This is a genomic window from Komagataeibacter diospyri, assembly GCF_043995075.1.
Taxonomy (GTDB): domain Bacteria; phylum Pseudomonadota; class Alphaproteobacteria; order Acetobacterales; family Acetobacteraceae; genus Komagataeibacter; species Komagataeibacter diospyri.
Genome location: NZ_CP171836.1, coordinates 2730095 through 2786768, shown reverse-complemented (window position 1 = coordinate 2786768; position 56674 = coordinate 2730095). Strand labels below are relative to the sequence as shown.

The following is a 56674-nucleotide window of genomic DNA, read 5'->3' as shown; positions in this document are numbered from 1 at the left end:
CCGTGAACTCACCCCCGCCGCCCGCGCCGCCATCCGCCGCGTGCAGGCGCGCGCGATTCCGGTGCTGGGCCAGTCCGTGCTGCTGCGCGGGGTCAACGATACACCCGAAGCGCTCGAGGCCCTGCTGCGCGCACAGGTGGCCGCCCGCATCCGCCCCTATTACCTGCACCAGCTTGATCCCGCCCCCGGGACCGCGCGCTTTCATGTGCCAATCCGTGAGGGGCAGCGCCTTCTGGCCGCCCTGCGCGGGCGGGTGACGGGCATTGCATGGCCAACCTATGTAATTGATATCCCCGGCGGTCACGGAAAGGTGCCCATTGCCCCCGATTACCTGCATACAGGTCCGGACGGCGCCCTGCGGGTGCGTGCGCCCGATGGCACAATACACCGGCTTGCGCGCGAACCCGGCTGAAAAGACAGCCCGCAACCTTGCCCTGACGCGCGTGGGGCGCTAGAAGCCGAACCGCCATACTTCCCACAACCATACAGGGACCACCATGAAGCAGCAGGCAAACCTGATCCGCGCCGGACAGGTTATTGAGCACGACGGCCGTCGCTGGACGGTCCTGAAGCAGCAGATCATCACGCCGGGCAAGGGCGGTGCATTCATCCAGGTGGAGATGCGCGACCTCAAGACCGGCAACAAGACCAACGAACGCTGGCGCACCGCCGACACCGTTGAGCGCCTGATGACCGAGGAGAAGGAATACACCTACTCCTACATGGACGGCGACAACATCGTGCTGATGGACCCCGAAACGTTCGAACAGCTGATCCTGCCGCTGGACCTGCTGGGTGACCAGGCGCCGTTCCTGCAGGACAACATGACGCTGGTGCTGAACCTGGTCGAAGGCGACCCGGTTGGCGTCGTCCTGCCCGCGCAGGTCACACTGGAAGTGGTCGAGGCCGACCCCGTGGTGAAGGGCCAGACCGCAAGCTCGTCCTACAAGCCCGCGCGCCTGTCCAACGGTGTCAAGACCATGGTGCCCCCCTTCATCGAAGCGGGTGAGCGTATCGTGGTCCGCACCGAGGACAGCACCTACGTCGAACGCGCCAAGTCCTGACCATCCACCAGCCCGTGCCGGGGTGTCCCCATCCCGCACGGGCCGGTTTTTCAAACCCCCGACCCTCCGTTCCACCGCACGAACCAGACAGGACCGATCACCGTGGCAATGCGACTCTCTCCCCATATGACGGTGATGCAGAACGCTGCCCAGAAGGCTGCACGCCGTCTTCTGCGTGACTTCAACGAAGTCGAGCAGCTTCAGGTCAGCATCAAGGGCCCTGGCGATTTCGTGTCGCAGGCCGACCTGCGGGCCGAAACCGCCATCCGCGAGGAACTGGCGCGCGCCCGCCCCGGCTATGCCTTCCTGATGGAAGAAAGCGGTGCCTCGGGGAACGAGGGGTGGACGTGGCGCTGGATCGTCGATCCGCTGGATGGCACGACCAACTTCCTGCACGGCATCCCGCACTGGGCCATTTCGATCGGCCTGCAGCGCCGCCTGCCCGATGGCACGATCGAGATCGTGGCGGGCCTGGTGTACAACCCGGCCGCCAACGAAATGTTCTGGGCCGAAAAGGGTGTGGGGGCGTTCCTCAACGACCGCAGGCTGCGCGTATCCGCCCGCCGGTCGATGAACGAGGCCCTGTTTGCAACCGGCATCCCGTTTGCCAGGGTTTCGGCCCGCAACCGCCTGTCGTTCGCGCGCACGCTGGGCGCGCTCATGCCGCAGGTAGCTGGTATCCGCCGATTCGGCGCAGCTGCGCTCGACCTCGCATGGGTCGCGGCGGGGCGTTATGATGGCTACTGGGAAATGGGCATCAAGCCGTGGGACTGCGCGGCCGGCATCCTGCTGGTGCGTGAAGCGGGTGGTTACGCCACCGATCCTGAAGGCATTGACCTCAATGACCTTGGCGCCTCCATCGACGCGGTCGCGGGCAACCCGCAGCTGCATGGGCCCCTGCGCGAACTGGTGGCCAGCAGCATCGCCTGATGTCCGGGGGCGCGGGTGTGACCCGTTTGCCGATTGCGCCCCCGCCCGTCGCCCGGTAGCCTGCCGGACACGATGCAATACATATCCTCCCCTTTCCACCGCCGCTCCCTGCGTGGGCTGATCGTACTGGGCGCCGTGGCAGTCGGGCTGTCCGCCCCCATTGCTGGTGCCCATGCGCAGGTTACGACCAGCAGGAATGCACTTGATGCGCTGGGCGCGCCACGACGCCCCGCCATGCTGCCCGATGGCGGCAGCATGTCCGCCTCCCCCACCGGCACCACGACCAGCACGACAACGGGCAACGGCAACGTGGCGGGTGCCAGCGGCACTGGCGGCAGTGCCACCGGGGATATTCCCGGCAGCCACGCACCCGCCACGGCCATTGCATCGCCTGCGGCCATCGCCTCCCTGCCACCGGTCGCGACCCAACCGCCCGCCAATCCCGTCCTGCGGCCACCGGAACTGCATGTGCCGCAGCATCCCTTTCCCATGCCGCCCGAGGTCAAGGCCGACCCGCAGGCGCGCGGGCGGGCGGAACGGATTGCCGGCGGCACGCGCCTGCACTTCACCACGCAGTCAGCGGATATGAATTCACGCATGATTTCGGCGCTGCAAACATTTGCCACAGTCATGCAGAAGCTGCCCGACCAGCACATCAGCATCGCGGCCTACGGCGAAGGCCGCGCCGATGATCCGTCCACACCCCGCCGTGTTGCGCTGTCGCGCGGGCTTGCGGCCCGTTCGGTGCTGCTGCACGCCGGTATCGCACCCACGCGTATCTATGTCCGCGCGGTGGGCCTGCCCGATGAAAATGCGCACGGGGCGGGCGCGGATTGTATTGACGTCACCCGTTCGGGTGTGGTGGCCTCAAACGCTACAGGCTCACCTTCGCGTTAAGGAAACCACTGCGTGACACGACCGACCACCTATCTTGTCCGGGTTCTGCTATTCCTTCTGGCGGTCGGGGTTGTCACAGCCCTGCTTTCCTCCACACTGTATCAGGCATTCTGCAACAATCCCTATCTTGATGGCCTGATCATCGGCATCCTGCTGCTGGGCATCGGGTGGAACATTTCCATGATCCTGCGGCTGATCCCCGAAGTCCGCTGGGTCAACATCCTGCGCCACCCGCGCGAAGGCCTGACTACCCCGCCGCCGCCGCGCCTGCTGGCCCCCATGGCGTCCATGCTGGCCACGCATGACAAGGGGCGCAGGCTGACCCTGTCCGCCCCGGTCATGCAGTCGCTGCTGGACAGCCTGTCTGCGCGCCTGGATGAAGGACGCGAACTGTCACGCTACCTGACCGGGCTGCTGATCTTCCTTGGCCTGCTGGGCACGTTCTACGGCCTGCTGCTGACAGTTGGCTCCATTGCCGACGTGATCGGCAACATGTCGGTAGGGAGCGGGGACACTACCGTCATGTTCGACCAGCTCAAATCCGGGCTGGCGGGTCCGCTGCATGGCATGGGCACCGCGTTTTCGGGGTCCATGTTCGGGCTGGCGGGCGCGCTGGTTCTGGGTTTTCTGGATCTTACGGCAGGACAGGCACAGACGCGCTTCTTCAACGAACTGGAAGAATGGCTGGCCACCATCACCCGCCTTTCGGCGGGCGGGCTGCAGGTTGGCGGCAATGACGCCAGCATTCCGGCCTATGTGCAGGCGCTTTTGGAACACACCGCCGAAAACATGGAAAAACTCCAGATCCTGCTGGCCCGCAGCGAGGAAACCCGTGCACAGGAACAGCGCCTGCTCACCGCGCTGAACGACCGTCTGGCGCAGCTGGCGGACAGCCGGGGCGAGGAGCACCTGCAGGGCATCGAATCCCTGCTGGCCCGGCTGGTGCAGGAATCCGCCGCGGGACGGGAGCAGATCGCAACCGACATCCGCAACGACCTGCGCCTGCTTGCACGCACCATCGCCGCAAGCGCCCCCGGAACGAACCACTCCGCTTCCTGACCGTATCCCAAGGCTGAGGTTCATCCCATGGCGCGCCGTTCCCGTCGCTCGATCCGTTCCGAACTGAATGCATGGCCCGGCTATGTTGACGCACTGTCAACGCTGCTGATGGTCATCATATTCGTGCTGCTTGTTTTTGTGCTGGGGCAGGCTTTCCTGTCCGTCACACTGAACAAGCGCCAGCAGGCCCTTGACCAGCTTGAACGCGAGGTGGCGAAGCTGGGGCAGATGCTCTCCCTTGAAAAAAGTCATACAACATCCCTGCAGGGCGAGGTCGCCAGCCTGCACAAGGCGCATGATGCCGATGTAGCCACCGCGACATCGCTGACCGCGCAGCTGAACCAGCAGACCAGCGAGCGCGACAGTGCGCAGGCCCACGCCACGGCGCTGGATGACCAGGTGGCGCAGCTGCGCGCGCAGTTGGCCGCCATCAGTACCGCACTGGAAGTGACCGAGAACGAGGTGCATGACCGCGACCAGAAAATCAGCAATCTGGGCATGCAGCTGAATGTGGCGCTGGCGAAAAAGGTCGAGCAGCTACAGCAGTACCGTTCCGAATTCTTCGGTCGCCTGCGCAGCGTGATGCAGGACCACAAGGGCGTGCAGATCGTCGGCGACCGTTTCGTGTTCCAGAGCGAGGTCCTGTTCCCCGTCGGCAGCGCCGAGCTTTCACCGGAAGGAGCGGCGGAAATCAAGGTACTGGCCAAGACCCTGCGTCAGGTGGCAGCCCAGATCCCATCCGATGTACCCTGGATCCTGCGCGTGGATGGCCATGCCGACCGCCAGCCGATTCACACCGCCTTCCCCAGCAATTGGGAACTGTCATCCGCCCGTGCCATTACAGTGGTCAAACTGCTGATTGCCGAAGGGATCGACCCGCACCATCTGGCCGCAACCGGCTTTTCCGATTACCAGCCGCTGGACCACGGCACATCACCCGAGGCCCTTGCCCGCAACCGGCGCATCGAATTCCGCCTGACGGATCGCTGATCCACCACGGACGGCACATGGCGACAGGCCACCTCTGGCGGCCTGTCGCTGCATTCCTGGATCAGGAACGCGGTCCTTGCCTGCTGCAGTGCCACGATCTGACAGAAAATAATAAAAGTTTCCGGATGCCGCCTTTTTTCAAGAAGGTGGCATTCCCCTGAAGCTTTTTGAAAAAAGCTTCATCAAAAAACTTCTTAAGATCAGGTGGGTTGCCCGAAGGCCTTCAGGCGCAGACGCTCTGTTTCATGGCCTGCGTCTGGAATGGTGGGATCAAGCTGCAGCACATGCTGCCATGCTTTCCATGCCGCCTGCCAGTCGCCACGCTGCTCCTCGGTATCTTCAAGGATCTTCCAGGCAGTCACGTCGCGCCCGTCATGGTGCAGTGCGACGCCAAGATCGGCTACCGCGCCATCGGGATTGGCTGCGGCCAGACGGGCCTGCGCACGGTTGCGCCACAGCACCTCCACCTCCGGCTGCAGCAGCAGGGCATCATCCATGTCCTGCACCGCATCCAGCGGGCGCTGGGCGTCAAGATCATCCTGCGCGCGCTTGAGCAGCAGGCTGGTGGTGGGGGCAAGGTCCTTCTGGCGTATCTGCTCGATCCGGGTCAGCAGGTCATGTGCGCCACGGGCGGTTGAAGCATGCGCCAGTTCGGTTTCCAGATCATCCAGCGACGGCTCGGCATCCGCCTTCCCCCTGCCGGGGGGATGGCTGCCTATGGCGGCAGGACCGGCGTGCTGGTCCACCCCGTGCGACGGCAGGGCGGCATGGGCCTGCAGGCTGTGTCCCATCAGGATCACGGCCAGAACCATGGGTACGCACGAAAAGCCACGAAAACAGGTTCCTAAAAACCTGCCTGCGCAGCTTTGCGGCTGTTCAAAGATGAACCTGACGGTCAAGGCCGTCCGGCAATCAGCCCTGACGGGCCTTCATGCGGGGGTTCTTCTTGTTGATGACGTAGACCTTGCCACGGCGACGGACCACACGGCAGTCCTTGTCCCGAACCTTGGCCGATTTCAGGCTGTTTCTGATTTTCATGATCCGACCCTCGACTAACGGCGGAATACCGCCAAAGAGGCGCCCGAATACCCCTGCCTGCGCCAAGAGTCAACTGGCGGGCCGGATTCTGGCGTCATTTACAGGCGTAAAATCGTATCTGTGATCGAATCCGGCACGAAAAACGGGGCAATGGTCTGGAAATCGGCGGTGCGGGGCGACCGGGGCCGCCATGCCAGCCCGATGGTACGCCAGGCCTGAGCGCCGGTCACCGGACGCACCACCACATCCTGTCCCGTCATCAGCGCGGATTCGACCGCAAGCCGGGGCAGCAGCGCAAGACCCATGCCCGCCGCAACCATTTCCACCATGGTGTACAGCGAACTGACGGTACATTCCGCCTCGTCCTCCGGCTGGGTCCAGCCCCGGACCTGCCGGCACATGGCCAGCGCCTGGTCACGCAGGCAGTGCCCGTCCTCCAGCAGGATCATCCGCTCATGCATGATGCTGCGCACCGGCACGTCCGGCAGGTGCGCCAGCGCATGGTCGCGCGGCATGACCACCATGAAGGGATCGCGCCACAGGGGCAGCGTCTCGCTATCAGCGCAGTCACACGGCATGGCCAGCAGCACGAGATCCAGTCGCCCTGCCGCCAGCTTTTCCATCACGTTATGGGTCATGTCCTCGTTCAGCGACAGGCGCAGCTGCGGATAGGCTTCGGGCAGGCGGCGCACCAGTGTCGGCATGACAAACGGGCCGATGGTGGGAATGACGCCAAGGCGCAGCAGGCCGCTCATCGGCTCGCGGGAGGCCACGGCCACGTCCAGCACGTCCTGCAGCGCCTCCAGTGCCGTGCGGGCGCGCACGACCACCTTGTCCCCCAACGGGGTGAACACGACCTTCTTGCCCACGTCACGGTCAAGCAGCCTGACATCCATCTGGCGTTCAAGCGCCAGTATCCCGGCGGACAGCGTGGACTGTGTCACCGCGCACGCCTTTGCCGCCCGGCCGAAATGGCGCAGTTCGGCAAGGGTGACGAGGTACCGCAACTGCTGTGCGGAGGGCATCGGAAGCATCGATAATTCCGATCATGCATATGTAAATTATTCAATGGCATGATAGCATCACTCCCGGCATAGATACAGCCCGCGGGGCGGCGCGCCCGTCCCGGCCATATATAACCCCAACAGGAGATCACCCTGATGCTGACAGTCGGTGACAAGTTTCCCGCCTTTAACCTGAGCGCCGTTCCCGGTGGTCCCGAAGGCCTCAAGGGCGATTTCGTCCAGATCACGGATGAATCCAACGAAGGCAAGTGGAAGGTCGTCTTCTTCTGGCCGCTGGACTTCACCTTTGTCTGCCCGACCGAAATCGTAGCGTTCGGCAAGCTGGCCGGTGAATTCAAGGACCGTGACGCGGTGGTTTACGGCGTATCGATCGACAGCGCGTTCGTACACCTGAACTGGCGCCTGAACCATGCCGAGCTGAAGAACCTCGAAATCCCCATGCTGTCCGACATCAAGCGCGAGCTGATCGAAAGCTGTGGTGTGATGGCCCAGCAGGCAGGGGCCGCGCTGCGCGCCACCTTCATCGTGGACCCGCAGGGCATCATCCGCCACGTCAGCGTCAATGACCTGTCGGTTGGCCGCAACCCGCAGGAAGTCCTGCGTATCCTTGATGGCCTGCAGAGCGACGAGCTGTGCCCGTGCAACTGGAAAAAGGGCGACGCCTTCCTCAAGGCCTGATCCCGCACGACCGGCTGTCCCGCACCATGCGGGGCGGCCACGCCGCCTGTCCCGATCCGTGTCCCGCCCGCAGGGATCGGGACAGGTGGCGCACCACCATCACGCACTGGCAACACACGGAACCCGTCCATGTCCATCGACTCCCTCAAGGCTGCCCTGCCCGACTACGCCAAGGACCTGAAGCTGAACCTTGGCTCCCTTGCCAATGACTTCGTGCTGACGCCGCAGCAGCTGGGCGGCACGTTCATCGCGTCCGCCATCGCATCACGCAACCCGGCGGTCACACACGCCCTGGTGGCGGAATACGGTCCGAAACTGTCACCCGAAGCCCTGCAGGCCGCACGCGCGGCTGCCGCCATCATGGGTATGAACAACGTCTATTACCGTTTCGTGCACCTGGTTGGCGGCGATTACGAAAAGATGCCAGCCCGCCTGCGCATGAACGTCATTGCCAACCCCGGCGTGGACAAGGCGGATTTCGAATTGTGGGCCATGGCGGTCTCCGCCATCAATGGCTGTGGCCTGTGCATGGAAAGCCATGAACGCCAGTTGCGTGCAGCAGGCATCACGACCGAACAGATCCAGGCCGCCGTGCGCGTCGCCGCAACCGTACATGGCGTGGCCGTGACGCTGGATGGCGTGGAAATCCCTGCCTGATCCGTCCTGGTTACAGACAAAACGCCATGAACATGAATGTCATGGCGTTTTTTTTTGCCTGCCCTGTTGCCATGACGGGGCCAGCCTGTTATTTGCCCTTTCACCGAACGGTTGCAGCCCCGCGGGGCGGTAACGGATGCGGGTGTAGCTCAGTTGGTTAGAGCGCCGGCCTGTCACGCCGGAGGTCGCGGGTTCGAGCCCCGTCACTCGCGCCATTTTACGGTGCATTCCTTTTACAATAAAAATATGATGCCTGATCGGTTTCCACTGAAACCTGTCCTGCCGTTTCAGCATGACCGCATGCATTGCGTCATGCCGCCAACATGCCCAGTCTGTGGCCAGTTTCCCGCATGACGGAGCCAACGGGCATGACCGATCTATTTTCCCCCTATACCCTCAAGGGCGAGACCCTGCGCAACCGTATCGCCGTGTCCCCCATGTGCCAGTACATGGCGCGCGATGGCATGGTGAATGACTGGCACAATGTGCATTACCCCACCCTTGCCCGTGGTGGCAGCGGGCTGGTTGTGGTGGAAGCCACCGCCGTATCACCTGAAGGACGCATCACGCCAGGCTGCCTTGGCCTTTGGAATGATGCGCAGGCCGAAGCCTTCCGCCCGCTGGTGCGCGCCATGCGCGACGCGGGGGCCGTACCGGGCATCCAGATCGCCCATGCAGGCCGCAAGGCCAGCGCCAACCGCCCGTGGGAAGGCGACGACCACATCGCCGCCGATGACCCGCGTGGATGGGACACCATCGCCCCGTCCGCCATTGCCTTTGGCGATGGCCTGCCCAAGGTCCCCCGCGCCATGACGATGGCCGACATAACCCGCGTGCGGCAGGACTTCGTAGCCGCAGCGGTGCGTGCGCGTGACGTGGGATTTGGCTGGCTCATGCTGCATTTCGCCCACGGCTATCTGGCGCAGAGTTTCCTTTCCCCCCATTCCAACCAGCGTAATGACAGTTATGGCGGCAGCCTTGAAAACCGTGCGCGCTTTCTGGTGGAAACCCTGCGCGACGTGCGCACCGTCTGGCCCGAGGACCGGCCGCTCAGCGCACGTCTGGGCATGATCGAATTCGACGGCCACGACGAACAGACATTGCAGGACGCCATTGCGGTCGCGAAGGTCTTTCGCGAATCGGGTCTGGACTTCCTTGATGTCAGCATTGGCTTTTCCACGCCCACGGCGAAGATTCCATGGGGTCCGGCCTTCATGGCCCCGGTCGCGCAGCGCGTGCGGCACGAAACCGGCCTGCCGGTCGCCACAAGCTGGTATCTGGGCACCGCCCCCGCCATTGACGGGCTGGTACGCGAGGAAAAGATCGATCTTGCGATGATCGGTCGCCCCTTCCTTGAAAACCCGCACTGGCCGTATGCGGCGGCACGGGCGCTGGGACGTGAGGACGCGGCATGGGTTCTGCCCGCACCCTATGCCCACTGGCTGGCGCGCTACCGTTCCGCATGATTGATGAATGATAAAAAGTTTTCGCGTGCCGCCTTCTTGAAAAAAGGCGGCGTGCTTTAACGCTTCTGCAAAAAGCTTCACCAAAAACTTTCTGCGTCCTACATCCCGGCATCATTCAGATACTGTGCCACCATGGGCCGGTAGGTTTCGCCAAACAGCCGCAGGTGAACCAGCGCGGTCCACAGGCGGTAAATGGCGAAACGGGCCTCATACCCGCGCTCCAGCGCTCCATGGCGGGCATAAAATCCGGCAGGCGGCTGGCTAAACACGCCCGGCGTGGCAAGGTCGACCTCGGCATGGCCATAATAGCAGCATGGATCAATCAGCCCCGTCACATGCTGGCCCGACACCAGCACGTTCCCGCCCCACAGGTCACCATGCAGCAGGCACGGCGCGGGGGTTGCGGGCAGCAGGTCAGGCAGGCGGCGCATCAGGTTTTCAAGCTGGTGGGCAAGGTCGATGGGCACATGCGCCAGATGCACGCCGATACGCTGACGCGCCCAGAAATCAGGCCATGTCGCCGTCCAGTCATTGCGCACTGTTACGGAGCCAAAAGCATAGTCCGCGGACCAGCCATAACGGGCATTGTCCCTATCGGGCCGTCCCGAGCGTACACGCGAAAGCACACGTGCCAGATCGTCCCAGCATCGGGACAGGCGGCCATCGGCGGGCAGGTATTGCAGCACCAGCGCGTCTTCATCCACCGCCAGCACATCCGGCACCGGCGCGCCCGTCTGACCGAGGGCCCGCAGCATGGCGGCCTCCGCCACAGGGTCAGGCCCATGCTTGACCACGACCCTGCGTCCATCATTCAGGTAGACCAGCAATACCTGCGCCACGTCACCCCCGGGCAGCGGATGCCAGTTCCACAACCCTGCCCCCAGCAGGGCCGCACCGTGCCGGGCAAGGCGTGTCATGGAGTGTCGCGCCGCAGTTTTTCCACCAGCGCCGTAGCACCCGCCGTAACGTCGCGCCATGTAATGTCAAACCCGCTGGCGTCCCCGTAATACGGATCGGCCACGGCATGGCCTTTACGTTCGGACACATGGTCCAGCAGCAGCGAGACCTGCGCCCGGCTGCCCGCCGGTTTCATGTCCATCAGATGCGCAAGGTTGGCGTGATCCAGTGCAATGATGTGGGTAAAGCGGTCAAAATCTGCCACTGTCACCACCCGCGCACGATAACGGGTGATGTCGATGCCATGCCTGCGGGCAACAGCGCAGGCCCGCCGGTCAGGGGGCGCGCCTGCATGCCAGTTGCCCGTCCCCGCCGAATCGACCATGACCGGCAGTCCCGCCCGGTCGGCAGCCGCGCGGAATGCGGCCTCCGCCAGGGGGGAGCGGCAGATATTGCCCATGCAGACAAACAGGACCGCATGCATATCGGTCATCTATCCCTTTTCGGGAGTATGTTCGGGGAAACGCTGCCGCAGCAGGCCGATGGTCTCGGCAATCAGGTCGGCAGGGGTTTCTTCCAGATGCACGACAACCGGGTGTTCATCAGCCATTGGTGGCTCCAGCGTGGCAAGCTGGCTGGGCAGCAGGCTGGGCGGCATGTAGTGCCCGCGCCTGCGCTGCAGGCGTTCGGCCAGAACATCCTCGGGAATTTCCAGATAGACGAACACGACATCCGCCGCCCCGTCCGCCCGCAGCAGGTCGCGGTACGACCGCTTCAGCGCGGAACAGGTCAGGATTCCCCCCTGCCCCGACGCCACGCGACCCAACAGCCATTCATGGCATGCCTGCAGCCATGGCAGACGGTCCGCATCAGTCAGGGGAATACCCGCCGCCATCTTTTCCACATTGGCGCGCGGATGCAGCATGTCGCCTTCCTGATAGGGCCAGCCCAGCAGGTTGTGCAGCCCTTCCGCCAGCGTGGTCTTGCCGCAGCCCGACACACCCATGATGACCAGTACCTGCGGCCGGATGCCCTGGTCCTGCAGTTCCCGCCCGGTCATGCCGCAACCAGTTTCTGCAGTCCCGTGGCGGTCGCCACGATCACTTCGGATGTCCGGCCGATGAACAGCCCGGTCTCGATCACACCCACGATCGGCGCAAGTTGCGCCTGCAACTGCGCGGAATTGGCGATTTCACCGAAATGACAGTCAAGGATCATGTTGCCCCCATCGGTTACGAACACGTTGCCACTACGGTCCATACGCTGGGTGATCCGCGCGCCCAGCGCTTCGATCTGCCGCGCCGTGGCGGTCCAGCCAAAGGTCGCGACCTCCACCGGCACGGGCACACGTGCGCCCAGCCGGTCAACCAGTTTGCTGTCATCCACCACGACCACAAATTTGCGTGAGGCAGCAGCCACGATCTTTTCACGGAACAGCGCCCCGCCCAGCCCCTTTATCAGGTTGAGCGAACCGCGTTCCACCTCATCCGCGCCATCAATATCGATGTCGATCTGCGGATGGGTTGCGAACGTCACCAGCCTGATCCCGTGCGAGCGCGCCTGCTCGGCCGAGCGTTCGGATGTGGGAATGGCGGCGAAACGCAGCCCCTCCGCCCAGCGACGGCCAAGTTCCTCGATCATGAAGGCCGATGTGCTGCCCGAGCCAAGGCCAACCACCATGCCTTCCCTGACCATGTCGGCCGCCTCGATCGCTGCCTTGCGCTTCAGTTCTGCCCGTGGGTCCGCATTCTGGGTGGACATGCGCTGCTTCCTCTCCTGCGGGGCATCCCGCCATCGGGTGCCCCGTCGTTTTTATTGAACCGTGATCCGTATCGCACAAACACGATACCGTGCCACTTATTGTCCCGCCGCCGCCTTGTCCATAAGCCAGATGAGTTCGCCCTCGGTCGTGATGTGGCTGGCGGGTTCCGCCGGATCACCGGCGCGCACTTTCGCAAAGGCCTCGCGTTTGCCAGCACCCGCCAGCATGAACACCACATGGCGGCTGGAATGGATGGCGGGATAGGTCAAGGTCAGGCGCGTATGCGGCGCGTCATCGGGCACGCAGGTCGAAACCCACAGCTTTCGCTCGTCAAGCACCGGCTGGCGCGGAAACAGCGATGCGGTATGCCCGTTATCACCCAGCCCCAGCATCACCACGTCAAACAGCGGGCGACCGGGTTCCAGCACCGTGCCGCCATACACCTTCTCCAGCTCCGCCTGGTATGTCGCCGCCGCCTGCGCCGGGTCGCCCGATGTCGGCATGGGGTGCACATTGGCAGGCGGCACGTTTACATGCGCCAGCATTTCGGCTTCCACCATGTTGTAGTTGCTGGCCGGGTCACTGTCGGGCACGAAGCGTTCATCACCAAAGAAGAACTGCGTGTTCGCCCACGGGAAACGGTCACGATAGGCGTCGGACGCCAGAATCTGGTACAGCCGCTTTGGCGTGGACCCACCCGATAGCGCGATCACGAACGGGCCATCCTTTTTCGCCAGCGCCTGTTCCGTCAGCCATTTCGCCATGTATCGGGCAATGGCCTCGGCATCGGGCAGGACCACCATCGCGCCCGTTTTCACGTCCTGTCCAGCTGTCATGTCATGCATCTCCCAGCACGAATTTCTCGATACCACTGGCGAATCCTTCCTCCTCGCACGATGTCGAGACATGGGTCGCCTGTTTCTGCACCTCGGGGCTGGCCTGCCCCATGGCGATCGACATGCCGCTCTTGCGGAACATCAGCACGTCGTTGGGCTGGTCGCCCAGTGTCACCATCTGGCTGGCTGGAATGCCCAGCAGGCGTTCCAGCGTCATCACCACGCCGCCCTTGTTGGCGTCCCTGTTGGTCACATCCACGTAGTACGGCTGCGACAGGGCGGCTGATGCCGTATCGCCCAGCGCCTGCTGCAGGTCGTGTTCAAGACGTTTCATAAGATCCAGATCATCACTGACGCCGGTGATCTTGACCACCTGATCCAGCTTTTCTTCGACATTGCCGACCACAGGCGGGAACTTTACCGTCCACTGCTCACGCGCGACATGGGGGGCGTCGAGTTTCGAGACAATCCAGTCATTGCCATTATAGACCCACGGGTCGGCCTTGTGGTCGCGGATGATGCCGATCACCCTGCGCGCGGTATCGGCTGGCAGGGTGCGGGCCTCGATCACGGTGAAATCGGGCTTGACCATCATGCCGCCGTTAAAGCCCGCGATCGGTTCGGAAATCTTCAGCGGGTCGATGACCATCTTCATGCCCCTGGGCGGGCGGCCGCTGGTTATGGTGAACAGGATACCGCGTTCACGCAGGCGCTCGACCGCCCGGATTGCGCGGGGTGTCAGGATCTTGTCCTTCGTGACCAGGGTGCCATCCACATCGGCCAGGACCAGTCTGATCTGGCTGGCGGGCGTTCCGGCTGCGTCCTGGGGCATGGTGCCTCTCCTTCTGTGCCGCGCGCCTATGCGCGGGGCAGTACAAAACTTTCCATGGCAAAAGCCCACCCGTCCTGCGTATTGGATCGCGTCACGAAACGGGCATGGGCCTTCACATTATCGGGCGCGTTGCCCATGGCTATGCTGACCCCGGCTTCCTTCAGCATGGGGATGTCATTGTTCATATCCCCGATACACGCAGTATTCCGGATATCAATATCCAGCAGTTTTGCCAGTTCTTTTGCCGCATAGCCCTTGTTCGCCTGCGGATGCGTAATATCAAGGTAAATAGGCGAGGACCGGTGTACACTCGCCTTGCCAGCCAGCAGGTCCGCAAGCCTGCGTTCCACTCCCGGCAGGGTGGCGGGATCCACTGAAACCCCCATGATCTTGCCGACATTTTCATAATGCCCGGCAAAATCATCCACCTGTACCGGGGTGGTCTGCACCACGTCGCGTTCATGACGGACCTGCGGCGTGTCATCACGGCGCACCAGCCAGTCATGACCGATGAACAGCCATGGCTCGACCCCGTGGGCGATCAGGAATTCGACCGCCGTCCGGGCCGTTTCGGGGTCAAGGGACAGCCGTTCGCGGATGGTGCCATCGGGATCGCAGATCAGCCCGCCATTCAGCCCCGCGATGGGGGTATCGATGCGCAGTTCCCTGACAAACTGCATCATGCCGCGTGGCGCGCGGCTGCTGACCAGACTCAGCCGGATGTCAGCCGCCCGCACGTCGTCCGCCGCCTGCCGGGCGGCTGGGGTCAGCCTGCGTTCCGGCGTAATCAGGGTTCCGTCAATATCGGATACGACAAGGCGAACGCCGCCTGCGGGGGCAACGGGTTGGGGCATGGGCATCATCCAATCTTCAGCCAGTGGCGGTGATCACGGGCCAGCAGGGCGTCGGCCGCTTCCGGCCCCTCGCTGCCAGCGGCGTAAAAATCAAGGAAACGCGCGTCCTGCCCCCAGTCCAGAACCGGCTGCACGGCGCGCCATCCGGCCTCGATATTATCCGCGCGCTGGAACAGGGTGGCGTCTCCGATCATGCAGTCATAGATCAGGGTCTCGTACCCCGTGCTCGGGCCTTCGCTGAACCATTCGGCATAGTCAAATTTCATCCGCACACCACCCAGACGCACGGACGGCCCGGGGATCTTGGCGGAAAACTGCATGGTCACCCCTTCGGTCGGCTGGATATGAATGACCATGATGTTGGGGGCCAGCTTGTCTACCGGCGTGTCACGAAACAGCGCATAAGGGGCCGATTTGAAGTGGATGGCGATTTCGGTCTTGCGCGCGGCCAGCCGCTTGCCCGTGCGCACATAGAACGGCACCCCGGCCCAGCGCCAGTTATCGATCTGGAACTTCATCGCCATATAGGTTTCGGTCAGGGAATGGGGGTCAACACCGGGTTCCTGTCGGTAGCCGGGCACTTCCTTTCCACCCACCACGCCGGGCGCGTACTGCCCGCGCACCACATCCTGCGGTGAAAGGGGATGGATTGCGTCCAGCACCTTGGTCTTTTCATTGCGCACGGCATCAGCATCGAAGGAAATGGGCGCTTCCATCGCCGTCATGGCCAGAAGCTGCATGACGTGATTGGGCACCATATCGCGCAGGGCACCGGTGCCTTCGTAAAATTTCGCACGCTGTTCCACACCCACCGTCTCGGCGGCGGTAATCTGCACGTGGTCGATGTTCTGGCGGTTCCACAGGGGTTCGAAAAACCCGTTGGAAAACCGCAATGCAAGAATGTTCTGGACCGTTTCCTTACCAAGGTAATGGTCGATCCGGTAAATCTGCTGTTCCGTCAGCGTGCGCAGCAGCCGTTCGTTCAGCGCCACGGCGGAAGGCAGATCGCTGCCAAAGGGTTTTTCCACAATGACGCGACGGAAGGTATGGCGCCCTTCGTGCACCAGCCCCGATTCCCCCAGCCGGTCTACAATGGGGCCAAAGAACCGGGCGGCCACGGCAAGGTAGAATATGCAGTTCTGGGTGCCCACCACCGTGGCGATGTCCTGATAGGTCTGCATGGTTTCGAAATCGCCACGCACGTAGCGGATGCGCGACTGCATCCATGCCCATACGTCTTCACGCAATGTCACGGCTTCCGCACCACGGCGGGCGGTGAAATCTTCCAGCGCCGCACGGACATTCTGCTGCAATTGCGCATCGGTCAGGTCGGCGCGGTCAACCGCCACGACGCTGAAACCGTCATCCAGCAGCCCCGCGCAGGCAAGGTTGTATATGGCAGGCAACAGGAGGCGACGCGTCAGGTCACCCCCGCCACCAAAGATGACAAATGATCCCGGCGGGCTGCGCCGGGGCGCAGCTTCATGCCCGGGATCGCCAACCTGTGATACCGCCGAGGCAATGATGTTTTCCATTGTACTGCTGTCCCTGGACTGTTTCCGCCTGTATTCCTTCCCCCGGCTGTTCCGGTTGCAGTCATTGAGCGCTGTCGTTTTGTCCGGGAACAGCCGGGACCCAGCATGCGTAGCATCCTGGCATCCCGTCAGTTACCAACCGTGCGTCAGGTCAGTTATTCGTACCCTCAATGTGACCGCCAAAGCCGAAGCGCATGGCGGACAGCATCTTTTCGGCAAAGTTGTTGCCCGTGCGGGAACGGAAACGCGTGAACAGCGATGCGGTGATGACGGGCACGGGCACCGCTTCCTCGATCGCGGCCTCGATGGTCCAGCGGCCTTCGCCGGAATCGGCCACGTCACCCTTGTAGTTCGACAGGTCGGGGTTGCCCGCCAGCGCACTGGCCGACAGGTCCAGCAGCCACGACGACACGACGCTGCCACGACGCCAGACTTCGGCAATGTCCGCCATGTTCAGCTCAAAACGCTGGTCTTCGGGCAGATCAGGCGAGTTTTTGGACTTCATCACGTCGAAGCCTTCGGCGAAGGCCTGCATGATGCCGTATTCGATGCCGTTATGGACCATTTTCACAAAATGGCCGGACCCTGCGGGACCGCAATGCAGGTAGCCCTGTTCCGCGCGCGGGTCAAAGCCGGGCCTGTCACGGTTCGGAGTGCGCGGGATATCGCCAATCCCCGGTGCAAGGGCCGACAGGATGGGGTCGATATAATCGGTGGCGTCCTTGGTGCCGCCGTACATCATGCAGTACCCGCGCTCCAGCCCCCATACACCGCCGGACGTGCCGACATCAATGTAGTGGATGCCCTTCTTCATCAGTTCGGCAGCACGACGGATGTCGTCCTTGTAGAAGGAATTGCCGCCATCGATCACGATATCACCCTTGCCCAGCAGGCCGCCCAGTTCCTGCACCGCCGCTTCCGTCACCTCACCTGCGGGCAGCATGAGCCAGATCACCTTGCGACCGGACAGCTTGCCCACCATGTCCGCAAGCCCGGTGGCCGGGGTGCAGCGACCGTCTTCGGCCTGCCCGCATACCTTTGCCGTTACAGCGGAATCACGGTCGAAGGCCACTACATCATGACCGTGACGGGTCAGGCGGATGGAAATGTTGCCGCCCATCTTGCCAAGGCCAACAATACCAATCTGCATAATCAAAAACTCCTGGAAGAGGGGATAGGGCCGTAGTCCTACCGCTTTGGCGGTCATTACCCAATGACCCCAATCAAAAAACCCGCCCCTTCGCCGGAAGGGACGGGCCAGCATGCGGTCAGACCGCGCGGGCGATATCCTGCCCAAGTTTTTCAAGGCCAGCCTTCAGCTCACCATGGATGTGGACACGCAGCACACGGCGGCCACGTTCGGCCAGCACTTCCATGTCACCACGGGCCTGCGCTTCCTTGACGATGCTGAAGGTGTATTTCTCACCCGGCACCGGCAGGTTGACCTCATCATCACACGTGATCTGCAGGAACACGCCCGTGTCGGGCCCACCTTTGTAGGCCTGACCTGTGGAATGCTGGAAACGGGGCCCGAATTCGGCGGCCGTGGCCAGCTTCAGCGCATCGCGCAGGTTCAGGCGGACCTTCTGGATCCATTCGCGCGTCCATGTATCACGGTCGATATAGGCCAGCAGGGCAACATAATCACCCGCCTTGCCACGGGCGAAATGGGCTTTCAGGATCGCATCCGCCGTTTTGCCCTCCCCCAGTGCCGCAGCATTTTTCGGATCGGCATAGAAGGCGAACGGACCGTCCTTGGCAAAGGGTTCGTACGGCGGCAGCTTGCCGGTTTCGTTATAGGCAGTGGTGATCTTCTTGGTCTCGATCTTCGATTCCTCGACATCGGGCTGGTTGAACGGGTTGATCCCGATCACCGCACCGGCGACGGCGGTCGCGAATTCCCAACGGAAGAATTCTTCCAGCACCTGACGGCGTTCATGCAGTTCGATGGTGACGACCGGCTCACCCGCCTCGGCCAGTGCGGCGAAGGCCGCGTCCTGCTTCGGACACGGATCTTCGGCCAGGCGCAGGTAAGCGAAAACCCGGTCCTTGCCATACACGCCCGGCTTGCCGATGGTCTCGTCATCGATGGGAATCAGGCCCTTGCCATCCTTGCCGGTCGATTCCGCAATCAGCTGTTCCAGCCATGCGCCCATGTCGTAAATGCCGGGGGACGCGATGATGGTCACCTTGTCACGGCCGAAATCACGCGCGGCAACCCCCAGCACGGCCCCCAGCACCACACCGGGGTTCTGCACCGGCGGTACGGATGCGGCACAGGACTTCTCACCACGCTGTGCTGATTCCAACAGCAGCTTCAGCGGCAGACCCGCGACGGCGGCAGGCACCAGGCCGAAGTCGGACAGCACGGAATACCGGCCACCAATCTGCTTTTCACCATAGAAGATTTTCCAGAACCCGTCCTTCTTCGCCACGTCTTCCATGTGCGAACCCGGATCGGTCACGGTGATGAAGTGCGAACCGGCCCTGTCGCCCAGCACCTTTTTCGCCTGATCGAAGAAATAGGCCTTGAGGATGTTCGGTTCCAGCGTGCCACCGGACTTGGACGAGACGATGAACAGCGTCCTGCTGATATCGATTTTCTTCTCGAAGTCACGCACCTGCTGCGGATCGGTGCTGTCAAGCACGTACAGGTGCGGGAAGCCTTCGTGCTTGCCGAATGTCTGCGCCAGCACTTCGGGACCAAGGCTGGAACCACCCATGCCCAGCAGCAGCGCATCACGGAAGCCGCGCGCCTTCACCTCCGCCTGGAAATCCTCGAACCTGGAAAGGGCGGCCACCTGGTCGTCGGTGATGTCCAGCCATTTCAGCCAGCTTGCCTCGTCCTTGCCGGTCCACAGGCTCGCATCCCTGTCCCATACGCGGCGGACATTGCCCTTCCTGCGCCATGTCTCCAGTTCGGCATCGACTGCCTTCTGCAGATCAGCGGGCAGCTTGAGCGCGGTGGAGGTGACTTTGCTGCCAAGGAACGCCGCCTGCTTGGCCGCGACAGAACCCAGCAGGTCATCAAACGCATCAGCGAAGGAGGCCACACCTTCATCCACCAGCACCTTCGTGACACCTTCAAGGTCAAGGCCAAGGCGCTGGGCTTCGGCCAGAACCTTCCTGGCCCCCTCGACATCCTGCGTCAGGGTGGGTGCGACCTTGCCGTGGTCACGGAAAGCGTCGAATGTCGCGGGGGGAATGGTGTTGACGGTTTCAGGACCGATCAGCCCGTCCACGTACAGTACGTCGCTGAACGACTTGTCCTTCGTGCCCGTGCTGGCCCACAGCAGGCGCTGTGGCTGGGCACCGGCATCCGCCAGCTTTTTCCACCGCGGACTGGCCGTCACGGCTTTCCAGTGTTCGTACGCCATCTTGGCGTTGGCGATCGCGACCTTGCCGCGCAGCGCCTTCAGCGCGGCGCTGTCCTTGTCGCCCTTCGCCACGCGGGTGTCGATTTCCTTGTCGATCTTCACGTCGATCCGGCTGACGAAGAAGGACGCGACACTGGCGATACCCTTCACGCTCTCGCCACGGCCAAGGCGGTCTTCAAGCCCTGTGATGTAGGCTTCAAGCACCTTCTTGTAGGCATCGATCGAGAACAGCAGGGTGACGTTGATGCTCAGCCCTTCGGCAATGGCGGCGCGCACGGCGGGCACGCCTTCGTCAGTGCCGGGAATCTTGATCATGAGGTTGCGGGCATCAACCGCCTTCCACAGGCGCAGCGCCTCATGCAGCGTGCCCTTGGTGTCACGCGCCAGATAGGGCGAGACCTCAAGGCTGACGTAACCGTCCACGCCCTTTGTCTGTTCATAGACGGGATACAGCACTTTGGCTGCCGCCCGGATATCGTCCACGGCCAGCAGTTCGTACAGCGCGCCCGCATCCAGCACCTGGTGCGCCAGCACCGAACGGATCTGGGCATCGTAATCCGTGCCCTGCCCCATGGCCTTCTGGAAGATGGCGGGGTTGGAGGTCACACCCTTCAGCCCGTCTTCATCCACCAGCTTCTTCAGACTGCCATTTTCGGTATAGGAACGCTGGATGAAGTCCAGCCATGGGGACTGACCATAGCGGGCCAGTTCCTTTAACGGATTTTCGCTACCAGATTCGTGCGCACTCATGCCGTGCTTCCTTTGCTTGCCGACAGCGCGGGCAGGCCCCGCGTCGCCAATACTGCGTCTTCAAAAAACAAGGCAGGCGGAACGTCCTGTCCCGCCTGCCTGTCCATTCTTCCTATTTGCCCGCCTGCCTGCGGGCGGCGGCCACCACGGCGTCAACCGTGAAACCAAACTTGACTTCCAGCCGTTCCGCCGGGGCGGATGCGCCAAAGCCATGCATCACGATCGTCTCCCCCGCCAGACCGGTATAACGGTCCCAGCCAAGCTGGGCCGCCTGTTCCACCGCAACGCGAGCAGTGACATCGGGCGGCAGTACGCTGTCGCGGTAAGCCTTGGACTGGGCCTCGAACAGGTCCCATGACGGCATGGAGACCAGACGCACCTTGATGCCATCCGCCCTCAGCTTTTCCCCGGCCTTTACGATCAGGCCGACTTCGCTACCCGTTGCCATGAGGATGACATCGGGACGCCCGTCGGTGTCTGCAAGGACATAGGCCCCTTTTGCCAGACCTGTTGCTGGCGCATAGGTCTTGCGGCAGATGGTGGGCAGGTTCTGGCGGCTCAGCGCCAGCACGCTGGGCCGGTCGGTCAGCTGGATCAGCGTGCGCCAGGCTTCCGCCACCTCGTTCGCATCCGCCGGGCGCAGCACGGTCACGCCGGGGGTGGCGCGCAGCTGGGCCAGCTGTTCGATGGGCTGGTGGGTCGGACCATCTTCCCCCACCCCGATCGAATCGTGGGTAAAGATATAGGTCACCGGCAGCTTCATGAGCGAAGACAGGCGGATGGGCGGCTTCATGTAATCGGAGAAGATCAGGAAGCCCGAGCAGTAGGCCCGTATGCCATACAGCGCCAGACCGTTGCTGATCGATCCCATCGCGTGTTCGCGCACGCCGAAATGCAGGTTACGCCCGCCATAGGTCCCGCCCCACTGCGGCGGCTGGAAATCACCCGCGCCATCGAAGGTCAGGTGTGTCTTGGTCGACGGCGACAGATCGGCCGAGCCACCGATCATCCACGGGTAATTCTTCGCGATTTCGTTCAGCACCTTGCCCGAGCTTGCGCGGGAGGCGACACCCTTGGCGTCCGCGTCGAATACGGGGATATTGCTGTCCCACCCTTCGGGCAGGGTGCCTGCGAAAATATGGTCAAGCTGGGCCGCTTCATCGGGATACCTGGCGCGGTAGGCCCTGAACAGCTCGTCCCATGCCCTGGACGCAGCCGCGCCACGGGTGGCGATACCCGCCTGGAAATGCTCCGGCACGCCATCAGGCACATAGAAGCTTCTGTCTTCCGGCCAGCCGTAGAATTTCTTGGTCTCGCGGATTTCCTCGACACCCAGCGGGGAGCCATGCGCTTCCGCCGTCCCGGCAAGGTGCGGCGCGCCCCAGCCAATGATGGAATGGACAATGATCAACGTCGGGCGCGAGGTCTCGGCCTTCGCTTCCGCCAGCAGGCGGCGCATGTCGCCGGTATCATTGGCGTCCTTCAGTTCAAGGACATGCCAGCCATAGGCTTCGAAGCGTTTGTGCACGCTTTCGGTAAAGGCGATGTTGGTCGAGCCTTCGATGGAAATATGATTGCTGTCATAGATCCATGTCAGGTTCCCAAGTTTCAGGTGGCCCGCGATGGACGCAGCCTCGCTGGCGACGCCTTCCATGTTGTCGCCATCGCCGCACAGTGCATAAATATGGTGATCGAACAGCCTGAACCCGGGACGGTTGTAGCGTTCGGCCAGCCATTTTTCCGCGATCGCCATGCCGACGGAGTTACCGCAGCCCTGACCCAGCGGCCCGGTCGTGGTCTCGACGCCAGCGGTGTGGTGGTATTCCGGATGGCCGGGGGTGAGCGAGTCCAGCTGGCGGAACTGTTCCAGATCCTCCAGCGTCAGGGCGGGACGGTCATTGCTGATCCCGCCGGGGCGCACATCGCGGATACCGGCCAGGTGGATCAGCGAATACAGCAGCATGGAGGCATGCCCGATCGACAGCACGAAGCGGTCACGATTGGGCCATAACGGATTGGCCGGGTCATAGTTCAGCACATCGCGCCACAGCGTATAGGCCACGGGGGCAAGCGCCATGGCGGTGCCGGGGTGGCCGGAATTCGCCTTCTGCACCGCGTCCATGGACAGCGTGCGGATTGTATTGATGCACAGCGTATCGATATTGGTGGGCATTGCGCCACCTCCTTCAGGTGCCATCAGGGGGGATGTTGTCAAAGAACGCATGAGAGACCGGCCTCCTTACAGCCATGGTCGTTGTCCTGATCGGGCCGGGCCTGCCGCCTGAACATGACAACCTTTCTTGTTTTTCTTTCCATACCACCCGCACCCGGGCCACCCGCCGACGGACAGCGCGGAGCGCAAGGAAAAAAGGCTTTTCACGGCACGCACCTTCTCACGACCTACGGGACGGAACAAGCCATCTCATCAAGCCGTTACCCACGCCCTGAACGAACATGCGCGCCGTGCCCCGCCATTCCCTATGACAGCGCATGGCTTCCCACCCGGTTGCCTGCGCACCCTGACAGCGCACGGGCGTGGAATTTGACACAGCCCCCTACCTCCCCCACCAGATCAGGGCATCCCACCGTCCGCCGATGGAGACCACGCATGCCCCCGCTACCCGCCAGCGACCACACGGATGGCACCCGTTTTTTCAATCCCCCTTCCATCCGCCCCGCCGCAGCGCCACCGGGACGGATGCGGCGGCTGTCCATACTGAAATGGCAATGGAACCGGCCCAAATCGGACTGGCCCGCATGGATTGAAAACCCCGTCCCCACCGGCGACCCGCACGCCCTTCCCGCACCGGGCACGGTGCAGGTAACGTTTATCGGGCACAGCACGTTCCTGATCCGTATGCCCCGCCCCGATGGCACGGTGCTGAGCATCCTGACCGATCCCGTTTTCTCCCTGCGCTGTTCGCCCTTTTCCTTCATGGGACCAAAGCGGGTGCGCGCACCGGGGCGCGCGCTGGCCGACCTGCCACACATTGACGTGGTACTGGTGTCCCACGCGCATTACGACCACATGGACCTGCCCACGCTGCGGGCCATTGCACGACGTGGGGATGATCCGCTGGTGGTCACGCCGTTGTGCAACGCCCGCTTCATGCGCAAAACCGGGCTGAAACGCATCATGGAACTGGACTGGTGGCAGTCCGTGGCCATCCCGGGGCTGGAGATCACCTGCACGCCCGCCCGCCACGGCGCGGCCCGCACCCCGTTTGACCACAACAGAAGCCTGTGGGGCGGGTTCATGCTGCGCGACGGGGCGGGGCACCAGCTGTTCTTTGCGGGCGACACGGCCCATGGGCGGCACTGGGGGCTGATCCGCGACCGTCTGGGCGCACCCGATATCGCACTCCTGCCCATCGGGGCGTATGATCCCCGCGAACTGATGGCGGGCGTGCATACCACCCCCGAGGAAGCGCTGGAGGGCCTGCGCCAGCTTGGGGCGAAGCATGGCATCGGCATGCATTTCGGCACGTTCCGCCTGACGGATGAACCCATGGACGAGCCGGTGCGCCGACTGGCCCGGGCCGTGCAGGATACCGGCCTGCCACCGGATATGATGGGGGTCCTGGAACACGGGGAATGTCGCGACATCGCATGGTGGCAACCCGGTGACGCGTGATTGCCCGTATGTTCTTTTCAGCCGAACCGTCCTATGATCCGCCGCACCTGACGGGACCGGCCCCCGCCCCCGTTTTCCGCAACCCGACCAGCGAGGCAGGCACATGAGCAAGACAATCGCCAGCGGCGACCCCGCCGCCGCCGCACCCGAATCCTTCAGCAACGCGGAAATCGAGACCCTGTTCCTGTCCGCCGCCCGTGACGGGCAGACAGATCTGGTAAGCGAATTCCTGAAGGCGGGCATAAGCCCCGACACCCGCAATGACAAAGGCTACACCGCGCTGATCCTGGCGGCCTATAATGGCCATGCCGAAACCGTGCGCGCACTGCTGGCGGGCGGGGCCAACCCCAACCTGCAGGATGCAAAGGGAGCGACCGCACTGGCCGGTGTCGCGTTCAAGGGCGACCTGCCATGCGCACGCGTTCTGGTGGAACATGGCGCGGGAATTGACGTGCCGAATTTCGTCGGGCGCACGCCGCTGGCCTTCGCGGTCATGTTCAACCGCGACCCCATGGTGACCTTCCTGCTGGAACATGGCGCCAACCCCGACCTGCGTGATGGCGAGGGGATCAGCGCGCGCATCCTGGCCACCCGGCAGGGCAATGCCGCCCTTCTGTCCGCCATGGGCCGCCCGGCCACGGCACAGGGCTGACCGGCTTCCCCCTGATCCGTTCCACGCACCCGCATCCTGAATGCAGGGAACGGGTGCGTCTGTTTCATGACCCTGACAATCTGGAATTCACCCTGATGAGCCGTTTCTGGAGCCCTGTCGTCCACACCCTGACCCCCTATGTACCGGGGGAACAGCCCAGACTGGCCAACCTGATCAAGCTGAATACCAATGAATGTCCGTATGGTCCCTCGCCGAAGGTGCTGGACGCCATACGGGCCGCCACCAACGACACGCTGCGCCTGTATCCCGACCCCACGGCGCACGCGCTGTGTGCCGCGATCGCGCGCGCGCATGATGTCCCGGCCGACCACGTTTTCGTGGGCAATGGATCGGACGAGGTGCTGGCCCATACCTTTCAGGGGCTGCTCAACCACCCCGAGCCACTCCTGTTTCCCGACATCACCTACAGCTTCTACCCCGTTTACTGCGGGCTGTATGGCATACGGCATGAAACGGTGCCGCTGGATGACGACATGCGCATCGACCCTGCCGCGTATCGCCGACCGTGCGGTGGCATCATCATCCCCAATCCCAATGCCCCAACAGGAATCGCACTGGGTCTGGATGCCATCCGCACCGTGCTGGTGGACCACCCGGACGCAGTAGTCGTGGTTGACGAGGCCTATGTCGATTTCGGCGCGGAAACGGCCATCGCGCTGGTGGACCAGCACCCCAACCTGCTGGTGGTGCGTACCCTGTCCAAATCCAGTGCGCTGGCAGGATTGCGGGTGGGCTACGCCATCGGGCAGCCGGACCTGATCGCAGCCCTGACCCGCGTAAAGGACAGCTTCAATTCCTATCCGCTGGACCGTCTGGCGCAGGTAGGGGCCATTGCCGCGATCGAGGACCGGGAATGGCTTGCAAACACCCGCGAGAAAATCATAAGCTCGCGGAACAGGCTGACCGACAGCCTGGGAAAGATGGGGTTCGAGGTTCTGCCATCACAGGCGAATTTCATATTCGTCCGGCATCCGGACCGTGACGCCGCATACCTTGCCTCCGCCCTGCGGGAACGGGCAATCATTGTGCGTCATTTCCGGACCCCGCGCATTGCACAATGGCTACGAATCACCATTGGTACTGACGCCGAATGTCAGGCCCTGATATCGGGACTGGCTGACGTGCTGGCGCAAAACGGGGGTTAGCCCCCGGTTCATCACGTACCTGTACCCGTCCGACCTGCCGTGAATGGCAGAAGGGGGGCAGTACGTGCCGTCCGTCTTTCCACCATACGATTGACAACTCATTTCCGGGACCCAAGGTCCACAGGACACTTATCATGCGCGCATTCCACGGACAGATGTCCGACAACCAGCCGATCCGTCGCACGCTTGCTGAAAAACAGAAGCAGCTGCGTGACCTGCGTGAAACGCTGGCCACCATGAAATCGCACACCGCCCCCGCCCTGCGCGAAAGCGTGCAGAAGCGCATCCGTCAGCTGGAAAGCGAGGTCAGCGCCGCCCCCGCCCTGAAGGCCGGGGAACAGCGCAACGCCCCCCGCCCCACCGGCGGCACGGCGGACCGGCCCCGCAGCCCGCGCAGGCGCCCTGAACGCAGTATCTGAACAGACAGAAATAAGGCCGGTCCCACTGGGTACCGGCCTTATTCATGTCGTACCATCTGCCAGGACAACAGATCCGGCTATTCCCAGACATATGTCCGTCGTGCCGATTGACAGATAAAATAAAAACAAAAATTTTTGGATGCTGCTTTTTAAAATGGCAGCGTTTTTCAAAGCTTTAAAAAAAAGCTTCACCAAAAACTTCTTCATGGTTGGCAGTTCTTAACAATCACGGAGTTTCAGGCTGCCGCCCACAAGGCAAGCAATATTCCCCGGTAATGCCTGCCATCTCACCCTTATCCTTCAGGACAATAAAAAAAACGGGCCTGCTTTGCAGCAGGCCCGTTTCTCACCCGTATCGAAACAACAGGTCTGGTAAAGAATGGGAAGGATCAGTGACCAACCGTCACTTCTTCCGCCACATCACCGCGTGCCGCGGCGGCATCAATATAACGACGGGCTTCCGGTGAGACGGTCAGCACCAGCGTCATCAGGGCCGAGGCAACATACAGGCCGGAGAAGATCCAGATGATCCCTTCGATCCCATGCCAGCTTTCAAACCACGTCACGATAGCCGGACCAACCCACGTGCTGGCACCCGCGCCCAGACCAAGGGCGGACAGGGCAGCAGCCTTTTCCTTCGGGCAGATCTGCGGCACCAGGCCGGACAGCGGCACGAAAGCGGCAATCGTCGCGCCGTACAGCGCACCCATGGCGGCAGCAATGGGGAAGTTGCCGGGGAACATCTGCGGCACATAGTAGAACAGCGGCACGGTGATCGCGGCACCTACGCAACCGAACAGGGCAACAACAGTGCGGTGACCCAGACGGTCAGCCGTGATGCCGGACACAAGGTTCACAAGAATGTTCGACAGGAAGATGATCGACAGAAGCTGCAGCCACTGCGACAGCGAGAAACCGATGACCTTGGTGAAAAACGCCGGCATGATGACCAGGAACGCATATTCGGACGACGTGTTGATGGTCCGCACGATCATGGCGACAAACGTCTTGGGTTCACGCCACAGGATGCTGATCGAACTGAAGAAGATCGTGGCAGGCTTCGTGCCCACCGGGGCAAGGCGGCGGGAACCGATGGGTTCACGCGTCATCAGCAGGGCAAGCAGGCCGCCGAACATGACCAGCGCCAGCGAGGACCAGAACGTTGCCATTTCGCCGATCAGCGGAATGGAGAAGCTGGCGAACAGCGAACCCAGCGTGGGCAGGCCACCGGAAAACGCGAACCAGAACCAGCCCGCGGCCGAACCCAGCTGCCGCGGCGGGGTTGCGGCGGCGATCCAGACGAGGAAGCCGTAGGTGAACAGCGGATAGCCAAAGCCACGCATGGTGTAGGCTGCCAGCATGATGGGGTAGCTGTTGACGGCCACGCCGAAGGTCAGGAACAGGACCTCGAACACACCCCAGATGGCAAGGCCGATCCACATGACCCGCTTGGGGCCCCACAGGTCGGACAGCGGCCCCGACGCCCATGAGGACAGCGAGACGGTCACACCATAAATGGTAAACAGCAGCGCGGTATTGCGCGATGAGATGCCCTGCCCCTCCAGATAGGGGGCCAGGTAGCCGGCCTCGACACCATCACCGATCATGAAGAACAGCAGGCCGACAAAACCCCAGAACAGGGGCGCCGGGATGCCAAGCCTATCAGCTATGGACGTTGATTCGGACAGATTGTCTGTCTGTTTCAAGGGGAGATTCTCCTCTTTCACAGGCAGCCGACACGAAGATGAGGGGCTCCACCTCATTGTGGAGCGTCGATGCAGGCTGCGTCCGCACAGTCCGGATTTCCGGCAAACACCAGTGCGGAACCTCAGTTTCACAAGTTCGGGTGTGCAATCACCCGGACCGGCTACAGCAATGCGGGAACAGAAGAATGGCACCAGCGCCAAAACGCCAGCGCATCATGCCTGGCAAACCTGCTTCCCCATAAATGCCACCGGCCAAAAGTCGTCGATCCAGCAGAAAACGCACCAATTGGTACGGGTTGCACAACAATACCGATGAAAAAACACCCGGCCACACCTGAAAAAAGGCACAACCGCGTGATCTCCCATCATTGGAAAGACCAGGAATTGGCTGGATATACAAAATCGTTGCAGTTGCGGACGATTTCACAGTGATCCGATAGTCTCCAACCTCCATACGGATACAAAAAATATATTCAGTGGGGTCAATCTATACTAAAAAACTCTCGAGAATGTAAGAGAAATCTCAAATTTTCGATGCGATTCTGATTTTCCCCTTATTATATCAGAAGAATTCAGATCATATTTTTATGCATACGGTATATGCATCATGACCAGACAGCACCTTTCGTCCCGGGTGGGTTCCTGCCATAGTCACCATCCCGCCCGCGCACGGACGGGGCCGCACCCCGGTGCGGGACAGGCATTGCCTGCTGCACCCTCCCATGCCGGGGCATGGACAGACGGAACGGTTACGGTGAACATCAATTCCATACGCCTTGCCGCATTGCCGGTTGCTTTGCTGCTTTCCCCCGCGCTGGCCTGCGCCCCCGCCCACGGCCAGAGCCTGGCTACACAGAAGGTGCAGCGCGCGATGGATGTCCTGCGCCTGAAGCCGGACCTGGCCAGCAAGGCCTGCCTCGACAAGCTTGAAGACCTGCACAAGATGGAAAAGGTCATTGAGGACGCAGGTGAAAGTGCGCACAACCCCAACCTGTCGCTGGCGCACGACATCATGGAATCCGATTACGAGGACGCAACAGAATCCTGCGTGCCTGACGCTGCCAAGCTATGCGCCGCCCCCGGAAAACTGGCCAGCGCCAACCAGAAGAAGCTGTGTGACTCACTTGATGCGATCATGTCGGTCGACGGGTCGGATGAAGGCGAGGAAGTCGTAACCCCGCCCGAGGGCACGGCCTCAGACTGAGACCACGCCCATAATGGTGCGGATCAGGACAGGCGCGCCAGCAGGTGCAGCCCTTCCGCATTGCCCAGCACGGCTGATTTTTCCGCCCGGCTCAGTTCACGCAGGGCAGTGGCAAGGTCAGGCGCCTCACGCAGTTTCAACAGGCCGACCAGCAGGGCCGGATTGATCGGGTCGCCCGGCCTGCGGGGCGGCGGCAGCATGATTTCATGCACCTTCAGCAACCCTGCCCGCCCGCGCAGCGCCGCAAACGCATCCTGCACGGGCTGGCCCGCCATCTGCATCATGTAGGCCACGGCCGCGCGTAGTACCGGCGGGGGGGCGGTTTCCTCGGGTATCAGCAGCAGGTGGGCACGCCGGAACGCCTGTCCCACTACTGCACTGCCCGTCAGCACCGCCAGCGGTATGGCGCAGACCAGTCCCAGCGTTACCGGCAGCATCCACAGAAACAGGGGCAGCGAGACACTCCACGCCGCTACCGACAGCGCGATACCCATGATGGTATGGATCATGTACAGCCGCACGTTCTGCATGATCTGCAGGCCGCCAGCATCACGCCGCTGCGCATTCCACCCCGAGTCGCGGCCAAGCAGGATGGAAATGACTCCCGCCGTCTGGATCATCATGGCGACAGGGGCCAGCAGCCCCCCCACCACCGTTTCCACCACGATGGACGCCGCAGCCGCAATCGCGCCGCCACAGCCACGACGCAGCGGCCCGTCGATGAGCAGCAGCAGGTAGGCCAGTATCTTGGGCGCCAGCAGCACACCCATGGTGCCGATGAACATGTATTCCGCCTGCACCGGGTCAACATGCGGCCAGTGGGGATAAAGCAGCTTGGTATCGCCAAAATATTCCGGCTTGTAAAACCGGTTCTGCAGCGAAACCACGATCCCCACCAGCAGGAAGATCAGCCACAGCGGAGCCGTGACATACGATCCGATGCCCATGAGCATGTGCATGCGGCTGATCCAGTGCAGGCCCCGTGCCGACACGACCTTCGCATGCTGTAGGTTGCCCTGGCACCACCGGCGGTCGCGGATGGCGATATCGGTAAGGGACGGCGGGCTTTCCTCATACGATCCAGCCAGGGCGGGCACCATGTGAATGGCCCAGCCCCCCCGGCGCATCAGGGCCGCCTCCACGAAATCATGGCTCATGATCGCCCCACCGAAGGGCTTGCGCCCCGGCAGGTGCGGCAGGCCCGCCTGCTCGGCAAAGGCACGGGTGCGAATCACCGCGTTATGGCCCCAGTAATTGCCTTCCGCCCCATGCCACCATGCAATGCCATGGGCGATCAGGGGGCCATAGACACGGCCTGCAAACTGCTGCATGCGGGCAAACAGCGTCTGCCCGTTGACAATGACCGGCAGGGACTGGATCAGCGCGACACCGGGGTTCCGCTCCATGGCTGCCGTCAGCCGCACGATCACGTCGCCCGACATGACGCTGTCGGCATCCAGCGTAATCATCTGCTGGTAGGCCGCGCCATAGGCCCGCACCCATTCACCAATATTGCCCGCCTTGCGGTCCGTATTGACCGCGCGCCTGCGGTAAAACAGCCGCCCGCCCCAGCCTGTGGCGCGGCACAGGGCCATGTAAGCCGCTTCTTCCGCCACCCACACATCGGGGTCGGTGGTGTCCGACAGGATGAAAACGTCAAACGCGCGTTCCTGACGGGTGGCCGTAAGGCTGTCGATGGTGGCGCGCAGGCCCGCCATCACACGGCCGGGGTCCTCGTTATAGGTCGGCATGAGCAGTGCGGTACGGGCGGTCAGGCGCGGCAGCGGGCCACTGCGCTCGATCCCCAGCCCAAGCCCGCCATGCGCCAGCATCGAGCCAAACCCCGCAAGGGCGGAGGTAAAGGCCAGCGCGATCCACAGAAACAGCATGACGAACAGCACCAGCATCACCATACCGGCCACCGAGCGCTGCACGGCATTGAACACCAGGTCCATTTCGTAACCGGCAAGTCCCGTCATGGCCACAGCCCCCCCGATAACCAGCAGGCGGCGCAGGTGGATCATCCGCCATTCCGTGGGGGGCACCGGACCACGTCCATGCAGGTCGGGGTCCGCCCCCAGCGGATGGACCGGCATATCCAGCGGTGCGGCAGGCGGCAGGGCGCACCACCCCTGCGGCAGGAGCGGCGCGGGCTGACCCGCCACCGGACCGGATGGTGCGTTCGCGGCTAGGGTGTCCATCGATAGACCCATTCTTCCGACACAGGCCCATTATCATCGGCCAGCACGCAGTTCAGTTCCGCCACCTTGGCGTCACCGGGCGCGAATTCGAATGTGCTGCGCCAGCCATGTATGGGGGGAACCGGTTCGACCACCACATTGCGGATTTCGCCTGCGGACGTACGGCATTCCAGATGGAAATGCGGCTTTTCAGGCAGGTTTTCGAAGGGTGTGCCCACAAAATCGAGGTCAAAGAAACGGGTATGCGAATCGTCCGTTGCCTCCCCCACACGGGTGGCGGCAATACGGGCCAGCCTGGTAGGCCAGGGTGTATCCCACCCCCAGTACATACGATAGGTGAACACATATTCACGCCCCGCCGCCAGCGCTTCCTGCGGCCGCCAGAAAGAAACGATGTTGTCGTTCACCTCGTTCGGGGTAGGGATTTCCACAAGGTCCACGGACCCCGCCCCCCAGTCCCCGATCGGCTCGATCCACAGCGAGGGGCGCTTTTCATAATTCAGTGACACGTCCTCGAAATCGGTAAAGGCACGCTTGCGCTGCATCAGGCCAAAGCCATGCGGGCGCACGTCACTGAATGCCGAAAACTGCAGGTCACGCGGGTTGCGCAACGGCCGCCACAACTGCTTGCCACTGCCCGTCCACATGGACAGGCCTTCGCTGTCATGGGCGGCGGGCCGCCAGTCATCAACGCGCGTGCGGTCATTGGCATCGAAATAGAACATGCCGGTCAGTGGCGCGATGCCGGATTCCTCAATGGCCTTGCGGGGGTAGAGATAGGACTGGACATCAAAGACCGTCGTCTCGCCGGGGCGGATGGTGAAACGGAAGGCCCCCACCAGGGACGGGCTGTCCAGCAGCGCATGGATGACCACGCTGTCCACGCCCGCCTTGGGCTTTTCCAGCCAGAAGGCGCGGAACAGGGCGAATTCCTCCCCCTTCGGATCACCGGTCCCATTGGCAAAACCACGCGCGGACAGGCCGTAATTCTGCCCCTTCGCCACCGCCCGGAAATAGGACGCGCCAAGGAATACGCAGAATTCCTCCATCACGCCGGGCGTATTGATCGGCGCGCGCAGCCGCAAGCCGGCAAAACCGATATCATCACTCACCCGCAGGGCGGGATCGTTATAGGTGAACATGTCGGGACTGAAGGCGATGGGCCGGGACTGCCCGTCAATGACTTCATGCATGTCGATACGCGGGGCGTACAGATAGCCGCGCGGAAAGAATTCGACATCGAAACCCAGGTTTTCGCCATGCCACAGGGCCTGTTCAGAACGGAACGCCATGGAATTGTACTGGTCGAAATTCAGGTTACGCAACGCGGAAGGCAGGGACTGTGACGGGGGCTGATACGCCTGCTGCGACAACTGGTGCGCCAGCGTGCGCACGGTGGTTGAATCGAAATTGCCACTCTGCGTTGCGCGGGCGGGACGTGTAATACCCATGCCCGCCAGGGTCATGGCGGACAGGGCCGTTCCCGCTTTCATGAAATCACGTCGTAACACTGAGTTTAACTCCAGTTCATTCTTATTGTTTAAACGTATTGGCACATCATTTTTACCAATTGGCAAAAATGATGCCGGAACATCCCTGATCGCGGCTGCCCAAGGCTTTTTCACGGCGAGGGTGAACACATGGCCGCCAAGGTTTCCAGCGGTCCCTGTACGGCGTTACGCGCCGACTGTTCGATTTCACGATACAGGTGCAGTACGGCCTCGCCTTCGGGGGACAGGCCAGCACCCCCGCCACCGCCAGGCCGGGCGGACACCAGCGGCCGCACGAAGGTCGTATTCATGGCCTCGACCAGCAGCCACGCGCGACGATAGGACATGCCCATGGCGCGTGCCGCCGCCGAAATGGATCCGGTCTGGCCAATCTGTTCCAGAAGCTTGATCTTGCCATGCCCCAGCAGGGGCGAGCCATTCGCGTCCACCCGTAATGTCAGGCGCATTTCTGTCATGGTTTCAAAACTCCTGGCCACAGCTATATCATCGCCCCTTCTACCGGAAACGGCTTCACCTGAAACGGAATTTTCCCATAATGACCCAGCCCATTTCCCCGTCCGGGCCACTGTCAGGCACATGGCGGCCCATGCGGGCACAGGATCTGGCTGCCGTCATGGCGCTGGCCACCGCCATGCACCCCGGCTGCCCCGAACGGGCGGATGTGCTGGATGAACGCCGCAGGCTGTGCCCGGCGGGTTGCCTGATCCTGCCCGATGCATGGGGAAAACCTGGCGGTTATGTATTAAGCCATCCATGGCGCATGGACCGCCCGCCCGCGCTGGATACCTACCTGCGTCACCTGCCCGCGCGGGCGGATTGCTGGCACCTGCACGACATCGCCATTTCCCCCGCCCTGCGCGGACGGGGAGCAATGCATGATGCCCTGCGCATCCTGACACGTCACGCCCGCGAGCATGGCGTGGGATGGATGACGCTAATGGCAGCGGAAGGGGCGCGCCCGGTCTGGACGCATATGGGGTTTGAAACCATGACCGATATTCCGGCGCACATTACCGCATCCTACGGGGCGGATGCCTGCCCCATGCGCCGCGCCATTTCCACAACAATGCAGGCATAAGGTTTCAAGGGAACGCCGCCTTTTTTCAAAAAGGCGGCACCCGAAAACTTCTATTATTTATTATTGCCGGTTTGTTCTGAAACCATTTCCTGTGCAGGCAGGCTGGCCCGCACGCCGCGATCACGGATGGCCCTGCGCGCGGCGACAACCGCCGCATCCAGTGCGGTGGTATCCATGTCCCGCCAGCCATCAAAGGCAGGCAGGCTCAGGCCTGCTGCAAGATCACTGTCATTAACCAGCGCAATCTGGTCGGCATCCAGCGTGGGTTCAATCGGGGCATAGGCCTGGCCCTTTTCATCCTGCCCACGCAGCATCTCCAGATAGGCGGCGATGCCAAAGGCGATCCGGTGCAGATCATGCCCGCTGTCCAGTGACCGGCGCACGGTATCGGTCCAGAACACCCGCACCTTGGATGCCCCATCGCTACAGATCCGCAGCAGCGTATCCGCCACCGCACGGTTGGAAAACCGGCTGAGCAGACGCCTGCGATAGGCGTCCAGATCCACGCCCGCCGGGGCATCGATCTGCGGCATCGCATCCTTTGTCCAGTACGCATTGGCCAGACGGGCCAGATCGGCGTCCTCAACCGTTTCATGCGCATAGCGATGCCCCAGCAGAAGACCCGCCGAGCCAAGCAGCAGATGCGCCGCATTCAGCATGCGCACCTTCACCTGCTCATACCCCGCCACATCGTCCACGAATTCGACACCGACCTGTTCCAGCGCGGGGCGGCCATTGCAGAAGCTGTCTTCCAGCACCCACTGGCTGAAATCTTCCGCCAGTACCGGCAGGTCGTCATCCAGACCACCTGCTTCATTCAGTGCGTTGCGGGTTGCGGTATCCACGCCCGGCGTAATGCGGTCCACCATGGAACAGGGGAAGGTCACATTGGCGTCGATCCATTCCGCCAGATCCGCATCCAGCGCGCGGGCGTAGCCCACGAACGCCTCATGCGCGACATGGCCGTTACTGCGCAGGTTATCGCATGACAGGACGGTAAACGGTCCCGCACCCGCTTCCCGCCTGCGGCGCAGCCCTTCGACCACATACCCGAACACAGTCGTGGGACGGCGGGGATTTTTCAGGTCGGCCTGCACGGCAGGGGTATCGAGGCGGAACTGCCCGGTTTCCTCGTTGATGTTGTAGCCACCTTCCGTGATCGTCATGCTGACGATGCGCGTCTGCGGGTCCGCAAGGCGGGCCAGCACGGCTTCGGGATCGGCAGGCGCCAGCAGGTATTCACGCAGCGCACCGATGATGGAAACCGTGCGCGCGCCATCGGCTGCGACTTCCGTCAGGGAATACAGGCAATCCTGCTGCGTGAAGGCATGGGCTTTGGCCTCACCGCGCGCACCACCGCCCAGTCCCACGCCCACAATGCCCCATTGTGACTGCCCCGGCAGGGCAAGGCATCTGTTGACGTACCACGCCTCATGCGCGCGAAAGAAGTTGCCGACACCAAAATGAACGATCCCTCGCCCCACTTCCTCCCGCCTGTAGCGCAGCGGCTGGACGCTGGCGGGAAGGTGATTCAGGGTTTTTTCATTCAACATGGTGTCTTTTGCACTCCTTTGGTTGTGGTATCGGCCCCCGCCCTATCGCTGCACGACCGTATCGGTGGGGGCAGGCTCGAACGAAGCCTCGGACAGGAACGGATGACCCGAAAGCGGGAACGGCCCGTCATCCGTCTGCCCGTCCGACCAGATGTTGCGCACGGCAAGCCGCATGTCGGCATGCAGCAGTCCGGTGGCAAAACGCATGACAGGGGTCCAGTGTTCCCCCTGACGTTCCAGTTCGTCCAGAATATCACGCATTCCGTCATCGGGCAGCGTGCGTCCGCGATGGAACGTGGCCAGTGTATCACATCGATCGGCCATCTGGGCCAGTATCCGCACCAGCATGTCACGCTCCTGCTGCAGGATATCGCCCGTCCGGGCGGTTTCCCCTTCCACCGCCGCGCGTGAAATGAAAATGGCATCAGAGCGGATCCGGCGCAGAAGCCCCGGCAGGCGCATCACCAGCGGATCATGCCGCGCCAGTGATCCGGGATGTTCGACCTCCGCCTCCTGCACGCCGTCATTGATGTCCTGCAGCAGGGAACGGCACATCACATCCACCGTGCCCAGCGCGTCATGATCGGGATGCGGGTGCAGCGCCGTGGACAGCAGGTCGGACAGGCGCCGCAGCAGGCTTGCGGCATTACGCAGCACTTCGCGCCGCGCTTCGTTGCGCAGGACAAAGAACGAGACCGCGAACGACACCACAACGCCTGTCATGATCGACGCGATACGCTGCAGCGGCCTTGAGAACGGTTCCCCCGTGGCGGGAAACAGCAGCACGACCATCAGGGTGACAATGGCCACCCGCATCTTGGGCCGCAACGCCACCAGCACCGCCAGCGGCATGAGCATGACCCAGAACACCATGCCCACCGACAGCGCGCACCACTGTTCCAGCGCGATGGCCGACATGCCGGCCGCCGCCCCGATCAGGGTGCCCACAATCTGTTCGCGCCCGGTGGACAGCGTCTGGGTCAGGCGGGTCTGGGTAATGACGATGACCGATGTAATCAGCGCCCAGACCGGTTCATCCAGATGGATGATGGTGGCGACAATACCCGACAGGATGAGCGAGACATTCATCCGCACGACCTGCCGCCACGTTCCCCGCCGCATGATGGACAGCAGCAGGTTCTTCAGGCGTTCATGCATACGGTTCAGTGCCCGGCGCCATCCGGCAGGGGAAAGGGCACCCAGCGCAGGCCATCGGAATTCTGCACCAGAAACAGCACGGTCTTGCGGTGCTGGCTGCGGGCGGTATCAAGCTGGCGGCGCAGGTCGGCAGGCGTATTAACGGCCGACTGCTGCACTTCGGTCACCACGTCACCGGGGCGCAGGCCGCGTTCGGCAGCCGGGCTGTCATCCGTCACGCCGGTGACCAGCACACCCTTCTGCCCTTCCGCCATATTGTATTTCTGGCGCGCGATGTCATCCAGATCACCCACCGTGAAGCCCATGCCCGTAATGGCCATGCTGCCCTGTGCCGGTTTTTTCGCGGGCGGGTTGGCGCCATCGGCCTTGTCGGTCTTTTCCTCGGGCAGGGCGCCGATGGTGATGGCGACATTCATCTGCTGTCCCTTACGCCAGATCCCCAGATGGGCCACGCTGCCACCCGCAAGCTCGGCCACAAGGCGCGGCAGGGCGCGACCATCGATTTCCTTGCCATTCAGGCTCTGGATCACGTCGCCGGTCTGCAGGTGGGCCACCGCCGCCGGTCCCTTTGGCTCAACTCCCGCAATCAGCGCGCCATGGGGACTTGTCAGGCCCAGCCCATCGGCGATTTCCTGCGTCACGTCCTGAATGCGCACGCCAATCCACCCGCGCGTGACGCGGCCATGACGGCGAAGCTGTTCGATGATGCCCTGCGCCTCGGCCGAAGGAATTGAAAACCCGATCCCGATCGACCCGCCGGAAGGCGAGAAAATGGCTGTGTTGATGCCAATCACCTCCCCATGCAGGTTGAACAGGGGACCGCCGGAATTGCCCTTGTTGATCGGCGCGTCGGTCTGGATGAAATCATCATACGGACCCTGTTCGATATTGCGCCCGCGTGAGGAGACGATACCCGCCGTCACCGTGCCCGACAGGCCGAACGGGTTGCCGATCGCCAGTACCCAGTCGCCCACACGCGCATGATCGCTGTCACCAAAGGGCACGGCAGGCAGCGGCTTCGGGCTGTCCACCTTCAGCACCGCAAGGTCGGTGCGGTCGTCATGGCCCAGCAGCCGCGCCTTGAGCACGGTATTGTCCTGCAGCGTAATGGTGATCTGGTCGGCATGGCGCACGACGTGATTGTTGGTCACGATCACACCCGAAGGGTCGATGATGAAGCCAGATCCCAGCGCCTGCATCTTGCGCGGTGGCGCGTTGGGGCTGTCCTGCCGGTTCATGAAATCGTGGAAGAATTTCTCGAACGGCGACCCTTCAGGGAAATTGGGCACCTGCGGCGTGTTGTCACCATCATCGCCATCATCATCATCCTCACCGGGGCGGACCATCTCGGTGGTGGATACATTGACGACGGCGGGCAGCAGTTTCGCCGCAAGGTCGGCAAAGCTGTCGGGCATGTTCCGCCCCTCGCCCGGCAGGCGCAGGGGGGCCGTGGCCGCGGGGGCCGCCGCATTCGGGGCAGGAACGGGATCAGCCGCGCGCGCGGCGTACCCTCCAAGGGCCGTAACCAGCCCCATAGCAAGGCAGGATCGGGAAAAGGCAACGGCACGAAAGGACATGGGGCTTGTATATCCTGCTGAACGGGGTCTGACGCATTCCCTATATCACGCCCTTCATGCGCTCGGAAACCACAGCCTCAGTTCCCGCAAAGGGGCGCGTGCGCGGGCAGGCCGTCCGGTTTCGGCGCCGCCGGCCTGCGGGCCGCCGCACGGGCGCGTTCGCGGTTACGCGCCACCCACAGCAGCACCACGAACCCCACCACGTTCACCACCACCTGCATGACCCAGCCGGTGCCAAAACTGGTCAGCACCAGCCGCCCGTACAGGTCCACCAGCGTGCCCGCCGTAAAGATTTCCAGCGAATGCCGCCCGAACAGCGCCATAAGCTGGCCACCCCGCGTCCCCGCCAGCACGGTGGCCCGCGACGAGGACTGCACCAGATAGAACAGCGCCAGCACATCCAGCAGCCGCCACGGGGCAAGGATCATCTTGTCCGGCACCGCCATGCCGACGGGCCGCAGGTCGGCGAAGCCCCAGTCCGTCCATGGAAAGGACTGCACGAAGGAAAAGACCAGATACAGCCCGCACACCGCCGCCAGCACGCGCGAACGCGGCAGGCTGCCATCATGCCGTCCGGCCAGACGCGCCCCGCATACACCCAGCACGAACAGGAACTGCCACGCCAGCGGGTCGAAATACCACCCGTCGGGATCAAGCCAGTTGGGAAAGTTCAGGCGCGGGTCCAGGTTGACCAGCAGCCAGACCGCCCCGCTGACCCCCAGCACCACGGGCGTCCCCACCCCGCGCAGCAGCGCGTATAAGGGCGCGAACCCCAGCAGCAGCACGATATAAAGCGGCAGGATGTTCAGGTTGCCCGGCAATGCCTGCAACGACAGCACCCGCCATGCCGAATCCAGACCGTGCGCCAGTTCGGGTTCAAGGAAATCGACCGGCACCGGCCAGAAATGCCGCCATATGCGGATGGTGGAAATGCACACCACCACCATCACCATCTGGAAGACATAAAGCTGCCAGCACCGCCGTCCGATCCGCGCCAGCACCGACATGACCGGCTGCTTCCTGCCAAACGCACGGCCATAGGCCAGCCACGAGGCATAGCCCGCCAGCAGCACGAACACCTCCGCCGCGTCGGCAAAACCGACATTGCGCATGGTGAAACGGTTCAGCACGTCCTGCGGGATATGGTCGATGCACATCATGAGCAGCGCCACCCCGCGCAGCGCATCAATCCGGTGATCGCGCCGGTGGGGTACCGCCCCCCGCGAAGTGGAAATGCTGCCCATCGTATCCCCTGTCCGCCTGAACGATGCACAAAATGGCTGCAACCATCATGGCGCAGCGAGCGTAAAGCAGCAAACCGCGCAGTCAGCCATTCCCCCAATGACAGGGATGCCCCGCATGCCGGGCATGACATGTGACCGGCATGCGGTCGGGTGCCCACCGTTTCATGACTCGACCAGCACGGGCCGCCCCTTCTATACCCGCACGGGCCAGATAGCAGACAGCAGGGAGCGCACAACCATGACCAGTCCCGACAGGACAACCATCGAGACCGTGCTGCAACGCGTGCGCACCGCGGATCATGCCGCCAGTGTTGCGGATATGGGCAGCCTGGACGCCTTCATGGTGCGCGATGGCGTCCTGCATGTCGCCATCGCGACCGACCGTACGCGGGCGGGATCGCTGCAGCCATTGCTGCCCGAACTGGAACGTGCCCTCGTCGCCGCGGTTCCCGGCTGCACGGCGGCCAGCGTCATCCTGACCGCGCACCGCCCGGCACCAGCCGCACCCGCGCCACAGACGACGGCGCCTGCACCCACCGGCGGCGGCCATCGTCCCCTCAACCTTGGGGGTGGCAAGGCATCCCGGCCCGCCACCGGACCCCTGCCGCCGGGCGTAGGCGTGGTCATTGCCGTGGCATCGGGCAAGGGCGGCGTGGGCAAGTCCACCACGGCCGTCAACCTTGCGGTGGGGCTCGGGCTGGAGGGGCTGAAGGTTGGGCTGCTGGATGCGGATGTGCATGGTCCTTCCCTGCCGCGCATGATGGGCGTGGGCGGGCAGCCCGAAGTGCGTGACAGTCGCCTGATCCCGCTACATAAATGGGGCATCAGCGCCATGTCGATCGGCATGCTGGTAGATGAAAGCAAGGCCATGATCTGGCGCGGGCCAATGGTCATGGGGGCGATCGGGCAGCTGCTGGGTGATGTGGAATGGGGCGCGCTGGACGTTCTGGTTGTGGACATGCCGCCGGGCACGGGGGATGCGCAGCTGACACTGGCGCAGAAAACCGCGCTGGCCGGTGCCGTGATCGTTTCCACCCCGCAGGATATCGCCCTGCTGGACGCCCGGCGAGGCGTGGCCATGTTCGAGAAGATGAACGTGCCGGTGCTGGGTATGGTGGAAAACATGTCCTATTTCTGCTGTCCCAACTGCAACCACCGCACCGAACTGTTCGGCCATGGTGGCGCACGGGCGGAAGCTGAAAAAATGGGCGTGCCGTTCCTGGGTGAAATCCCGCTGCTGGCCGATATCCGCGCCAGTGCCGACAATGGCGCGCCGATCGTGATTGCTGCCCCCGACAGCCCGGCGGGACAGGCCTATCGCGCACTGGCCCATACGGTCGGTGGGGCACTCCGTCGCCTGCTGGAACAGAAAAAAAAGGCTGCGCGCTGATCGGTACGATCCGCGTCATAACATAGGATGGCAATGGCTTTTTTCGGTCGTCCCACTCCCGCTGGCCTGATCCATGATCGGGCCGACTGCGCTGGATGGGCCAACGTGATCAATTAAATAACAAAAGTTTTCTGGGTACTGCCTTTTTTCAAAAGGACGGTGTTCCTCGAAGCTTTTGAAAAAAACTCCACCAAAAACTGTTAATTTTCAGGGTGATTCACAGGCTGGTTTTTACAGCCTGCGGTCGCGCTTGATCCGGTCCCATGCCGCATTGATCTGGGCGATGCGGGCAGCCCCCTGCGCCTGCTGCGCGGGTGTCGCCCCACGGGCGGTCATGACATCGGGATGGTGTTCACGCACAAGCCTGCGCCAGACCACGCGCACTTCGTCATTACTGGCGTCACGTGAGATACCCAGCACTTCATAAGCGTCAATCTCGCTCACGCCCGGCCGCGCGCCACCGTCACGCGCACGGTCCCATGCGCCGGGGCTGAGGTTGAAAGCCTTGTGCACCCCGCGCAGGAAGGTTTCCTCGCGCGCATTGATCTCACCATCCGCGCGCGCGATCACGAACAGGGACGCCAGCGCGTCTTCCAGCATGCCGGTCTTGTTGGCGAAGGCGCGTCCCAGTTCGGTGGCGAAGGCCTTGTAATCGTCCGTGCGCTGCCGCGCGCTGTCGAACAGGCGGCCAACTTCGCGCATGTTTTCGGGCGGCAGGTGAAAACGGCGCTTGAAGGCATCGATCTCGGCCCGGTTCACCGCCCCGTCGCACTTCGCCATCTTGGCGGACAGGATGATGATGACCAGACCGTACATCTGGTCGCGCTTGCCCATCGCGGCCGCCATCTTGGCCGCCATGAAGGTCGCCGCCCCATTCGGGTCCGCGTTCAGCCGGGGGCCCCAGCGGTCGGTCCATCCCCCCACCGGCGTTTCCAGCAGGGAACCATTATCCGCCGCGTGCCCGAGTGCCGTGCCCACGACAGCGCCCATGGGGCCGCCAACCGCGAACCCCGCAACGCCACCAAAAAGTTTGCCCCAGATTGCCATGCCCCAAGGCTAGCACGGATGCCCGGTCAACCCAACTGATCTTCCCTGTCCGTACCGGCAATTTCCGGCAATGCAGGCATCCATTCCCGCAATGCCTCCACCCGCAGTGCGGATGCCAGCGGGCGGTCCGGCGGACGCCCCGCGTCAATGCGCCCCACCAGTCCGGCAAGGGTCAGACCACGCTTTTGCGCGATCAGATGCAGGGCATGCCAGAACTCCGGCTCCAGCGCCACGCTGGTCCGGTGCCCTGACAGGTTGAGGCTGCGTTTGCGCAACAGCCGCGCGCCGCGCTGCGCGGGCAGCGGCATGCCCATGGCCTCCCGCCCCGTCACCGGGGCAGCCGCAACATGGCCCAGCGCGCGGCGTCCGCCACCACCGGATCAGCATCGTCACACAATGCCGCGACACTGGGGCGCAGGGCAGGCTGCGCGCTATTGCCAATGGCCACCGCCACGTTGCGCACGAAACGGTTCCGGCCAATGCGCTTGATGGGGGAGCCGGAAAACCGTGCGCGGAAACCGGCATCATCCAGTCCCGCGAGTGTGCGCAGCGCGGGCGCGCGCAGGTCGTCACGCGCGGCCAGCTTCATGTGATTCGTAGCTGCTGCGAAGCGGTTCCACGGGCAGACGGCCAGACAGTCATCACACCCGTAGATACGATTACCCATGGCGGGGCGCAGCGCTTCGGGAATCGGATCACGGTTTTCGATGGTCAGGTACGAAATGCACCGCCGCGCATCCATCACGCCGGGGGCTGGAAAGGCATTGGTCGGACATGCATCAAGACAGCGCGTGCAACTGCCGCACCCGCCACCCGACGGGGCAGATTGAGGCAGGTCCAGCGTGGTATAGACCTCGCCCAGGAACAGCCAGCTCCCATGCTGGCGCGACACCAGACTGGTATGCTTGCCCTGCCAGCCAAGGCCCGCGTTCTGCGCCAGCGGTTTTTCCATCACCGGCGCGGTATCGACAAAGACCTTCACCTGCGTGTCATTCATGCCCTGCCGTCGCCCCTCGTTCACCACGAACTGCGCAAGGTGCTTGAGCATCCCCTTGACCACGTCATGATAATCCCGGTTACGGGCATAAACGGAAATATTGCCCGCATCAGGCACCCGGGTCGTGGCCAGCGCGTCGCCTTCGGGCGCGTAATTCAGGCCAAGGGCGATCACGCTGCGTACTTCGGGCCAGAGGCCACGCGGGTCGCCACGTTGGTCCATGCGCTGCGCCATCCAGCCCATGCTGCCCGCGAATCCGTGTTCCACGAACATGGCCAGACGGGTGCGCACCGCATCATCCAGCCGGGCGGGCGCGAATCCCACCGCGTCAAAACCCAGATCACGCGCGTGGCCTGCAATCCGCGCAGCCATCCGCGCGGGGTCAGGGCCGGGCGGCGCGGCACGCATCAGGCCACCGGGGGAATGTCGGGAAAGGGCATTTCATCACCACTCCAGTCATCCATTGCCCATTGCGCGCGCAGGTGGTCGGCATGAGCGGCAAACGCACCATCGACAATCGCCGCCCGCATCCCGCGCATGAGCCGCTGGTAATAGGCAAGGTTATGCCATGTCAGCATCATGGGACCGAGGATTTCATTGGCCCGGAACAGGTGATGCAGGTAAGCGCGGCTGTGGCGCGAACAGGCCAGACAGTCGCAATGCGGCGAAATGGGCCGTGAATCGGTGGCATGCCGGGCATTGCGCAGGTTCAGCGTGCCCCGTTCGGTATAGGCGCGCGCGGTGCGTCCCGCCCGTGTGGGCATGACGCAGTCAAACATGTCCACCCCGCGTTCCACGGCGCCGAGCAGGTCATCGGGCGTGCCTACGCCCATAAGGTAACGCGGACTGGCATCAGGGATCAGCGGGACGGTGGCCTCAAGGGTCGAGAACATGAGTTCCTGCCCCTCCCCCACCGCAAGGCCGCCAATGGCGTAGCCTTCGAACCCGATTCCGGTCAGCGCCTTCACGCTTTCGGCCCGCAGTTCCGGCTCGGTCCCGCCCTGGATGATACCGTACTGCGCGTAACCGGGGCGCTGCACGAATGCCGTGCGGCACCGTTCGGCCCAGCGCATGGACATGCGCATGGATTTTGCGATCACGTCGGGCGCCGCAGGCAATGCGGGACATTCGTCAAAGCACATGCTGATGGTGGCATCGAGCGCGTACTGGATATCGGTCGAACGTTCGGGCGTCAGCCGGTGCTTTGATCCATCAATATGCGACCGGAAAGTAACCCCGTCCTGATCAAGCTTGCGCAAAGGTCCCAGCGACATGACCTGAAACCCGCCCGAATCGGTCAGGATCGGCCCCGGCCAGTCCATGAACCGATGTAGCCCCCCCAGCGCGCGCACCCGTTCCGCCCCGGGCCGCAGCATGAGGTGATAGGTATTGCCCAGCACGATACCCGCACCCGTGGACCGCACGCTGTCCATGGTCATGGCCTTGACGGTGCCAACAGTGCCAACGGGCATGAAGGTCGGTGTCGGCACGCTGCCATGGGCGGTATCCAGCCAGCCGGCACGGGCATGGCCCGCGCGGGCTTCGGGCCGCCAGCGGAATGTGGTCATGGCAGGTCTCCTTCGGTGCGGTGCAGCAGGCAGGCATCGCCATAGGAATAGAAGCGGTAGCCACTGGCGATGGCATGGGCATAGGCGGCCTTCATGCGGTGATACCCGCCAAAGGCGCAGACCAGCATGAACAGCGTCGAACGCGGCAGGTGAAAATTGGTCAGCAGCATGTCCACCGCGCGGAAGCGGTAGCCGGGGCGGATGAAGATGGCCGTCTCCCCATGGAAGGGATGGACGATACCGCTTTCATCCGTGGCACTTTCCAGAAGCCGCAGTGACGTGGTGCCGACCGCAACAATCCGTCCGCCCGCAGCACGGGCGGCATTGATGCGGGCCGCGGCATGGGGGGAAATCGTACCGCGTTCGGCATGCATGCGATGGGCGGAAATCTGGTTGCTGCGCATGGGCAGGAACGTTCCCGCCCCCACATGCAGCGTCAGCGTCTGACGGATCACGCCCGCCGCATCAAGCCCCGCCAGCAGCCCGGGCGTAAAATGCAGCCCCGCCGTAGGGGCTGCCACCGCGCCACGGTGCTGGGCAAAGATGGTGCTGTAATCCCTGCGGTCCTCGTCCGTGGGACCGTCGGGCCGGGCGATGTAGGGTGGCAGGGCCAGATGGCCCACATCATGCAGGAACTGATCGAATGCTTCCCCTTCCGCGCTGAAGCGCAGCGTCACGTCGCCCGCGTCCCCGCGCGCAATCACCTGTGCCGTCACATGGGACGCACCAAAGGTCAGCGTATCGCCGGGACGCAGGCGGCGGGCGTTGCGCGCCAGCACGTGCCATGTGCCATCAGGCAGGATACGGTCCAGCGTGACGCCAATTTTCGCGTCCCCCCGCATGGCCGACAACTGGGCCGGAATCACCGCCGTATCATTGGCCACCAGAATATCGCCCGCGCGCAGGCACCCCGGCAGGTCACGCACGTGGCGATCCCTGAACGGGCCATCCACCGGCACATCCAGCAGGCGTGCGCTGTCACGCGGACGGGCCGGATGGTCGGCGATGTTTTCAGGCGGGAGGGTGAAGTCGAAATCAGAAACCAGATCCGTCATGCGGCTCCCTTTACGGAATCCGCACCATACTTGCCAGCCCGAACTGTCATCACCGCCACTGGGCGGCCAGTCCGTGGGGCCCATGCATGGCGATGTTGGACAGACACGGTTGGGGAAGCCAGAATAAGACAGCGATTCCCGCACGGGAATTCCCTGGACCCGGTCCCGGCCGGATCAGTGAACAGATGGAGAAAAAGACCCATGTCCTACGCCGCACTTGATGCCGCCCGCATTACCCGCGCCTGCCACACCGCGCTGCAGGTTCTTGAATCGGTCGAGGAAAAAGACCGCAACGAGACCTATCAGCGCAAGACGCTGATGATCCAGCGCATCGAGGCCCTGGCCCGCGCTGCCGCCGAAAGCAAGAACGGCGATCAGGTCATTACCCTGACATCGGAAGAGTTCTGGCTGATCAGCCAGAACTGGTAACGTCCGATACCCGGCCAACGTTGACCCCCTATCCGCGCGGCAGACCGCGCGGAAAGCAGGAAACCGACATGACCTTTACACTGACAAGCCGTTCCTTCAACGAAGGCGACCGCCTGCCCGCGGCACAGGTGTTTGATGGAATGGGCTATTCCGGCGGCAATATCTCGCCGCCGCTGGCATGGCAGGACGCACCCGCTGGCACCAAGAGCTTTGCCATCACCATGTACGACCCCGACGCACCGACGGGATCAGGCTGGTGGCACTGGATTGTCATCAACATTCCCGCCACGGTGTCCTCGCTGCCCGCGGGTGCCGGATCGGGTGACAACAACCTGCCCGAACATGCTGAAATGACCCGCACCGATTTCGGTGGCAATGTCTATGGCGGTGCCGCCCCCCCGCCGGGGCCGGATCACCATTACATTTTCACCATCCACGCGCTGGACATCGAACGGATCGACCTGCCCAGTGATGCATCGGGCGCCATGGTGGGCTTTGTCATCAACCAGCACAGCCTTGGTTCAGCCAAGCTGACCGCCGTGTTTGGCAAGCAGCCGAAATGACGACCCTGTCGCCGCGCGTGAATGCGCGGCGACGCAAAAGGTACATTCCCAATAAGATATTGATAAATAATGGAAATTTTTGGGTACCATTCTTTTTAAATAAAGGCGGCGTTCCCAGAAGCTTCTTGAAAAAGCTTCACCAAAAACCTCTTTCAATTTCAAATCGCTATCCTGATCCGACTTTTCAAACAGTCTCTAATATGCGCTTAACATTCTGCAGGCGGAATGCTGCAACCGACCACAAGATCAGCTGCCATGCGGTCTTTACCCCTGATAGGACGCGATTTCGATCAGGTTGCCATCGGGATCGTTACAATAGACCGATGTCACAGGCCCCAGCGCCCCCAGACGGGCCACCGGCCCCTCGGTCACCCGGACGCCACATTTTTCAAGATGTTCGATCACATCGACGCTGTTCAGCGCGGTGGTGAAACACAAATCATTCGTGCCGGGCAGCGCGTCTTCCGCCGTGGTCCAGCCCTCGGCCCCATAGGGACGGAGGTTTATTTTCTGACCACCGAATTTCAGCGCCGTGCGGTTGTTGCGCCCATATTCCTCGCGCTCCATACCCAGCACGCGCTGGAACCACGAGGCCGAGACCTCAAGGTCGCGGACACTCACCACAAGGTGGTCAAGACGATCGACGGTAAAACGCATGGCGCTCTCAAACCTCCGGTTGTCCGGCCCGACAGACAGGCCGGACGCACCGCAGGAAGGTACGTTCAGCCAGTCAGGCCGTCATAAAAATCATTACCCTTGTCGTCGATTACGATAAAGGCCGGAAAATTCTCGACTTCGATCTTCCACACCGCTTCCATGCCCAGTTCGGGGTATTCCAGCACCTCGACCTTGCGGATGCAGTCCTGCGCCAGGCGGGCCGCCGGCCCACCAACGGAACCAAGGTAGAAACCGCCATATTCCTTGCATGCATCCCGCACGGCTTTTGACCGGTTGCCCTTGGCCAGCATGACATACGACCCGCCAGCCTTCTGCAGCATGGCCACATAACTGTCCATGCGGCCCGCCGTGGTAGGACCGAAGGAGCCGGTGGGCATGCCTTCGGGCGTCTTGGCGGGACCGGCGTAATAGACGGGATGGTCCTTGAGGTACCGGGGCAGCCCCTCACCCTTTTCCAGCCTTTCGCGGAATTTGGCGTGCGCGATGTCACGGGCGACGACCATCGTGCCGGTCAGGGACAGGCGGGTGCGCACGGGATACTGCGACAGCTTGCGGCGGATTTCATCCATCGGCTGGTTCAGGTCAATCTGCACTGCCTCCCCGTCCAGATCATCATCCGTGGTTTCGGGCAGGAAGCGGGCTGGATCGGTTTCAAGCTGTTCAAGGAAGACGCCATCGGCGGTAATCCGGGCCTTGACCTGACGGTCCGCCGAACACGAAACCCCGATCCCCACCGGCAGTGATGCGCCATGGCGTGGCAGACGCACGACGCGCACGTCGTGGCAGAAATACTTGCCGCCAAACTGCGCGCCAATGCCCAGGCGCTGGGTCAGCTTGTGGATTTCCTCTTCCATCTCCAGATCGCGGAAGGCGTGGCCATGCGCGCTGCCTTCGGTCGGCAGGCTGTCCAGCCAGCGGGTGGAGGCCAGCTTTACGGTTTCAAGGTTCTGCTCGGCCGACATGCCGCCGATCACTACGGCAAGGTGGTACGGCGGACAGGCGGACGTGCCCAGCGTCCGGATCTTGCCATCCAGCCATTTCAGCAGGTGCTCCTTGCTGGACAGCAGGGCGCGGGTTTCCTGGAACAGGAAGGTCTTGTTCGCCGACCCGCCGCCCTTGGCGATGAACATGAGATCCATCTGTTCGGCATGGTAGTCACCGGGATTTGCCGAGATATGGAACTGCACGGGCAGGTTGGTGCCGGTATTCACTTCCTCGAACATCGAAACCGGCGCCATCTGCGAATACCGCAGCGACGTGCCGGTATAGGTGTCGTACACCCCGCGGGAGAAGGCTTCCTCCTCGTTCCCGTCCACCCACACACGCTGGCCCTTCTTGCCATACACGATGGCGGTACCGGTATCCTGGCACATGGGCAGCACGCCACCGGCCGCAATGCAGGCGTTCTTGAGCAGGTCCAGCGCCACGAAGCGATCGTTTTCGGATGCTTCCGGGTCCTTCAGGATCTTGGCAAGCTGCGCCAGATGGCCCGGGCGCAGCAGGTGCGCCACGTCGTTGAAGGCGCGGGCCGCAAGGGCGGTCAGGGCTTCGGGCCGGACATGGACCACCGTGCGGCCACCGAGGACCGAGGTGGTTATCCCCTCGATCTCCAGCTTCTTCCACGGTGTATCATCATCATGCAGCGGGAACAGCGGGCCATAGACAAATGGCTTGCGCGTGGGTGCGGATACATTCAACGGACGGTCTCCTGCCTTTTTTCCCCCGGATTGGTTCCAGGTGGCGGCGTTCAGGTTCAGGGCGCGCCCGGCGCATCCGGCGCGCCCGGATGGAAAATGTGGCTCAGCCCGGTCCCCCCGGCCCCTTCTTGCGGAAGGCGGCGAGACTGACAACCTGCGACCCTTCGCCCCTGTCCGTATCCGCGCCGTCCGCTGCCGTATCGGCGGCAGGGGTGGCCTGCGTCGTGTCCGCCATCGCGGGCTGCACCGGCACCACGTTGGGTGCTGCGGCAGCCACGGGCGGCTGTTCGGGCACGGTAAAACGCAGGGCAAGGCGGATATGCGGGTCGGCAAAGGCTGATACGGCCGCCACCGGAATCACCAGCGTGGAAGGAATCCCCCCGAATGACAGCCCGACCGATATGATCTGGTGCGTGCGGTCCACCTTCAGGTCCCAGAACTGGTGCTGAAGGACAATGGTGATTTCGTGCGGATACTGGGCACGCAGGCGGTCGGGCATTTCAACACCCGGCCAGTCGGTCCTGAATGTCAGGTAGAAATGATGATCACCCGGCAGTCCCTGCGCGGCCGCATAGTCGAGCGCGCGCAGCATGACCTGCCGGTAGGCATCCTCGATCCAGGAATCATAGGGCATGAGGCTGTCGGGAATGGCGGTGTCAAAACCGTTTTCCTCGTCGTGATCATCGGACATTATCGGACTTCTCCGTACATCCGCCCGGACGGTTTCCCCGCCGGACCGGATTTTTGCAGACATGCGGGTTCAGGCCACGCCGTGCCACAGCTTCAAGCTGTGCGTCAAACTTCATGGCGTGGCAAGCCACTGAGGTCGGGCATCCCTTCACGAAGCGGATACCGCACCATCAACCTAACATGAACAGCAGACAAGGTGGGAGGGCTTCTGTTGCCCGGTGCCCTCCCGAACCGCGCTTATCGCTTATGCAGCGACAGCGAGCACCTCAGAGTTATCATTGGCACTTGTAATTTAGCCCGATAACGGTGGTACAATGCCGGGCAAAAGGCGGGTCTTTACCATGCGTGTCGAGCCTGTTTCGTCCCCATGTTCCCCATCCAGGGGGAAATTGGTGGAGACGCCGGGTACCGCCCCCGGGTCCACAACACTTATTCCACGCGCCGTTTATCGCCATAGCCAAGGGGCAAGCCCCTCCGGCACTTCCGGATATAGGGATTGGCCGTGCATCTGGCAAGGGGCCGCCGAAGGTGGCTGCGACATATGGAGCGGGATTCCCGCACCCGAAACAGTCATGGATATTTTTTTGTCCCATATCCGACGGCGCCCCCGTTTCGGCAGGGTGCCTGAAATCTGCCCCATGCTGGCCCCGTGATGGCGCGGTCGGGCGGCCCCAGACCCTGTTTTCCGTGAAAAAAACACTGGCCCCGCACGTCCGTCACCCGCCATGATACCGCCGTAAAGACGGGTCACAGCCACACGATCGGGACAGGCCAGGCGGGCCATCGTTACGGGTTGGCGTCTTGGATATGACATGCCCCGTATGGTATGGCCCGCGTCCTTTGCTATGATCGACACAGACTGGACGGGGCGACACATGTTTTCCACTGAGCAGAAATCGGCAATCGAGGCAGCCCGCGCCGGATGGGCGCAGACCCGCCGCCTTGTCGTCCCCGCGGTGGAAGACGTGCTGTATTCCCCCATTCCCGTGCTGGAAACCGGCTTTGTCCGCGCCGTGGACTACATGGGCGGCGATAGCGGGATCGTGCAGGGCGCGCGCGTATCCTACGGCAAGGGCACGCGTAGCACGTCCGATGACCGGGGACTGATCCGCTATCTCATGCGCCACCGCCACACCAGCCCGTTCGAGCTTGCGGTGCTGAAGCTGCATGTGCGCGCGCCCATTTTCGTCACCCGGCAGTGGTTCCGCCACCGCACCGCCAGCATCAATGAATACTCGGCCCGCTATTCGGTGCTGGAAAAGGAATTCTATTTCCCCCGCCCCGAGGATATCGCCGCCCAGTCCACCAACAACAAGCAGGGCCGGGCCGATGCGCTACCGCCCGAGCAGGCGCAGCAGGTACTCGATATCCTGCGTGATGACGCATCGCGCTGCTATGACCATTACCTCGACCTGCTCAACGAGGACGAAAACGGCGAAAAGCGCGACCCGGACCGCCCGGCCATCGCACGTGAACTGGCGCGCATGAACCTGCCGGTCAACATCATGACCCAGTTCTACTGGCAGATTAACCTGTGGAACCTGCTGCATTTCCTGCGCCTGCGCGCGGACAGCCACGCGCAGTACGAAATCCGCGCCTATGCCGACGCCATCCTGCAGATCGTGCAGAAATGGGCACCACTGACATACGAGGCCTTTACCGATTACATGCGTGACGCGGTCCTGCTGTCCGGTCCCGCGCTGAAGGTGCTGCGCGCGGCAATGGCTGGCCAGACCGTTGATCCGGCGCAGGCTGGCATGTCAAAGCGTGAGATCCGGGAACTGGCGGACATGTTTCCCGAAATCGCATCGAAGCTTGCCCGCTGAGGCCTGCCGTATCTTCAACAAATCGTGATACCATGCCACCGTGCCGGTAGCGTGACGTTGAAGATATTGTGGATTTTACGTCACACTCAGCGCGGCAATTCTGCCAAGTCTCCCCTTCACATGGCCGCTTCAGGGCAGGCTTTGTCCCACCTTCCCCATGCAGGGCAGACACAATATGCCTTCATCCCGTGGCAAGCGGATTGCACAACAGCGATCCCATGCTAGAGAGTGACGCAAGAAAGGGGCGTCATTGCCCGGTTCGGGATTCTTGCCAACACATTGGGCCATCCCGCCATGCCAGCATGGTGGGCAAGCGAATACAGAGGGAAGCGGAAACGAGTATGCGCGCAGAGACAGGATCGAATTCTTGGTCGTCCCGCCCGTCCCCGCGTCGCTCGTCGCTTCGCGTCGCGGGAGTGGCACTTGGACTGCTCGGGCTTGCCTCATGCGCGACCCCGCCACCCAAGGACCCGGACGCGCTGGCTGAATACAAGGAAGCCAACGACAAGTACGAAAAACTGAACCGGAAGAATTTCGACCTGACCATGTGGGCCAACAAATATACCCTGCGCCCGGTGGCCAAGGCGTATATCTGGGCCGTGCCGCGCCCGCTGCGCAATTCGATCGGTGGTCTGTACCAGACCATGAACGAACCCGTCGTGTTCTTTAACGACGTGGGCGCGGGCAAGCCACGCCGCGCGGGCGACGCCTTCGTGCGGTGGTGCATCAACATGACGGTCGGCATTGGCGGCCTGATCGATGTGGCCAATTACGCCGGCTACAAGCACCACGACAACGACGCCGGCCTGACGCTGGCGACGTGGGGCGTGCCATCCGGCCCCTACCTGTTCCTGCCGGTGCTGGGCCCGTCCTCGTTCCGTGACGGGGTCGGCTATGGCATCGACGTCGGCCTGTCACCGTGGAACTACGTGCCCCGCGGTTATGGGCTGCTGACCTTCAACTGGGCCTATAACATCATGGGCACCATCAACGGCATGGCCACCAATGTTGATGCGCTGGACCAGGTCATGAAGGATTCGCTTGATCCCTACGCCACCATCCGCAGTGCTTACCAGCAGCAGCGCAAGGCAATGGCGGAAAACATAAAGAACGACCATCGGGCCACCGTGCCCGACTGGTACCACAACAGATAAAAAAGGGACACAGCGATGCAGACATCCATCCCCCGTCGCCATGCACTGGCTCTGCTGGCAGCGACCGCCGCCGCCATGCCTGTTGCTTCAGCATGGGCGGTTGATGCCGGCGCGCAGGCCCGTTCCTTCGTCACCATGTTCGGTAACAAGCTGGTTGGCGTGGTCAACAGCGATATCCCGCTGGAAAAGAAGAAGCAGAATATCCTGCCCCTTCTGGAACAGTATGTGGATGTGGACGCCATCGGCCGCTATTGCCTTGGCCGCTACTGGCGGACTGCAACACCGGAGCAGCAGACGCGCTACATCAAGCTGTTCCATCAGGTACTGGTCAACGCCATTACCGACAAGATCGGCGATTATCGCGGCGTGACCTTCGTGGTCGGTTCCAGCGCGCCCGCGGGTGAGGACACGGCGGTTTCCACCGTCATCAACCGCCCCGGCCAGCCAGGTGCGGACACCCAGTGGATCATCAACACCACCAGCGGCAGCCCGAAGGTCGTGGACGTGGTGGGCGAAGGGGCCAGCCTGCGCCTGACCCAGCGACAGGATTACGGTTCCTTCATCGCACGCAATGGCGGCAATGTAGATGCCCTGCTGCATGCGCTGGACAAGCAGATCGCCAACCACCATTAAATCTTTCGTCCCCGCCACGCGGGGTCAGGCAGCGTTAAAAAAACCAGCACTTGTGCTGGTTTTTTTATGACGAACATCCGTGCTGAATATCTATTTTTCACCAAATACCTGACTGATACACACAAAAAAAAGAGAAATTTATGCACTGATCAGGCATACCCTTTGAACCGAAATGATTTGTAATCTAGAGCAATTTCACTGAACTCTGGCTCAGTAGAATTGCTCTAACTCGTTGTTTATCGTGCATCTTCATCAATTCGAATGTGTCCATTCAAACTGGATCTGCTCTAATTATGAATGTGCTGCATAAAGAAATATTAACAAGAAAAATTATTTATAATTATTATATATTCTGCTGATCTTTTAATACTATTCTGAATTAATACACAACAATAATTGATATTTCAATTAATTCAGATCATGCATCATTTATGTATTCGATAACAAATCAACAGATGATACTGTTTCATTAATATGTCAGGCAGGCGCAACCGTATGCTGATCCGATGCGTCACCACAGTATCTGATAATCATATTTCCGATTCTGCTGTCCGGCTATCGTGTATTATCCAGACGGTATATGAAATATTTCCCTATTATTTGAATAGGTTTTTGAGAGCAGACCTTTCTTGCGATGCATGCGCTTGAACTGGCCACAGGAATTCGCGCAAAGAGAAGAACTGGTGATACTGCTTGTTTTCCCTATGCCTTACCAGTTGGGCGGCAGGGTTGGCGTGCCATAATAACGGGCATACTGGTCGTAATTGGATTTACAGTTAAACCGTTCTTCCTTCTCCCGTGGCTGTTGATTGAAATTGGGCGGCAAACCCTTTCGTACCGGGCAGTTGACCCTCGTGGCAATGGAGATCCTGTATGCCATTTCCCTGCTCGTATTCTCCCCTACTTTTGTATTTCACCAGACCCCGCTACGGTCGAAGTATACAGTGGATTCAATAGGCCATCAGTTTTTATGGGCTATACGTTCATGCCCCGCATGTTTTCCATAATATTTCGTATTTTTATGTGAATAAAATTATATAATAGGGGCTGTTGGGGATTGAGTTTTCTAAAGGGCCATGATGTGTTTCAAAGACCATATGGATCGCTTCATACTGACGGATGCCCAATGGGCGAAAATGGAACCGCTGTGCCTTGGCAGGAAGACGGATCGAGGTCGCAGCGGGAAGGATAACCGCCTCTTTATCGAAGCGGTTTTATAGATAGCGCGGACCGGCAGTCCGTGGCGGGATCTGCCGACGTATTTCGGACATTGGAACTCGGTTTACTCGCGCTACAGTGACTGGATGAAAGCCGGTGTTTTCAAACGGCTTTTTGACGCTGTCTCTGACGATGCCGATATGGAATACGCGATGATTGACGGTACGGTAATTCGGGTTCATCGCCACGGCCAGGGCGCAAAAGGGGGACCCGGAATCAGGCGATAGGACGCAGTGTGACGGGGTGGTCGACCAAGATCATCGCCATGACCGACGCCCTGGGCAATCTGGTCCGCTTCACGCTTATCCCCGGCCAGCATTACGACACGGTCGGGGTTGCCCCCCTTCTCGAACCGGCGGATTTCAAGGGGATTCTCGCTGACAAAGCGTTTGACGTCCACTGGATCGTGGACGCCCTACACGCGCAAGGGGCCTGTGTGGTCATTCCTCAGCGCAAAAACCGCCTCGACAGACGCCCGTTCGATGGGGGCCTGTTCAAAGCACGCCATCTCATTGAGAACTTCTTCTGCAAGCTCAAGGAGTTCAAGCGCATCGCCATGCGCAGCGAAAAAACAGACAGATCATTCGCAGCCATGATCTATCTCGTTGGCGCAATCATTAATTCAAGATAATTCCCAACAGGCCCTAATAATTTTTAAAACATATTGTTATATAAATATTCAATATAATTTTATTATTATTTGAAAAATATATTGTGGTATATTTACTTATATATTTACATTCACACACAGACGAAATCTGATCGATCGTAATTTAAGGACCATGAAGCAAAATCTTCCCAGAAGCCGCGTCTCCTTAAAAAGCTTCAGGGAAAAGGCGCGCACAGCTTCACTGCTATTGGTGTGCATCCTTACCCAGTCTATCCATCAATGAGTATCATCAGGGATACATGGTATCAATTTTATCGGATCAGCAAGCAGATACGGGTATCTACCAGCCGCAGCACAGGGCAATACAGATGAAACAGCCCTGAGTCAGCAGCAGTTACTTACTGATCTGGGTCATAAGCCTGATGTCGCCATTGCGAATACGGACTGGCGTAGTCATACCTCTGTTTCACGCAATTTTAATGGACTGAACCTGTTGTTGCAGGATTCACGTATCGTGCATGAACGGGAGAACTATGCTTAGTATTATAATATTAATAAATATGCATTCTACAAAAAAGATAGAAAAATTAACCAAACACCAAAACATAAATAATTATTATTTTATGTGATGTATAAAATCAATTCCAATGGAATCACAATGTCGCATTAACCTGCTGTGGTGGAAACTGTCCGTCAATGCATGCTGTTGCCTGCCGGCGCCCCACGCAGGCTGTGATACAGCAGGATATCCGGCCCACAGCATTCCGGCTGTTCTGTGCACAGGCTCATGCCTGCCCCGCCAAAAACCTGCCGGGCGATAATATCGTTGTCACGTACATAGGAAATGATGCGCCCGACCCCGGCCGCGTGCGCAAAGGCAAGTGCCATACTGGTCGCCTGCCGTGACAGGGCCGTATCACGCGCATGGGGCAGGATGGCGAACTGCAGTTCATGACAATCCGCCGTAGTGCTGGAGGGCTGGACCCCCGCAAGGCCGATAAAGCTGTCCTGCTGGCGCACGGCAAACATCCCCACGCCTTCCCGTCCCCATGTCATGAGGTCGGTCATCATATCCTGTTCACTCAGGACACGGCTGCACACGCCGCTGGCCAGTCGACCGGTGACACCGGCACTGGCCTTGAGCCGGACCACATCTTCCAGATCGGTCCAGGAAACCGGGTCAAGTCGCAGGTGCCCGGTCTGTATGCTGTATCGACATCCCATGACTGCCTCCATCGTGGCAGGTGCGTGAACCTGACCAGTATTGAAGGCAGATAATGTTGCCGATGGCAAATGGAATCAGCGTTCGATGGGACGGTACTTGATGCGGCTCGGCTCGGTTGCATCTGGACCAAGACGGCGGCGCTTG

General features: G+C 61.9%; 55 protein-coding genes, 1 tRNA gene, 1 other RNA gene and 1 pseudogene (2 of these 58 cut by a window edge). 24 read left to right on the top strand and 34 right to left on the bottom strand.

Annotated features, from left to right (window positions below; genetic code table 11):
* The 6 genes from ACE2AA_RS13040 to ACE2AA_RS13015 form a co-directional block, all read left to right on the top strand.
* On the top strand, window positions 1-412 hold the final stretch of the coding sequence (locus ACE2AA_RS13040; protein WP_141301921.1) for a lysine-2,3-aminomutase-like protein. It extends 647 nt beyond the left edge of the window; 412 of the gene's 1059 nt are visible here — the last part of the coding sequence; its start codon lies off the left edge, out of view; it ends in the stop codon at window positions 410-412.
* Between the two features lie 85 nt (window positions 413-497).
* Window positions 498-1064 carry an elongation factor P gene (gene efp / locus ACE2AA_RS13035; protein WP_010510155.1) on the top strand — a complete coding sequence of 189 codons (567 nt, stop codon included), beginning with the start codon at window positions 498-500 and terminating at the stop codon, window positions 1062-1064.
* 108 nt (window positions 1065-1172) lie between these two features.
* A complete protein-coding gene (locus ACE2AA_RS13030) occupies window positions 1173-1994 on the top strand; it encodes an inositol monophosphatase family protein (protein ID WP_162851956.1) in 822 nt (273 codons plus the stop codon).
* Between the two features lie 72 nt (window positions 1995-2066).
* On the top strand, window positions 2067-2891 hold the full coding sequence (locus ACE2AA_RS13025) for a hypothetical protein (protein WP_141261831.1): 825 nt from the start codon (window positions 2067-2069) through the stop codon (window positions 2889-2891).
* A 12-nt stretch (window positions 2892-2903) separates the two neighbouring features.
* On the top strand, window positions 2904-3950 hold the full coding sequence (locus tag ACE2AA_RS13020; protein ID WP_141261830.1) for a flagellar motor protein MotA: 1047 nt from the start codon (window positions 2904-2906) through the stop codon (window positions 3948-3950).
* 27 nt (window positions 3951-3977) lie between these two features.
* Window positions 3978-4940, top strand: coding sequence for a peptidoglycan -binding protein (locus tag ACE2AA_RS13015; RefSeq protein WP_141261829.1), 963 nt, complete (start codon window positions 3978-3980; stop codon window positions 4938-4940).
* Between the two features lie 200 nt (window positions 4941-5140).
* Here ACE2AA_RS13015 and ACE2AA_RS13010 read toward each other — a convergent pair whose 3' ends face one another.
* The 3 genes from ACE2AA_RS13010 to ACE2AA_RS13000 all read right to left on the bottom strand — a co-directional run bounded on the left by ACE2AA_RS13010 (window position 5141) and on the right by ACE2AA_RS13000 (window position 7012).
* Window positions 5141-5731, bottom strand: a complete 591-nt coding sequence (locus tag ACE2AA_RS13010; RefSeq protein ID WP_395372209.1) for a tetratricopeptide repeat protein — start codon at window positions 5729-5731, stop codon at window positions 5141-5143.
* A gap of 121 nt (window positions 5732-5852) precedes the next feature.
* Entirely contained in the window at window positions 5853-5978 is a 126-nt protein-coding gene (gene ykgO, locus ACE2AA_RS13005; protein ID WP_003617324.1) for a type B 50S ribosomal protein L36, read from the bottom strand.
* Between the two features lie 98 nt (window positions 5979-6076).
* Window positions 6077-7012, bottom strand: a complete 936-nt coding sequence (locus ACE2AA_RS13000; RefSeq protein ID WP_141261827.1) for a hydrogen peroxide-inducible genes activator — start codon at window positions 7010-7012, stop codon at window positions 6077-6079.
* 126 nt (window positions 7013-7138) lie between these two features.
* On the opposite strand from ACE2AA_RS13000, the gene ACE2AA_RS12995 reads away from it, so the two are divergent.
* From ACE2AA_RS12995 to ACE2AA_RS12980, 4 genes are all read left to right on the top strand, one after another.
* Window positions 7139-7681, top strand: coding sequence for a peroxiredoxin (locus ACE2AA_RS12995; protein WP_141261826.1), 543 nt, complete (start codon window positions 7139-7141; stop codon window positions 7679-7681).
* Between the two features lie 129 nt (window positions 7682-7810).
* Window positions 7811-8338: a carboxymuconolactone decarboxylase family protein gene (locus ACE2AA_RS12990; RefSeq protein WP_141261825.1), complete on the top strand. Its 528-nt coding sequence runs from the start codon at window positions 7811-7813 to the stop codon at window positions 8336-8338.
* 138 nt (window positions 8339-8476) lie between these two features.
* Window positions 8477-8553: transfer RNA gene (locus tag ACE2AA_RS12985), tRNA-Asp, on the top strand.
* 153 nt (window positions 8554-8706) lie between these two features.
* Window positions 8707-9804, top strand: a complete 1098-nt coding sequence (locus ACE2AA_RS12980; protein WP_395370057.1) for an NADH:flavin oxidoreductase/NADH oxidase — start codon at window positions 8707-8709, stop codon at window positions 9802-9804.
* A gap of 98 nt (window positions 9805-9902) precedes the next feature.
* Here the strand turns inward: ACE2AA_RS12980 and ACE2AA_RS12975 are convergent, their stop codons facing one another.
* The 11 genes from ACE2AA_RS12975 to tkt form a co-directional block, all read right to left on the bottom strand.
* Window positions 9903-10721, bottom strand: coding sequence for a fructosamine kinase family protein (locus ACE2AA_RS12975; RefSeq protein WP_395370056.1), 819 nt, complete (start codon window positions 10719-10721; stop codon window positions 9903-9905).
* The gene (locus ACE2AA_RS12970; RefSeq protein ID WP_141261822.1) at window positions 10718-11194 is read right to left on the bottom strand and encodes a low molecular weight protein-tyrosine-phosphatase; all 477 of its coding nucleotides are present in this window, start codon (window positions 11192-11194) and stop codon (window positions 10718-10720) included. The genes ACE2AA_RS12975 and ACE2AA_RS12970 overlap by 4 nt, the downstream gene beginning before the upstream one ends.
* Entirely contained in the window at window positions 11195-11761 is a 567-nt protein-coding gene (locus ACE2AA_RS12965; protein ID WP_162851954.1) for a gluconokinase, read from the bottom strand.
* A complete protein-coding gene (rpiA, locus tag ACE2AA_RS12960; protein WP_141301907.1) occupies window positions 11758-12462 on the bottom strand; it encodes a ribose-5-phosphate isomerase RpiA in 705 nt (234 codons plus the stop codon). The genes ACE2AA_RS12965 and rpiA overlap by 4 nt, the downstream gene beginning before the upstream one ends.
* A 96-nt stretch (window positions 12463-12558) precedes the next feature.
* Complete coding sequence (gene pgl / locus ACE2AA_RS12955) at window positions 12559-13308, bottom strand: 6-phosphogluconolactonase (RefSeq protein WP_395370054.1); 750 nt, start codon at window positions 13306-13308, stop codon at window positions 12559-12561.
* Window positions 13301-14131, bottom strand: coding sequence for a Cof-type HAD-IIB family hydrolase (locus tag ACE2AA_RS12950; protein WP_395370053.1), 831 nt, complete (start codon window positions 14129-14131; stop codon window positions 13301-13303). The genes pgl and ACE2AA_RS12950 overlap by 8 nt, the downstream gene beginning before the upstream one ends.
* A gap of 26 nt (window positions 14132-14157) precedes the next feature.
* Complete coding sequence (locus tag ACE2AA_RS12945) at window positions 14158-14994, bottom strand: Cof-type HAD-IIB family hydrolase (RefSeq protein ID WP_395370051.1); 837 nt, start codon at window positions 14992-14994, stop codon at window positions 14158-14160.
* The gene (gene zwf / locus ACE2AA_RS12940) at window positions 14991-16520 is read right to left on the bottom strand and encodes a glucose-6-phosphate dehydrogenase (protein ID WP_141261800.1); all 1530 of its coding nucleotides are present in this window, start codon (window positions 16518-16520) and stop codon (window positions 14991-14993) included. The genes ACE2AA_RS12945 and zwf overlap by 4 nt, the downstream gene beginning before the upstream one ends.
* 151 nt (window positions 16521-16671) lie before the next feature.
* The gene (gene gnd, locus ACE2AA_RS12935) at window positions 16672-17670 is read right to left on the bottom strand and encodes a phosphogluconate dehydrogenase (NAD(+)-dependent, decarboxylating) (RefSeq protein ID WP_141261799.1); all 999 of its coding nucleotides are present in this window, start codon (window positions 17668-17670) and stop codon (window positions 16672-16674) included.
* Window positions 17671-17788: 118 nt separating this feature from the next.
* On the bottom strand, window positions 17789-20647 hold the full coding sequence (locus tag ACE2AA_RS12930) for a bifunctional transaldolase/phosoglucose isomerase (RefSeq protein ID WP_395370050.1): 2859 nt from the start codon (window positions 20645-20647) through the stop codon (window positions 17789-17791).
* 112 nt (window positions 20648-20759) lie between these two features.
* Window positions 20760-22871: a transketolase gene (gene tkt / locus ACE2AA_RS12925; RefSeq protein ID WP_395370048.1), complete on the bottom strand. Its 2112-nt coding sequence runs from the start codon at window positions 22869-22871 to the stop codon at window positions 20760-20762.
* 384 nt (window positions 22872-23255) lie between these two features.
* Here tkt and ACE2AA_RS12920 point away from each other — a divergent pair, with 384 nt between their 5' ends.
* From ACE2AA_RS12920 to ACE2AA_RS12905, 4 genes are all read left to right on the top strand, one after another.
* The gene (locus ACE2AA_RS12920) at window positions 23256-24281 is read left to right on the top strand and encodes an MBL fold metallo-hydrolase (RefSeq protein WP_395370047.1); all 1026 of its coding nucleotides are present in this window, start codon (window positions 23256-23258) and stop codon (window positions 24279-24281) included.
* Window positions 24282-24384: 103 nt separating this feature from the next.
* A complete protein-coding gene (locus tag ACE2AA_RS12915; RefSeq protein ID WP_141261795.1) occupies window positions 24385-24933 on the top strand; it encodes an ankyrin repeat domain-containing protein in 549 nt (182 codons plus the stop codon).
* A gap of 95 nt (window positions 24934-25028) precedes the next feature.
* Window positions 25029-26099 carry a histidinol-phosphate transaminase gene (gene hisC, locus ACE2AA_RS12910; RefSeq protein ID WP_141261794.1) on the top strand — a complete coding sequence of 357 codons (1071 nt, stop codon included), beginning with the start codon at window positions 25029-25031 and terminating at the stop codon, window positions 26097-26099.
* A 134-nt stretch (window positions 26100-26233) separates the two neighbouring features.
* Window positions 26234-26518: a hypothetical protein gene (locus tag ACE2AA_RS12905; RefSeq protein ID WP_141261793.1), complete on the top strand. Its 285-nt coding sequence runs from the start codon at window positions 26234-26236 to the stop codon at window positions 26516-26518.
* Between the two features lie 42 nt (window positions 26519-26560).
* Here the strand turns inward: ACE2AA_RS12905 and ACE2AA_RS12900 are convergent, their stop codons facing one another.
* Together ACE2AA_RS12900 and ACE2AA_RS12895 are read right to left on the bottom strand one after the other, a co-directional pair.
* Window positions 26561-26725 carry a hypothetical protein gene (locus ACE2AA_RS12900; RefSeq protein WP_395370044.1) on the bottom strand — a complete coding sequence of 55 codons (165 nt, stop codon included), beginning with the start codon at window positions 26723-26725 and terminating at the stop codon, window positions 26561-26563.
* 182 nt (window positions 26726-26907) lie between these two features.
* On the bottom strand, window positions 26908-28224 hold the full coding sequence (locus ACE2AA_RS12895) for an MFS transporter (protein ID WP_141261792.1): 1317 nt from the start codon (window positions 28222-28224) through the stop codon (window positions 26908-26910).
* Between the two features lie 69 nt (window positions 28225-28293).
* On the opposite strand from ACE2AA_RS12895, the gene ACE2AA_RS12890 reads away from it, so the two are divergent.
* Window positions 28294-28656, top strand: a complete 363-nt coding sequence (locus ACE2AA_RS12890; RefSeq protein ID WP_141261791.1) for a hypothetical protein — start codon at window positions 28294-28296, stop codon at window positions 28654-28656.
* A gap of 175 nt (window positions 28657-28831) precedes the next feature.
* Complete coding sequence (locus ACE2AA_RS12885; protein ID WP_227001073.1) at window positions 28832-29428, top strand: hypothetical protein; 597 nt, start codon at window positions 28832-28834, stop codon at window positions 29426-29428.
* A 23-nt stretch (window positions 29429-29451) separates the two neighbouring features.
* Here the strand turns inward: ACE2AA_RS12885 and mdoH are convergent, their stop codons facing one another.
* The 3 genes from mdoH to ACE2AA_RS12870 all read right to left on the bottom strand — a co-directional run bounded on the left by mdoH (window position 29452) and on the right by ACE2AA_RS12870 (window position 33595).
* Window positions 29452-31629, bottom strand: coding sequence for a glucans biosynthesis glucosyltransferase MdoH (mdoH, locus tag ACE2AA_RS12880; RefSeq protein ID WP_395370042.1), 2178 nt, complete (start codon window positions 31627-31629; stop codon window positions 29452-29454).
* Window positions 31617-33122 (bottom strand): glucan biosynthesis protein G, encoded by a 1506-nt coding sequence (locus tag ACE2AA_RS12875; protein WP_141261817.1) that lies wholly within the window; start codon window positions 33120-33122, stop codon window positions 31617-31619. Before ACE2AA_RS12875 ends, mdoH begins: the two co-directional genes overlap by 13 nt.
* A 128-nt stretch (window positions 33123-33250) precedes the next feature.
* On the bottom strand, window positions 33251-33595 hold the full coding sequence (locus ACE2AA_RS12870) for a winged helix-turn-helix domain-containing protein (RefSeq protein WP_141261789.1): 345 nt from the start codon (window positions 33593-33595) through the stop codon (window positions 33251-33253).
* Between the two features lie 80 nt (window positions 33596-33675).
* On the opposite strand from ACE2AA_RS12870, the gene ACE2AA_RS12865 reads away from it, so the two are divergent.
* Window positions 33676-34218, top strand: a complete 543-nt coding sequence (locus tag ACE2AA_RS12865; RefSeq protein ID WP_395370040.1) for a GNAT family N-acetyltransferase — start codon at window positions 33676-33678, stop codon at window positions 34216-34218.
* A 53-nt stretch (window positions 34219-34271) separates the two neighbouring features.
* On the opposite strand, the gene ACE2AA_RS12860 is transcribed toward ACE2AA_RS12865, so the two are convergent.
* The 4 genes from ACE2AA_RS12860 to ACE2AA_RS12845 all read right to left on the bottom strand — a co-directional run bounded on the left by ACE2AA_RS12860 (window position 34272) and on the right by ACE2AA_RS12845 (window position 39750).
* Complete coding sequence (locus tag ACE2AA_RS12860) at window positions 34272-35771, bottom strand: mannitol dehydrogenase family protein (RefSeq protein ID WP_141261787.1); 1500 nt, start codon at window positions 35769-35771, stop codon at window positions 34272-34274.
* A gap of 42 nt (window positions 35772-35813) precedes the next feature.
* The gene (locus tag ACE2AA_RS12855; protein WP_141261786.1) at window positions 35814-36929 is read right to left on the bottom strand and encodes an FUSC family protein; all 1116 of its coding nucleotides are present in this window, start codon (window positions 36927-36929) and stop codon (window positions 35814-35816) included.
* Between the two features lie 5 nt (window positions 36930-36934).
* The gene (locus tag ACE2AA_RS12850) at window positions 36935-38506 is read right to left on the bottom strand and encodes a DegQ family serine endoprotease (protein WP_141301858.1); all 1572 of its coding nucleotides are present in this window, start codon (window positions 38504-38506) and stop codon (window positions 36935-36937) included.
* Window positions 38507-38583: 77 nt separating this feature from the next.
* Window positions 38584-39750 carry an OpgC family protein gene (locus ACE2AA_RS12845; protein ID WP_395370038.1) on the bottom strand — a complete coding sequence of 389 codons (1167 nt, stop codon included), beginning with the start codon at window positions 39748-39750 and terminating at the stop codon, window positions 38584-38586.
* A 106-nt stretch (window positions 39751-39856) separates the two neighbouring features.
* On the opposite strand from ACE2AA_RS12845, the gene ACE2AA_RS12840 reads away from it, so the two are divergent.
* Complete coding sequence (locus ACE2AA_RS12840; protein WP_395372208.1) at window positions 39857-41140, top strand: Mrp/NBP35 family ATP-binding protein; 1284 nt, start codon at window positions 39857-39859, stop codon at window positions 41138-41140.
* Between the two features lie 231 nt (window positions 41141-41371).
* Here the strand turns inward: ACE2AA_RS12840 and ACE2AA_RS12835 are convergent, their stop codons facing one another.
* The 5 genes from ACE2AA_RS12835 to queA are packed head-to-tail and all read right to left on the bottom strand — an operon-like array spanning window position 41372 to window position 45807.
* Window positions 41372-42187 (bottom strand): TerB family tellurite resistance protein, encoded by an 816-nt coding sequence (locus tag ACE2AA_RS12835; RefSeq protein ID WP_395370036.1) that lies wholly within the window; start codon window positions 42185-42187, stop codon window positions 41372-41374.
* Between the two features lie 26 nt (window positions 42188-42213).
* Window positions 42214-42495: a ribbon-helix-helix domain-containing protein gene (locus tag ACE2AA_RS12830; protein ID WP_370685929.1), complete on the bottom strand. Its 282-nt coding sequence runs from the start codon at window positions 42493-42495 to the stop codon at window positions 42214-42216.
* A 20-nt stretch (window positions 42496-42515) separates the two neighbouring features.
* Complete coding sequence (gene queG / locus ACE2AA_RS12825; protein ID WP_395370034.1) at window positions 42516-43592, bottom strand: tRNA epoxyqueuosine(34) reductase QueG; 1077 nt, start codon at window positions 43590-43592, stop codon at window positions 42516-42518.
* Window positions 43592-44752, bottom strand: coding sequence for a tRNA guanosine(34) transglycosylase Tgt (gene tgt, locus ACE2AA_RS12820; RefSeq protein ID WP_141261781.1), 1161 nt, complete (start codon window positions 44750-44752; stop codon window positions 43592-43594). Before tgt ends, queG begins: the two co-directional genes overlap by 1 nt.
* On the bottom strand, window positions 44749-45807 hold the full coding sequence (gene queA, locus ACE2AA_RS12815) for a tRNA preQ1(34) S-adenosylmethionine ribosyltransferase-isomerase QueA (RefSeq protein ID WP_141261780.1): 1059 nt from the start codon (window positions 45805-45807) through the stop codon (window positions 44749-44751). Before queA ends, tgt begins: the two co-directional genes overlap by 4 nt.
* Window positions 45808-46008: 201 nt before the next feature.
* Here queA and ACE2AA_RS12810 point away from each other — a divergent pair, with 201 nt between their 5' ends.
* Both ACE2AA_RS12810 and ACE2AA_RS12805 read left to right on the top strand, forming a co-directional pair.
* Window positions 46009-46236 (top strand): hypothetical protein, encoded by a 228-nt coding sequence (locus ACE2AA_RS12810; protein ID WP_025439670.1) that lies wholly within the window; start codon window positions 46009-46011, stop codon window positions 46234-46236.
* 68 nt (window positions 46237-46304) lie between these two features.
* On the top strand, window positions 46305-46799 hold the full coding sequence (locus ACE2AA_RS12805) for a kinase inhibitor (RefSeq protein ID WP_141261779.1): 495 nt from the start codon (window positions 46305-46307) through the stop codon (window positions 46797-46799).
* Between the two features lie 264 nt (window positions 46800-47063).
* Here the strand turns inward: ACE2AA_RS12805 and ACE2AA_RS12800 are convergent, their stop codons facing one another.
* The 4 genes from ACE2AA_RS12800 to ssrA form a co-directional block, all read right to left on the bottom strand.
* Entirely contained in the window at window positions 47064-47456 is a 393-nt protein-coding gene (locus tag ACE2AA_RS12800; protein WP_141261778.1) for a VOC family protein, read from the bottom strand.
* Between the two features lie 65 nt (window positions 47457-47521).
* Window positions 47522-49174 carry a fumarate hydratase gene (locus tag ACE2AA_RS12795; protein ID WP_141301853.1) on the bottom strand — a complete coding sequence of 551 codons (1653 nt, stop codon included), beginning with the start codon at window positions 49172-49174 and terminating at the stop codon, window positions 47522-47524.
* A 103-nt stretch (window positions 49175-49277) separates the two neighbouring features.
* Complete coding sequence (locus ACE2AA_RS12790; RefSeq protein WP_395370031.1) at window positions 49278-49865, bottom strand: SspB family protein; 588 nt, start codon at window positions 49863-49865, stop codon at window positions 49278-49280.
* Between the two features lie 194 nt (window positions 49866-50059).
* Window positions 50060-50383: a transfer-messenger RNA gene (ssrA, locus tag ACE2AA_RS12785) on the bottom strand.
* Between the two features lie 356 nt (window positions 50384-50739).
* Here ssrA and thyX point away from each other — a divergent pair.
* The 4 genes and pseudogenes from thyX (at window position 50740) to ACE2AA_RS12765 (ending at window position 55326) form a co-directional block, all read left to right on the top strand.
* A complete protein-coding gene (gene thyX / locus ACE2AA_RS12780) occupies window positions 50740-51690 on the top strand; it encodes an FAD-dependent thymidylate synthase (RefSeq protein WP_162851949.1) in 951 nt (316 codons plus the stop codon).
* 416 nt (window positions 51691-52106) lie between these two features.
* Window positions 52107-52844 (top strand): VacJ family lipoprotein, encoded by a 738-nt coding sequence (locus tag ACE2AA_RS12775; RefSeq protein ID WP_025439676.1) that lies wholly within the window; start codon window positions 52107-52109, stop codon window positions 52842-52844.
* Between the two features lie 15 nt (window positions 52845-52859).
* Entirely contained in the window at window positions 52860-53477 is a 618-nt protein-coding gene (locus ACE2AA_RS12770) for a phospholipid-binding protein MlaC (protein ID WP_395370030.1), read from the top strand.
* Between the two features lie 1097 nt (window positions 53478-54574).
* Window positions 54575-55326, top strand: a pseudogene (locus ACE2AA_RS12765) (IS5 family transposase).
* Between the two features lie 672 nt (window positions 55327-55998).
* On the opposite strand, the gene ACE2AA_RS12760 reads toward ACE2AA_RS12765, so the two are convergent.
* Window positions 55999-56541, bottom strand: coding sequence for a GNAT family N-acetyltransferase (locus ACE2AA_RS12760; protein WP_395370028.1), 543 nt, complete (start codon window positions 56539-56541; stop codon window positions 55999-56001).
* A 63-nt stretch (window positions 56542-56604) separates the two neighbouring features.
* On the bottom strand, window positions 56605-56674 hold the end of the coding sequence (ettA, locus tag ACE2AA_RS12755) for an energy-dependent translational throttle protein EttA (protein WP_141261773.1). It continues 1610 nt past the right edge of the window; the window shows 70 of its 1680 coding nt (coding positions 1611-1680); its start codon lies beyond the right edge, outside the window; it ends in the stop codon at window positions 56605-56607.

Coding starts and splice junctions, on each gene's coding strand:
- gnd (WP_141261799.1), bottom strand. CDS start 17,670: ATGCAGATTGGTATTGTTGGCCTTGGCAAGATGGGCGGCAACATTTCC.
- ACE2AA_RS12945 (WP_395370051.1), bottom strand. CDS start 14,994: ATGATGCCCATGCCCCAACCCGTTGCCCCCGCAGGCGGCGTTCGCCTT.
- ACE2AA_RS12950 (WP_395370053.1), bottom strand. CDS start 14,131: ATGCCCCAGGACGCAGCCGGAACGCCCGCCAGCCAGATCAGACTGGTC.
- ACE2AA_RS12920 (WP_395370047.1), top strand. CDS start 23,256: ATGCCCCCGCTACCCGCCAGCGACCACACGGATGGCACCCGTTTTTTC.
- ACE2AA_RS12845 (WP_395370038.1), bottom strand. CDS start 39,750: ATGGGCAGCATTTCCACTTCGCGGGGGGCGGTACCCCACCGGCGCGAT.
- ACE2AA_RS12890 (WP_141261791.1), top strand. CDS start 28,294: ATGCAGGCTGCGTCCGCACAGTCCGGATTTCCGGCAAACACCAGTGCG.
- ACE2AA_RS12915 (WP_141261795.1), top strand. CDS start 24,385: ATGAGCAAGACAATCGCCAGCGGCGACCCCGCCGCCGCCGCACCCGAA.
- ACE2AA_RS12870 (WP_141261789.1), bottom strand. CDS start 33,595: ATGACAGAAATGCGCCTGACATTACGGGTGGACGCGAATGGCTCGCCC.
- ACE2AA_RS13025 (WP_141261831.1), top strand. CDS start 2,067: ATGCAATACATATCCTCCCCTTTCCACCGCCGCTCCCTGCGTGGGCTG.
- ACE2AA_RS12905 (WP_141261793.1), top strand. CDS start 26,234: ATGCGCGCATTCCACGGACAGATGTCCGACAACCAGCCGATCCGTCGC.
- rpiA (WP_141301907.1), bottom strand. CDS start 12,462: ATGTCCACCCAGAATGCGGACCCACGGGCAGAACTGAAGCGCAAGGCA.
- ACE2AA_RS13030 (WP_162851956.1), top strand. CDS start 1,173: ATGCGACTCTCTCCCCATATGACGGTGATGCAGAACGCTGCCCAGAAG.
- tkt (WP_395370048.1), bottom strand. CDS start 22,871: ATGCGTTCTTTGACAACATCCCCCCTGATGGCACCTGAAGGAGGTGGC.
- ACE2AA_RS12850 (WP_141301858.1), bottom strand. CDS start 38,506: ATGTCCTTTCGTGCCGTTGCCTTTTCCCGATCCTGCCTTGCTATGGGG.
- ykgO (WP_003617324.1), bottom strand. CDS start 5,978: ATGAAAATCAGAAACAGCCTGAAATCGGCCAAGGTTCGGGACAAGGAC.
- ACE2AA_RS12885 (WP_227001073.1), top strand. CDS start 28,832: ATGACCAGACAGCACCTTTCGTCCCGGGTGGGTTCCTGCCATAGTCAC.
- queA (WP_141261780.1), bottom strand. CDS start 45,807: ATGACGGATCTGGTTTCTGATTTCGACTTCACCCTCCCGCCTGAAAAC.
- ACE2AA_RS12855 (WP_141261786.1), bottom strand. CDS start 36,929: ATGCATGAACGCCTGAAGAACCTGCTGCTGTCCATCATGCGGCGGGGA.
- ACE2AA_RS12965 (WP_162851954.1), bottom strand. CDS start 11,761: ATGACCGGGCGGGAACTGCAGGACCAGGGCATCCGGCCGCAGGTACTG.
- zwf (WP_141261800.1), bottom strand. CDS start 16,520: ATGGAAAACATCATTGCCTCGGCGGTATCACAGGTTGGCGATCCCGGG.
- ACE2AA_RS12770 (WP_395370030.1), top strand. CDS start 52,860: ATGCAGACATCCATCCCCCGTCGCCATGCACTGGCTCTGCTGGCAGCG.
- efp (WP_010510155.1), top strand. CDS start 498: ATGAAGCAGCAGGCAAACCTGATCCGCGCCGGACAGGTTATTGAGCAC.
- queG (WP_395370034.1), bottom strand. CDS start 43,592: ATGCGTGCCGCGCCGCCCGGCCCTGACCCCGCGCGGATGGCTGCGCGG.
- ACE2AA_RS12790 (WP_395370031.1), bottom strand. CDS start 49,865: ATGTCCGATGATCACGACGAGGAAAACGGTTTTGACACCGCCATTCCC.
- ACE2AA_RS12975 (WP_395370056.1), bottom strand. CDS start 10,721: ATGACACGCCTTGCCCGGCACGGTGCGGCCCTGCTGGGGGCAGGGTTG.
- ACE2AA_RS12830 (WP_370685929.1), bottom strand. CDS start 42,495: ATGCCGCTGCCCGCGCAGCGCGGCGCGCGGCTGTTGCGCAAACGCAGC.
- ACE2AA_RS12900 (WP_395370044.1), bottom strand. CDS start 26,725: ATGAAGAAGTTTTTGGTGAAGCTTTTTTTTAAAGCTTTGAAAAACGCT.
- hisC (WP_141261794.1), top strand. CDS start 25,029: ATGAGCCGTTTCTGGAGCCCTGTCGTCCACACCCTGACCCCCTATGTA.
- ACE2AA_RS12835 (WP_395370036.1), bottom strand. CDS start 42,187: ATGGCAATCTGGGGCAAACTTTTTGGTGGCGTTGCGGGGTTCGCGGTT.
- ACE2AA_RS13000 (WP_141261827.1), bottom strand. CDS start 7,012: ATGCTTCCGATGCCCTCCGCACAGCAGTTGCGGTACCTCGTCACCCTT.
- ACE2AA_RS12760 (WP_395370028.1), bottom strand. CDS start 56,541: ATGGAGGCAGTCATGGGATGTCGATACAGCATACAGACCGGGCACCTG.
- ACE2AA_RS12800 (WP_141261778.1), bottom strand. CDS start 47,456: ATGCGTTTTACCGTCGATCGTCTTGACCACCTTGTGGTGAGTGTCCGC.
- mdoH (WP_395370042.1), bottom strand. CDS start 31,629: ATGGACACCCTAGCCGCGAACGCACCATCCGGTCCGGTGGCGGGTCAG.
- ACE2AA_RS13010 (WP_395372209.1), bottom strand. CDS start 5,731: ATGGGACACAGCCTGCAGGCCCATGCCGCCCTGCCGTCGCACGGGGTG.
- ACE2AA_RS12930 (WP_395370050.1), bottom strand. CDS start 20,647: ATGAGTGCGCACGAATCTGGTAGCGAAAATCCGTTAAAGGAACTGGCC.
- pgl (WP_395370054.1), bottom strand. CDS start 13,308: ATGCATGACATGACAGCTGGACAGGACGTGAAAACGGGCGCGATGGTG.
- ACE2AA_RS12995 (WP_141261826.1), top strand. CDS start 7,139: ATGCTGACAGTCGGTGACAAGTTTCCCGCCTTTAACCTGAGCGCCGTT.
- ACE2AA_RS12860 (WP_141261787.1), bottom strand. CDS start 35,771: ATGTTGAATGAAAAAACCCTGAATCACCTTCCCGCCAGCGTCCAGCCG.
- ACE2AA_RS12805 (WP_141261779.1), top strand. CDS start 46,305: ATGACCTTTACACTGACAAGCCGTTCCTTCAACGAAGGCGACCGCCTG.
- ACE2AA_RS12810 (WP_025439670.1), top strand. CDS start 46,009: ATGTCCTACGCCGCACTTGATGCCGCCCGCATTACCCGCGCCTGCCAC.
- ACE2AA_RS12980 (WP_395370057.1), top strand. CDS start 8,707: ATGACCGATCTATTTTCCCCCTATACCCTCAAGGGCGAGACCCTGCGC.
- ACE2AA_RS12875 (WP_141261817.1), bottom strand. CDS start 33,122: ATGAAAGCGGGAACGGCCCTGTCCGCCATGACCCTGGCGGGCATGGGT.
- ACE2AA_RS13015 (WP_141261829.1), top strand. CDS start 3,978: ATGGCGCGCCGTTCCCGTCGCTCGATCCGTTCCGAACTGAATGCATGG.
- ACE2AA_RS12840 (WP_395372208.1), top strand. CDS start 39,857: ATGCCCCGCATGCCGGGCATGACATGTGACCGGCATGCGGTCGGGTGC.
- thyX (WP_162851949.1), top strand. CDS start 50,740: ATGTTTTCCACTGAGCAGAAATCGGCAATCGAGGCAGCCCGCGCCGGA.
- ACE2AA_RS12970 (WP_141261822.1), bottom strand. CDS start 11,194: ATGACCGATATGCATGCGGTCCTGTTTGTCTGCATGGGCAATATCTGC.
- ACE2AA_RS12990 (WP_141261825.1), top strand. CDS start 7,811: ATGTCCATCGACTCCCTCAAGGCTGCCCTGCCCGACTACGCCAAGGAC.
- ACE2AA_RS12865 (WP_395370040.1), top strand. CDS start 33,676: ATGACCCAGCCCATTTCCCCGTCCGGGCCACTGTCAGGCACATGGCGG.
- tgt (WP_141261781.1), bottom strand. CDS start 44,752: ATGACCACATTCCGCTGGCGGCCCGAAGCCCGCGCGGGCCATGCCCGT.